A 57,671-nucleotide genomic window follows, 5' to 3' on the forward strand; every position below is an offset into this window, starting at 1 on the left:
CCCAGGTTATGTTTTTAAAATTACTTTTTATGTAGATATGGGTCTAATTGTAAATATTACACGAGTATATTTTGTTCAGGTCTTCTATTATTTTCTTTTGTTGATTCTTAAGCCGACCAAACGTTATTAAAAAATAAATTTGTTTAATTTCTATCGGGACTATTTTATTTTGGGTTCCGACATGGACCAGAGTACTTCTATATAGGTCCCTCTAAATGACTATTTACTCCTAACTTTATGGTTCGTTTATTTAGGTTTTCGGGGTACTCCCTTGTTTGAGGGGGTTAATTCATGCAATGTCAGGATATCATATGAAAAGGTAGGTATAAGAAAAGGAATCGATATTTTTTATCATATTCGGTTTCTTTTTGAATATCTATCTTAATCTACGGAGATAGCTATGTCTTTGCATTAAATTTCGTTCTTGAATTTCTCATTCGATAATCCTTCCTGAGAGGAGATTTGACATAAGTAGATATCGATTGTTTTAAAAAAGAAGTTCTCTGAAGCGAAATAAATTTCCAAATAAGTGAGGTAACTATTATTATCTTTTTTACTTACAAAAGAGTACACCTAATTATTATTTTGGACTGTTACTTCTATATAGTACGTAACTTGGTCAGAACCGTATTTGAAAAAAGAGTTCGTACCAAAAGAAGTAAGACAGGAAATTGCAAGGACTTTGTGGCCTAACTCCATCACGAAACTTCTTTTATAGAAAGTAGCGAACTAGTACTATCTCTAGCGATTCGTTCTGATGGTAAACGAGACCCCAGTGATTTAATATTGCTCAAGGGAGTGGTAGTTGCTATAGGTGGACGCTGTATAGGTCTACTCACACAAGGCTATTATAAAAAAATTAACGTATTCGTGGAAGAAATACCCAAGGAAAAGGTCAATCGCTTATTGGTTCGAAAAACCATTCCGACAAACGTATCTCCAACAGGCTAACAACATTGTATACTCATTAGTCGAATGAGTCGCGAAAACTAACTATTGAGCGTTATTTTAGGCATAGTGGTCCTCTACAAGGCAATTATTAAAATGGAAAGTCGCGTTATGACAAAAATAATTTGCGAAAAACCTAGTGAACGAAATGATTATTGTTTCCTAGTCCCTATCGTTCGAGATAATTAAAACCTAAAAAGAGGACTTAGTATGTAGGTATATTCGCTTACCATAATAACCCAAACTAAAGTTCTAAGTTTGACGTTACTAGAAAGGGGAGAAGAAATGAATGACAATGATGAAGTAATTGTTGGCAGTCACGAAATTCATCACAAAAGCCAAATTAAAGCCACCCAAATGGATCAAGAAAGCGTGACTACTCAAGTATTCCGTGAAATAAAAGTAAGTTATAACGACGACATAGACCTCGTCGCATTATGGTGGGATTTAGCAGTATTCTTCAAGGTGAACCTATTAAACCTCAAACTATAACACTTGACAGTTAATAATATAAAGGAAAATACCTCGAATATAATAAGAAAAAGTTCAAGTAGTAATTACTTCAATTTAATAGACGTCATTTGCTTCCACTGGGACATTTAACTTGTATCATTAGAACTAAAAACGCTCTTTCGCAACAATATTTTGCTATTAGCCCAAAATTAACCATATCCCGACGACGTCGCCATTTATTGAAGTACGGTGATCGACCTCTTTCATTAAATAGGCGTAAGGACGACATTTGATGGACCGGTCAAAGGCGGAGAAATTACTCTTATGGTTGCCAACGTACACCGTTAAAAACACGTTATTAGGGTAGATAAAAGAGACTTTCGCAAACTCTTAAAGGATAAACTAACTTCTTTTTTCGCCGTTTCTTTGTATTTATTAATCTTATCGCGTGCCGTAAATGGGATTATTCTAGGTACTTCATATCGAAATGGCTAAGTCTCGGCTTCACGTTGGGGATTAGGTTCATAAAACCAGATGCGAAAATTTTCATATAAATCAAACTATACCTTTATATACCTACGACGCAAAATAGGTTGGTTACTTCATCAAAATTATTTACTCCGAGTAGGTATCCAAGGATGTACGTAGTTAATCGTAGCTAAGTATTGAAAATCGTAGACATAGAGGAAATTGGGTTCACAATATGGGTGATACTCTATGTAGTAGATATTTAAATAGTCGTCCTCAAAAGGATAGGGGACAGGTTCTTTGAGGCGACGGTATTTTATTTGGACCCTTTTATTTTATTTCACGTTAGTATAGTAACTTCTCAGAAATACATTCTTAAAGTAAGAAATAATGTCGTAAACTGAGAAGATGATATCTTTGTTGTACGAATACAGCACAACCTGTATCGTTAGAAACTCTATTCATGTCTTAGTGCTATGAATACCCATTATCTGAGTTCTCTAGTTTTCCTTTGAAATCTTATGGATACGGTGGTTTTCGTGGATTTATCCTTTGTTGTTTATACCGTTGGTACATTCTATTCTTGGTCATATTTTCACTTGGTAATAGGGTCCTCAAAGACGCTACTATCTATGTTATTTATTTTTATGGTTGCTCATTTCGTTATAGGTTGAAGGTATACTAGCTTTTAGGCGTGGTTATTTCGTAATTTAATGTTTTTATTTTACGTTATACGCTTGTTTTGTCACGAGGACGCTCGGATTTCCCAGAGCCACTATTACCGACATTAAATGCGTAACGGTTTTCCGTATAACCTGGTTATGACATTCTTTCTTATGAACGTCTTCTTTCTTTTCGCTGATTGAAGACGGTAGGACCTTTACCCTCTTTACTTTTGTAAGGTTGATTATTTAAACGTATTTCTCAGTGTATCCCCTAAAATACTGCTAAATGGAAATTTTTCTAAAACCCATTTACTAGTAAATTACGGTAAGGTATATGTTAAGCACTTCAACGTCGACATATTTGGTTCCAACAAGGTTTCCCTCTTTTTCGTCGTAGATAGTAGTCGTTTCACCGATGTTGGGGATTTGGATTTTCGTTTCAATTCGGGTGATTTCCAGGCGATAGAGGACCTATTGAGTCTCGAACGGTTGGGACACAATTTATAAAAACACCGTGACGTCGCTATTTTGAATCAAGGTCGTACTTTATGTTTTATTTAGGTTAGTCATGTCGTGGATTTTATCGTTCCCCATATAAAGCAACACCTAAAAAATGGAGAGGACGATTATGGTTCGGTAAAACTTTAGGTCATTTCCGTTTTCGTTATGGAGGTCGACTTTCACGGCATTTTTATAAATGGGTTGAAAGAAATAGACTGTTTAATTAAAACTGCAATAGGTCGCAACCACGTTGTACTTCGTTCCTTTGCTAACGTTATGAACCATTATATTTAAATTACTATGAACGTATAAATAATGTGAGTTGTTCGTTAAATTAAGGTATTCTCAAGTTATAGTGCTGTTTCTCGTACTAGTGGTAACGATGTTGTATCGGCATGGGTCTTTCACACTTACGACAACTTAAAAAGTGTTAATTATAACCTTTTTTTACTGAACTTATGACGTCTTAACGGACATAAAGATACCCTCAGTAGTGTTGTATTCTGTCGGTACTACAGGTGCGTTTATTTTTGGGTTGAAGGAAGGGTACCCATTTTCATCCTATTAATCTGTAGGGAGGCCTCTAGCCTTTGTAACATGGTTCAAGTGTATCGCCGTCTCGTTATTTCTAGTATTTTTGTCGTCGTTATTAGGTACTTTAATTACTTAATGAAGGGCGGTAAACCCGTGATTATTTGCCCGACTTGTTGGTGGGCCTAGGTTAGTAAGGCGGTCGTCTCCGTTACTCTTATAATCGGCAACTTTATAGGGCAAAATTGTATTTTTGGATACACTTTCCACTATGAGGTTAAATCGGTCTTTCATCAAGTAATATGTTCAAAATTATTAAGCTATATAATGTTTATGAAGAATTTTTATAAAATGATAGTCGATTAATGCAAATCTATAAGAGAGACTAATCCATCGCTAACGTGATATGCAAGGATCACTATTTATTTGATCCGAGACAACTATTAATGAAATAAGCGGATAGAGGGGTCAATTACGCGCCTTAGGTTATCTCCGGCATAATTATCCATGTAAAATCATACAGAGACATATCTCGGGGCGTATTTCGCCCGCTTTATCCGCCTTAATTTACTTTACAGTTGTCAAGATCATTACAAAAGCGAGATAACGAAGTTAAAGGAATTACTAAACGAATAGCAGAAGTAGTCAAAACCATAATTTGGTTCTCAGGTTCTAAAGAAAACGATTTAGGACCCAATCTTCGGCTAACCTATCACGGTTCTGTAATCGAGACAAGGTATAAGAACGTGGAAAACGACAAACCCGTAGCCACGTATTGCGGCGAGACTATGGGCCTTAAAATAAGCGATGTTATCTTTACGGACATGGACAGGTTGTTTTCTTTTATGGGAGTAGTGTAAGTGGTACTGCTTAGCGAAGTCGTCGTTAAACTCGTCAAACTTAGGTGCTAAGTAAAACTGCACTAAACTAACGTGGTTTACCCTATTGGACTACGGGATTTGCGAGTTCAAGAGCGTGTTGCTTGAGTAACTGACCTATCTCGAGTAGTGACGTATGACGATAAAAGTAGCTGATTGATGAGGAAACTATAGTTTATAACCTCTAATTTAAATAAATGTCTAAAAGTTAAGGTAATTTTAGTTATAGTATGCAACTTCGTCCTATTTTAGGGAAGGCGTGAGACTATCGAGATGTTTCATGTAATTCGTAGTAGTCGTATGAGAAGTCGAATTTGTTACCTATTCGAAATACAAAGTTATACAGTACACGAGAAGCTATTAGAAATTACTTAACTGCACCTAAAAAGTCATATATAAAGTTTGTTACCTCGTAGTAAGGGACGGGGTTGTACTTTCCGACGTATACAACGTATAATCCATATAGTATGACAGAAACCGGTGAGTTTTACCATACGGTTAGTTAGAATAGTCATTCGTCTACTTCAGGTGACCAATGGGCGCCTAATGTGAGATTTTGTATACGGAACAGCAAGTAGTTTTATTTTAGTTTCCGTTAAACCGGTGACTTAACTTTGGCAAACGTTTTATGGAATTATTTGAGTCAATAGCCAAATTAAAGACGCCCAAGTTTCATATAAGGACATCTCGCCGGTCGAACTATAAATCTCACTATCGTGCTAACTTAATTATGGAGTGGGAATACTCGTTATCATATTCACGACATAAGAAAAGGAACTTATTTCACAACTCGTTATATTCCGAGTAATTAACATTCTAAACGATACTGAAAACCACTGCCAAATTATTCACATGCGCTCGGTTTTGCTCTCTTATGGCCGAAATCATGGTTAGGATATAGGAACCCCTCTACGAGGAACAGAAATAGACATAATTAATTGGTCGAAACCCCACGACAATTTGGTATAAGTGATTGCTCCACCAATTTACGCATAAATAGCACGTTAACTAAGTCAGCAAGTTTTCTAAGTGTTTTATAGAACCATACGAAACTATTAAGAAGTATCGGAACCGAATATACTTTTTAGAGGAGTGTACATCCTTATTAGTCTAGATAAAATACAACTTAATGATAAAGAAATTAACGGAAATTTTTTCGACAGTCCAGAACCAAGCCGAATCCTTATTGTTTTACGAAGAAATGAGGAAATTGTTTAGCGCGCTCGCCTATTTCGTACGAGAGCCGTGGTATTTGGAGTATAGGGACTAATTACTCCGACGCGTATTATAGGTATCATCGGCCGCGGGATGGAGGTCATTGATTTTAGAAGTAAATGTAGTGAAGGAAATTTGGTTAATTAGATGGAACGTTTAGGTCGTAAATTATATTTTCTATTTCTATAAAACGGAGTCAAGAGGAATCATGCTATTATAAGAAAATTTATTAAAAACTGTCTACAAATATTTTTAATATGCCGCAACGTGCTTGATTATTGGCGAGATTAAGTAATCTTTTTTGTTATACTACGACGCCTCTTTAGTAAAACCATTAGTCAAGTAATTAGTACATTCGGTAAACGTACCTTAGAGGTGGGTACAGCGGTTTTCATCGTACTAATAGTTATTGAAGTTCTCCATTGCTATTATGCAATCGTTTATTAACCGCTTAAACGCGATTATTTAGTAGTACTGGCAGATACAAAAATAGTTAGTTAAGTCTTCGTCCCAGACCATCAAAAAACATTAGTTGAAAAGGTAATTAACAATTTCCGTTGAGTCAGTTTATTTATTTTATAAAGCCATAGTATATTCTTCCTTCTTGACGTCTATTGAGTGGTGCGTTTAACTAAAGAACGGGAAAACTGAGACTATGATGTATACGTCGATTGAGTAATACAAGAAGTAGGTTTTTTATGAAGACAAAATACTCGCAATGATGCCGAACACTCTATGGGAGTTAACGATTATTTTGTAAAAGTTAAAGTCGGTTAAGTTACGCTACTGGTGCTTAAAAACAAACAACTAGAAAAGAGGAGTCCATTTGTTCGTTTGGTAGAAGAGCTACAAAGCGATTTAGTGGTGAAACTATGTATGCAAGAGGACCTTTTTTTCCTAGTAGGTATTTTATAAATGAACAATTGACTCCAAGCAAATTTATTGGTTGAGGTTGTAATGTTGGTCGTTATATTTAAAGAGGGAGAAGACGCTCAGACTGACCAAATTCAAGCGACAAGTTTGTTATCTACGCACATAAACGACGCCCTTATGGTTACCCCTGTGACGGCACTTCTAGGAAACAATGTAGTTTAACTACTTGGTATGTCGGTTGTCATCAAAGTCAGCCGGGCATAAGTAATTTATAAGCTTGCCGTCCATAGAAAAGTTGTTAACTAACTCGATTAAATGTTCCGTTTAGAAGCGGCGGTTGATGGTTGCAATTAACTACGGGGTTCGAGTATCCATTTTCCGAATAGTAAGCGTTTACCCTACCTCAATCGAAATTTTTCAATTAGCAAACGAAACATTCATACAGAAAATTACAATGGCACAATTACCCGAGTCCCTAATTGTAGTTTGATGGCGGACTGTCATTACCATTTTTTTCACTGCAGTGACAATTTAGCTTCCGTTACGAACATTTATTACGGCATACTATTCCAACTAATAATAAGGCTATACAGAATTTACGGGTTCTGTTTATTAAGTTATTAACTGGTACTAATTAGTACTGCGGGAATCCGCACGGGCACCTTGGACTACACATTTATTATATTCGGTTGACTCAATCGCTCAAAGGTAACGAAGAGCCGCAAAACCTCGATTATTAAACATTACCTTATACTCATGAATTAGGACCTATTACGACAAAATTATTTCGTTTGAGAAGTACTTAGTGATTACGTCCAACCCGTAGAAGGTTATTGCGATTTTGGGTTCGCTACCCACTAAAATATAGTTAACCTTATATTCGACGTGGATTTATGGTCGTTCGCTCGTATCTTGTTTAGTATAGAAGTAAAGAACCATTTATTTATCGTTGAAATAGGGGTGTAGGATGTGGATATAGCCTTTTCTTTGACCGTTAAAGGTTTTGTGCTACTGAGTTAACAAACATTCAATATCAAACACGAAAACTTTAGTTTCGTACGAATACTCTTACAAGATAACTCGAGAGGTTATAAAAACATTTTTAACAAAAAAGAACTCCTTTAAGTTGGTTCCATAACAATATATGTCCGGTGTCACATAGCGTTATTCCATTTAACAATAGACCTTGTTCGAGTCCGAGCGGTTGGTTAAAAAATTTAACTAACCGGTTTACCCATGTACAAAGTTCACACCGTACGCGCAAACTCTGTCTCTTCGTTTACCAACAACGTGACAATACAAGGCAGTGTTATTCTTGTTATCCGCGTTATCCTTGTAATTAACCGTTTTTTTTAGGTAGCTACCGAAATGTCAGGACAAGGTTTAATTCTAGACTATTTAGTTAGCTATCAAAGCTATGTTAAGGTCTGTAGTACATGACTAAAAAAAATAAAACTATCATTTAATTTCGCAATTCGTCCTGAAAATTGTTCCTGTTTCCGTTTACTACATTTATTCGTAGTATGCAAGGTTATACGTCAAGTAAAACTGTTGATTCAACGAACTGATATAGTGTTATTTACCAGCTGGTCAGGGGAGGGAAAAAACGGAGTTATTTTTATCCTAAACTTTTTAAACGACATCATAAACGAAGTTGTACTACTGCGTTTAGATGACCTTAGTATTTCGCTCGGAAAAGTCGTGGATCGAGTCGTGACAAGAGATTATTATAAACTGTTTAGAAGCGCTAATAGCGTAATTGAAAAGGTCTTTCGCAATGAAATACGGTATTTATTACTCACACTCGTCTCGGCAACAATGGACAACCACGTTACGTTAAGTTACCTTTTAAGCCTGCTATAAGTTAAAAGGAAAAAACGTATTCTTTAAGTATCAGGCAGTAACAGTCTAGACATGGTTAGTTACCGAAAAAAGAGGTGCGAGCTTTTTAGAGGAAGTGGGTTACCATATTTGGGTATGGTAGGTAATGAGGTACTTTCCGTGCCTTGTGGTTTTTTACAGCAAAAGGAAACTATATCTATTAAACACAGCGTCTTACACTGCCAAGTTTGAATACAGGTACCTTGTTACTATCTGGAACCTATAACAAGGGTAGGGTAAGGTAGAAATATTGAACTCTTCGGAGCCTTAGATAACTAAAGAGACCCAGCAATATGGTTTAACTTAACTATATAGAATTAAAACGAGCGTATACTTGTATACCTAACCGACTCGAGCGGACTTGTTAACGGAATAAGTCTCTACTGTGTAGGTGAACGCTCAAGTAGAGTTCATGGTTGACGTCACTTTTTCTCACCAAGTAACGTAGCGGTTGTTCTATGTCAAAAAGTGACCCACATTAACCTGCAACTTGAAAAAAACACATAACTACATTACTGTATTTAGTTGTTATCTCTACGCTCGATAAAAACTTATTTGGGTTTAGACTCTCCAATTGTTAAAATGTAATTTTCGCTATAATTATGGTTGATTAGCAAGATAATGTAATGCATCTTGAAATTATATTTATACGCTATATAACGGGTCCTCAACGACAAAATAACTTGTGGACCCGACATCCAAATATCCATGATTTATAAATACTACTAAAAGACGCGACGTATTAAACGCTTTTTTTAAGTCCAAACAAATTAGGGTATCTACGTTTTTAGACTCCATGAAATAGGGTTCTTGGGAGAAGGAGTTATGAACGTTGTTAATTGAGTTTGGGTCAAAAAAATAGTCGCAGGTTAGGGGTCGGTAATTATTTTGACTCAGGAGAATCTGCAAAACGACGTTATACCGGATCTCGATAACGACGGTTATTTATTCGTACACGGAGAAGTTTCTCGACTAACGTAAAAAAATCTAAGCTAAGCGAAAACTTTTGGGGAAGAAAAAGGTTTAAAACGGACTTGAACCGAAGGAGTTCTTGGTAAACAGGATTAACTATTAATCGAAGACGTAGTAGTTCGTAACGCCGACGAGATATTGTAAGGTACATGTAATTTATACGTATTCCTTTAAAAAATAAAGCAAAGTTAAATAACATTTATCGGCGGTTAAGTTTTATCATACGTTAAAGGAAAAATTCGTAAAGTAGAGGCCCAACTAATAAATGGGCCAAGCGGACGTAACGAAAATAAAAGAACCATTAAGAAAATTAGAAGGTTGCAAAATTTATCCGGTATTTGAGAGGACGGTAAATGATACTACAATAGACCTAGTTTATAACATTATTTTTTTAGCGATAATGTTAGTTCTAGTAGTTTGGTTCTTAGAAATCAGGTTTTGGTCGCCTAAGAAAATAAAGGAAGGGTTAAACAAATGATCCTCCTGAAAGAACGAGAAGAAATTACAAATTAAGACTGAATATTTCTAATAATAGTTATACTAATCTATGTTTTATTCTTTAGTTAGGTCATTAATCCGATCCATGTTTTTTATAATTGGTTTGTTATTTGAACGATCTGGGTTGTGATATCAATATTAGTAGAACGTTTCTTGAGTTTTCACAGTATTATTGAAGTCCTTGTAATATCAAATCAGGGGTTCGTTCTTTCCCATTATATATATTTGATTTCTTTTTATTAGGGTTCGTTTTTTGATTCGTTTAGTACGGATTCTATATCTCGAACGACAACGATGATTTAGCTAGAACAAGGTATAGTGGGGATTTTATCGGAAAAGGAATTAAATTCTATCGTCTACCTAAATTTATTCATGTGAACGACCACTATAATTGGTTAAGTAAAATTTTATCTTATATGTATTATAAAATTAATATCCCGTAATGTACTTCGCAATACAAAAATACTAAAGGCTACCGTGTCCTTAATGACGACTTTGAAATCCGGTATCGAATTAATGGGTTAAACTTGTATGATTTAAACTCGCTGAGTGATAAGGGATACAACTAAGAAATTTTTTTCGCCTTGTACGACAACGCGTCTAATTAGTTCGGAAACTCCTTGTTCCGTAGTTTGGAGAACACAAATGCTGAAACTAGCTAGGTCTTCAGTCTTTAATAAAATTTTTTCGTTTACGAGCGCATAAACTGAACAAATTATGAAAATAACCGGGGTACCTTCTCCTCGAATTACTTTTTAGAAGAATATGTCAGCCTTTTTGAGTACCACAACAATTGTCATTCGAGATAAACGTAGCTGAGCTTCGTTAGCTAAAACGTAATAGCGTACTACTACCGCATTTTTGAGCCCCGATGCTGTTCCGTCTATAATAAGAATAACCACAAAGCGCAACACCCTTTTGTGGATCAACGAACATGTACCGTGAAGTTATACCTTAAAACCGACGTTTAATGGGAAAATGACTTCTTCTATAATAACCAAAATTTAATGGACTCCATGATTTCGGAATATTTTTATTTGACAAGCCTAACTGGTAACTAGGTGTCGCAAATGTTGTTTAGTCCCGTCTTGCGTCTGGATTGTCATTTATACGAAGGGGTCTTGTTACAGCGAACCTTCATTTCCTTCACCTTCGGTACATAGTTTTCCTTTTCTAAAGCATATAATTAAGCTGTTTTATAAGATAACTCCTTTATAGTTGGTTTTAGGAACGTCGTAGTCCCAATGTTGCATTTTATACTCATCCAACGCAAAGGAGTAGGTATAAAATTACGTAGGACCCATCTCGCGTGCGTTTTGGGTCCTTTAACTTGTTGTTGGCGTGCTCCACTCTTCAATTAGCCTTCTTGGTCCTTTTAGACGTAATGTTAGTATAGCTGATAGTAATCGATTTTTCCAGAATGTTGAGACTAACTATCATATAAAATGACAACAGCGTAGACTATGTCGTCATAAAAAGGACCTCATGTAAACGGTTTATTATTGTGGAGGTGATAGAGAGACAACAGGTTCTTAAAATAGCTGGTTAACTAATCAGTCGACGTTAACGGGTAATTATAAAAATCCTATCCGCCCAACTAAATGAACTTTTGGTTTAACATAAAACCGTAATTATACTATAAACCGACCATTTTTTCAATGAAAAGGCTACGATAGTTAACAATTTGACCCAAATGACTACGCGAGACGAAATTCGGTTAACCATATTAGAAAGTACATGCGTGAATGAACTGGTCCGTTTAGATTTCCGGGTAATCGTATACCGCGTGTGTGTTGGCCTAATAGGGGTGTATCTAGTATCCAGTAGTTAGGGTACGATAGTTTCGCACTTTGCTAACGGAGTAGGAATAAACATTCGAGTATGGTATTAGGGAAGTTCAAAGGAAAGGTGGTTTCTGGAGGGAAACATAGCTACAGGCCTATAAACAGAGGTCTATGCTTTGGCCATTAACCTGCTCGGGGATGCCCACCACTACGACATCATTTAAATTCTATAAAACGTAACCCTAATAAGTAATACCGTACGTTTTAACGTAGCTGAAATAGTTAACAAAATCCGTAGTGCATTCTACTAGGTCTTAAATAAGGTATGAAATACTCTAAAAATATTCAACCTGGAGGTCGTAATTCATACGAAACCCGTTATAGTCAACTGGTAAGTGGTGAACATGATCCAGGGGTTCGTTGACGTATAACCAGACGTACGGTTTGAAGGAGTATCAGTTTTAGTTATGGTAGGTGTGGATTCAGTAAACGGTCAAAATGATTTAAAAGTATCCTACAAAAACGGAAATGTCGGACTAGCCCCAGACAACCCAGTCCTTTGGTTAGTATCTCGTGAACTAAAAATCGACTTCCACGACCCGGTGTTCGGAGAACACGAAGTAACTTCAATGTTGACATTAAGGTTGGTGGATGACGGTCTTTACAAACTTAGAAAAAGAGAAGTCTATTAAACTAACGTCTAAAATCACGTAATTTTCGGACTCGTGGAAACGGTAGTACTAGGCATTTCATTGGATTATACGGACAACGACGATTTAATGGGACGACTATTAGCTAGTTCCAGCCGAATTGTTTACTTTTCTAATGGGCCAACTTTAATCCAAAAAAATCAAATTCGTTTAGCAATTGCATCGCGACTTCGACGAGTCCTCATAGTTCTTCGTTTATCTGTCTCTGCTGAAAAAGTAATCCATGTTGTAGTCGTACATGTCGTCTTTACCTTGTTAGTTTGTAGTTATACCGACTATTGTGTCTCTCTGTACAGAAAACATTAAAGTAATGAAGAGGGTCCAATGAATCATCTATGGACTAATTTAATATATGTATATTGGCCCTATGCGTTTACACGATGAATAACTAAGTACCATTTAACTTAATTGCAATACCTTGAGATCTATAATTATTAGATTACAAGGTATTGCAACTTAACTCCGGTATCTTTTCTTAATACTATGTTGGGTATTGACGTATTTTAGTAGGTGAAAGTAACGGCGTTCAAGTAAACATAGTGAGTAACGAACGTATTAAGCAAGTTGTGCTAGACGTACTTTAACCCACGAATACAAGAAAAATTTAAACCTATTATTTTGTCCTTAAGGAAGGAGCGCAGACGCAAATACCGGTTAACCTATAAGGTGTCATTAGTTTAGTGAAAGCCATGGTAGAAATTTATACTAAAACTATGACAAACGTTAGCTTGCAAAAAGGCCTAGCACCATGAGTGCTCTTTTTGCAAGTAAAAGTCATTGTACGTAAAAAAGTGCATTACGTAGATAGGACCCTAGACGCCGCTACAGTAAAAGTATTACAAGACGGAAATTTAGTGGTTTATTATTTGGCTATCGTTGGTATATGACATTTGTTACTAGAGATAGTCGACCTAACACGTTTCGTGGAACAAATGACTATTAAGCTTAACGTCTAAGTACCCAATGATTTAGTTAAGCTCGTTATAGTAGTTTTGCTACAAAGTGTTACCCTACGTCGTAATGTCGTGTGAGTTGTCGTCAGACACGTACTTTAAGTCGTCCTATTCTATTGAATTTATTTTGTAAAAGGTATTGTATTGACGGTATTCCTGCAACTTTGAATTTATAAAAAAACAGTTTTTCGTGTAGTATCTTAGGGGTCCATCCTTGCGAATTACGTGAACCTATTGGGTAAAGAGGCCGAAATCGTTAATTACGATTGGCATGACGAGAACTGCATCGTAGGGGACGGCGGGTACTAAAAGAACTTGGTCGTAACCCTCGTACAGATATTCAAGACTCCGAAACCGGTAGCTGTTTTTGAACTCTATTTCAAGAATTGTAGTATAGAGATAGACGTGGTTTCTCGACTCGTCGTTGTCGTCGTGATCGTTGAAATTGATTTTTCTGTACTAGGTCTGGTTGAGCCAACTTTGACAAAAGGTTTCGGTTTGTCGGAACTTAAAGTACGCGGAATTAGTACCGTCATTCGTGTAGGACGTAATTTTAACCACGAAATGGGCATCATGTTAAAACGGCCGTGTATATTAGACGATGACGTTCTTATCGTGGATTTAACAGTCTTCCTACGGGGGTGAGACGTCGTTCGGTACACAGTAATTTTAGGTCGGTCGCATAGTATCGTGGCTATAACTTACGTCGGACTTATCCCAGATCGAGTATAGGACATGGTCCATGTGCACGAGGAGGTTGTTCTCATCGTGGCCCTTGTTGACCCGGGTTTTCAAACCATGTAAGTCCTTTTAAATTGCGGTTTTATGGTGTAGGGTTGCATAGGTACTCTGTATTTGCACGACAGAGTATTCGGTTTCGCGATAGTTAAAAGAACAAATCGTGTATTAGGCGTTATAGTTAGTATTGGACTAGCATTAGTCCGAATTACAATAGAAGATGTATTGACACGTATTATTGGAGAACATAGATTATTACAAGAGTAATCTTTCGTAAGGGCCCGATACAAACTGTCGTGGGTCCGATGTAAGTTTAATGTACATAATTAATTGATGGGAGAGCAGAGTTATCGACCTTTAAAAACCCCAAGCCCAGGTCATATAAGTCTACATCCAGAATAGTTGAACAATAAGCGAGAAACGAGTTTATGTACACGACGGGTAGGACACTATGCGCTGTATTGTTTTTACCCACACTTGTTCTTACATCCTTATGGCGTCATCACCATACGGCTTCGTGATATTTTTAGATTTAATCCCTTATTAAAGAAAAGTAAGGTGTAATGAAGAAGTTACGCAAGACTCTACACCATATTTTCTTCTAGCGGGAATCGAAGTGGGTTAGCCTTACTGGTAAAAAACTACTACAGTCTTGCACCCAGTGACCACCATATATGAGCTACAGGTTTAGGGTAATATTCCCGAAATAGTACGTTGTAAAAAAACTCTAGTCAAAGTCGAACTAGACCTGATAATTTTGCAGGATATTCGAGGTAACGACGAAGTAAACGGGGTGGCACATTTCCTGGCGCATTACATGGTTATCGCGAGCATTAACGCCTCATTTTTAGTCGGTCACAACGACGTCACTGGGCACGTCGTTTTCATCTCCGTAATTTAAGTACGAGTCGTATATTTTAGTTTCTTTGTAAGTAGTAGACTCGAAGCTAAAATGAACCGAATACAGGTACATTATTTCGTTCTTTTACTCGTGGATAACAAACGAGTAGTGAATTCGGTCTTTAAAGAAACAACACTTTTACGGTACGTATGGTCATCGTGTAATAGGGACCTTTATTTCGGTCGTCGGCTAGACGTTATAGTATAACAAGACTTTTTAATAAAAGACCAAGTTAACATGGGTTTTTACTTGTTCGCCAAGAATCTTGTAGGTACCCTACACATAAAAATCCTTAATTAAATTCATGCCAAAAATTTCATAGACCGTTACAAAATTCTGATTGGTCAGAAAAACATATGAGTAGGTTAAGGAAAACTCATCCATCAAAAGGTATTTTGTTATTTATCCGTTGGAGAAGTTTGCATCGTATAAGACGGTTTAGTAGTTAACTCATCGGAGACATTAAGTTTGGGAAGGGACGATCAGGTTGACATGTTTAACGACTAACTGGACGTTGTTGAGGCCGATTTGGCGGCGAAAATTGTGAGTAACAGAAGGAGGTAGTTAACCAGATCAAAAACAAGCATAAGTATTATTGGTTCATGAAGTATATCAAGGAGAGCTCAGACGTAACATAGCTCGTATCTGAAAACGCAAGGTAGGTCTTCTTAGCGTGCTATCCATAAATCGCGACGAACACTGTACCGAGATTTACGTGAATTCCCCATGTTTTAATTACTATGTGGATGGACAAATTCCAGAAGAACTAATTTATTTCCTCAAAAGGGTTTGAGCCATTATAAGCGGTTTTGCCCATGCCCTTGACGGACTCATTTTCAAACTATCAGAAGATTTGCACAGTAACGGAGTCCTTTATAGTATAGTCGGGGATTAAGTTGTGTTTCATTACGAGCAAGTTATCGGCGTAAGTATGGGAGTTGTCGTATCCGTAGTCAAGAACGGTATTAATGTTTTAGTCCTAGAACCGCGCGTAGTTGCCGACTAAATTAAGCTAGTGGGTAAAGAAAGTCTCTGTGTTACCGAAATAACCCAGATACGGGTGTAGCAAAACGGTTGTGAACTAGAAGTTACACTTACCGCCGCTGCGGACAAAAGAGGTACTCGAAATGGCAAGACCGTTATAATTTGCGTACGGGGGTAGGTCACAGGTGTAGCTGCTCGTCACCATTTCCTGTGCGAAGCCATTAAGCTGCACGTAGGAGTTCTTGGACTCTATTTAACCAGTACGGTTCCAGTCCATACGGCATTCTACGTAAACGTTGCGGTCGAGGACTTTCTATATAACGGAATCGAGGTCGTCTAACACGCTCGTATCGTCTTATTCGTAAATACCATGGGTTATGCCCATTCCCAAATAAAAGAAACTGACAGACAAACTTCCGAAAAGGGTACCTTGAACGGTAATCGACAGTGAGGAACTAGCATTACATTTGGATAGGTCGACCTTTTTATTATACCTTGAGCTCGGAAAGCAGTTTCGTAGCTATCAAGCAAAGTAGGGTCGATGTTCCTATTATAATACGAGATTACTCTTATGGTAGAGTTAGCTAAAATTAGAGTGGGGATTAATATAAAAATGCATTCTTTGCACGTCCGCTATTTCGTATAACGTTCAAAGACCCATTTGTTGGATAAAGCAATAATTAATGTCTACGTTCGGTAAGGCGTGTATTTCCTTAACAACAGTCCGGAGCTCTTGGTTTAGGTCGTGTTCGTATTTCTGGTCCTATTATTCCTGGACGAACCCGATAGGTTGCAAAACGTAATCAAAGGTTAGCTCGTTTAACGACATCTTTAACAAGCCGTAGTCGTTAAAATGGTTGATTTCCTTCTATTAGCCCTCAACTACGAGACTGAGGTCGGGTTACTAACAAATGCCAAGGTCTGGTGTTTTGGAGTCCACGATTAACAAATTCAAATCGATTTAATGAAACTAGTAGGACACCAAACTAAACCCTCAGGCGACTAAAATTGAGTATCCATCGTGGCTCGTCCACATATGGAACATAACGACCTTCGTGTACTGGTAGCGGTGTTTCTCCGTAAAAATTCGTTCGTGAAACGAGACAACTCCTTTAAGGACAGTAAACGGGTGCATAGCCAAATTGACCGTTTATGAGACAAAGAAATTTTCTCGACTAAAACACTGGTAAGCGGTTTTACTCGTGAAGACGAAGATTTAGTAAGTGTTTGGTAGCAAATAGTTTTAAGTTAACCGAATGTCTTCATAGTCATTCGTTCCTTTATGGAAGACGTAAGTGATTTATGAATGTATTAAGGCCTCTTAATTAGGTAGGACTATTTCCCTATACATTAGGCCCAAACAGATTTCTATCAGGACAGTTGAGACTACGGGCGAGACGTAGATGCTCTCTAGGGTTGAGCCCCATTACTCATTCGGTCCTTGCATTCGACCTGACTCGCCGAAAAAGAAAGAGTCTCATACGTTCATTATTACTCGGTAAGTCAAGTGGTTAGACACAAACTAAATTTTGTGTAACTATGCAAGCACGTCGCATATTTTTGCGCCAATTGTATTTAACTCAATTTCCTCTAGCCATCCGTCTATCAAATCCTTTATTTTGACGAACGACTAAACGGCTGGGGGGCGATGGCTGAACTGGGTAAAGTAGTTATTAACAATGCAAGGTGGGAGAGAATAATTCACGTACTCGACATTTTGTTGGTCGATTTGGCCGTGGCTGTTATTAGCGACTAAACGACTTTATGAAAAGTCCGAAGGGGTGTACGGTTCCACGCACAGCAAAGCGCAATAAAACATAGCCACAAAAGCATTTTGCTCGTGTTTAGTATACTGCAAAACCGGGTTTAGGACATGCAAAAAGATGTAGTTTAGGTAAGACCGAATTAGGACGAAATTGTCTCGGACGCCGCCATATCCAACGATTTCACCATAAAAGAAATCTATTGTAGCGATAATGCAATTAGTTTCGTAGTCTGGTGTATGAAAATAAAAATCGACCCCGTTTCGGTAGATCTTTGGTACGTAGTTATTTTCGGCAAGATTCAAGGAAAAGATCGCATCTAAGCGGTGTTTAATCATCAACAAGTATTGTAAGATCCCGTAGCGGATTGTAATTCCAGTCACAATGAGACGGTAATGTTTTTCTGTTTACTACTATAGGTCCTCAGTTCTGACCTATCGAACAATATTCGACGTCCCGTATGAAAAGGTTAACACCGGTCCTCCGTTCTGAAAAAGAATTTAGTCGTTCTCTATTTCCTACAAAAAGTGTACTTTATTTTACGTTGACCGACCTGAACCCACGTATAACGAGGGTATTTGAGGTCGAATGCTCTTTTAAGTTTGGTTAAGGTTTCGGGCAAAGACGTTAGCATTTGGAAACTCCAAATAGTAGTCTTTTACTAACGGTCGCCAATTAATTTAGTAAAGGTAGTTGTTTATGTACTTCCCGAACTAAATAAGGCGGAAGTCTTCTTACCATTTACAGTAGTATAGCACAGCTCTTTCCGTCTCATAGTACGGTTAGGTGGAGACGGAATAAATATCCATGTTTTTTTAATGAGTGTATGTTGATGAGCTAAGCATCGGTAGGGAAACCGAAGAAAATTAAGTCAACCGAAAAAAAGGACTTAATTTAGGGAATTGAATCCGTGATCCTATTTTTCATGTTAACTTCTTGGTTAACGTTTATTAGGATTGTAATTTTTATGTACCGATATTGGTGATAATCAATGATTTCCACTTTGTGATAGAACGGGAAGTTAGTAGTTTAAACTTGATATCGATCTATTTCAACGTGGTTGGGGTCTTAATTCGTAGGTGTAAGGGTAGTAGTGTGGGACATTACAACATCCTCGGTTTATAGGATAGTATCGTATTGGTTAACCTCTATAATTTTCGAGTGGTTATGAGACGTTTTGTATTGAGTTCTATTAGGTCGACCCTAAGTGATCAGGAAGTATTAACCGTATTCGTTATGGTTATCCGTTATAATGTTTTCGCTATGGTTATTCGTCGTTACTGTTACGTTTGACCCAACCTTATAATTAAACTTGGGGTAAAAATGCGTAAAATACGTTGTTATGTGGATTGTTACCTGGAGGTTATTGTTAACGCTGACATAAATATAAAACCTTGGTAACACCACCTTATTAGGTTGAACGTATGAGTGCGACTTGTAATACTAGTTATTTTTTACATTCGGGGTACCCACGATAAACCATGTCGTAGGTTTTTTGTCAGGGATGTTGGTATTTGTGACGTTTACGATGATAAAATAGAAATCGGAGAAAACAACCAACAAAAGAACGGTCTATATTTTATTGAGGCTCGTAATGTTACGGACAATAGTTTTGATTAAAAAATCGGGTCAGTCGTATAACCTCGTAAACTGGATTTTTCTTTCCTTCTTGATTTTAGTCCTACGTTGGATTGTCTTGTCGAGAAAAGACTCTTTGGAATAGAAAAAATCTCTTTTAACATAGAAATAGACTATTAACGACGGTTGTTATATTTGTTTACTAATTCCGTTAGTTTAAGGGATTTGATGATTCGTTTTTTTCAGCGAGTATCAAGACTCAGTTGACTTTATCAGGTGAGTTTGATTTTGGTTGTTTTTTTGGCTATAAGTATGGACGTATTAAGTACTCTTTACGACAAAGGGCAGCTCATAGAAGACCTCTCTTTGTAACTCAATTGTATGTCAAGTGCGTACAATGTAAATTTGGTCTCGGCCAATTCTTTCGACGGTTTGGTATTATCTCTTTACTTTATAGCGGCTTACTGTTGTCCTGCGTCGGTTATTAAACGCGATGGTAAGGGCGTGTTTTGTTGCGTGCTAATCTCTCGTTTGCGGGTGGGGTTTTTGGAGGTTCATTTACGTTGGGTATTAATTTACGCTATTTTTGTGGGTACTATGACAACCGCCACGATTAAACCTCAGGATTAAATGGGAAGTATATGTTTTGTTCACATCTCATGTTTTGCGATTTTGAATTTCATCTTTGTTAAACTTATTTTTTTTCTCCTTACTAAGGAACCCCGTAACTGAATTATTTAAGGAAAAATAAACAGTAATAGCTGTATACTGGAAGGAACAAATAAGTTCTAGCAGAAACTTATACTGTACACCTTTTTAGTGACAGATCCATAAAATTATTTATATAAAATTTTTATATAATAAAGTTATCCAATAATACGACGTAATGTTGTTTTAGGCAAATAACTCTCTATTTATTTGAAGAAATTTTGACCCACGGCGATAACGAAGTGGGTCGGATTTTTTCGTAGACCAGCTGTGGAATGTTACGATAGAAAAATTAACTAATTCTTGAAGGAGCCGCCGGTAAACCCAAAATCACTGAAGTAAAAGTGGTACCCGTGACCTATGTTTAGGTCGAAGTATGTATCTCCCTCGTTTTATTTATGGAAAGAGATTGTAAGGTACTATCTTGAAAAATTTATTTTGGAGCAGTCTCCGTCGTTGTAGTCGTATTAGGCGTTACGCAAAAAAAAGACATTTTGTTTTTGGTTTGTACGGTGGATTACTTCGTCATTTTTTACCTTATAAATTGTAAAGTCGTTGTCTTCGATTTCGGACTCAATTCGAAACTCAACAAAGTGAATTGACACGTTTTTTTGGACCAAAAAGTTAAAGTCTATTTCAACGTTCTGGACGACGGTATCGATTACCCAATGGTCTTTCTCATGGACGAACTATGTGACCAGGGAGTCCCCGATTTTTCCTGTATTAAAGACGGAATGGTGGATTTCGTGGGTGTCCGTAAGGGGGAGGTTACTGAAATGGTTCTCATCATTATAGTCCCCACTATGGTTTATGGGGGACCCGAGGTCAATTGGGATGAGATTTTGGTCAGTAATGAAGTAGTTTATAGTTATTTCGTAATATAGCTAGCGTATTAACTGCATTAGGTAAGTTCTTGAGAACAAGTCCATTTTGTTTGGGGTACAAAGGTCGTTGACCAAGGTTATAATGACGACGTTATAGTAGTCCTTTAAAAAGTTTATTAACACGGCAAACAAGGTCCAATAATTTCAAACGTCAATTTCATACAAGACATTGCGAAACACCCTAAGGGCCGCATCTACCCTACGGATTACATTCTTCTGGTCTTGGACGAAACTGATCGTTTGATAGTGATACAGGTACTATTGTTGGTAATTTAAATTATTTAAATAAAAAAAACCAATGTGGTGCGCGGTTAGATTACCGTCAGTAGCAACGGAGTCATGGTCTTAATTGGTAAGCATGAAAAAGTTAGCTCCCTTAATTGCTCTAATAAAAACGTCGGTTAACATGAAGTTCGAGACATCCGCGCGGTTTTGAGTACGGTGATACGTCGTGTAATAAATGACGAAGTTAATGTCGACCTACTGTTACGGGTTCTTAATTACCGGGGGTGCTGGGTTGTATTAGTTACATGAGTAATAATAGTTGCAGTTGTTCTATTCGTGGAAATGGAACAAATTTTTTTTAGCCTAGCGGTGGCTGTGGAAATTTACGGGAATGACCACTTAACTGTGGAGGTCCTTATTCGCGAACTCGGACTACTTTATTTAGACAACTCGCTCAGTATTTTTAGAGGTATTAAAACGTCATATTATAATGTCTCTTATAATTTTTAACCGTTTTTTTCGTCAAATAGAAATGTAGCTGCAGGTGTTATCGATTTAATGCGATAAAATTTACTCATAATAGTACGTTCTTATATTTTTTATATAAACACAGTAGACACCAAAATAAATACTACTTCGACTCCCAACCGGACTCCTACCTTAACTCGGTCCTTGTGCAACCCTTCTGCATGGTCTTTTGACCAAGACAGGTCTAACACCGCGACCATTTCTTCTAAAACTATACCACCTTTACCTTATTCAAAGTTATAATCATGGAAATAGTTCTTGTATGCTTTGGGCCCTAGTTCTCTAAAATCTTTCAATCCTCAAGGCCCAAGGTGAAGTGAATTGGTCCGATGCTCAAATCTTGATGCCAAAGTGGTGTTGGTTTTAGTGCTAGGGATAATCGTCGTCTCAACCATTAAGTAATATTTAAGCTTTCTTTGCTCTCAAAAAAACTAAAAATACGACACGTTTGTTGAAATTTATTACGGGTGTATTCTCCACCATTTAGGTATTTTATTGGTGGTCTGAGTTAAATCGTACGTAGGTAGGGTGTGAGTACATTATTCTGTCTAATATCGATTATTCGGTATAAGGGTTATTTCACCAGTCATAGCGTCGTCCGGTGCATTAAGGTATTATCTCGGCGGAGAGGTAATAAAATTTTGCTCATTCTGAGCAGAGTAGGACTCATAGTCGTACTATTTGTTTATCAGACCCATTTATTTTATTAGGCCGTTTGGTCCGTTGGTATCGTTATTATACTTTACGAAATTATTTGTTGTATTAATTAAAGGACTTGCTACGAAAGCAAAAAAGGCACTCACAAAGTCGTTTAAGTCGCTGAGTTGTGGATTTCTTTTAGGGTACCGTTTTATTTATATAGGAGCTCCTTATACCTTTCTTTTGGGTAGACGTTGTTCCTGGTAAGGTTAGTTTTAATTTATTGAATCACGTTCGTAAAACTAACATCCTACAAGAAATTATTTACGCGAATGATGAAGTGAACGTTTTTAGTAATAATCCTACCGCGTTCATTAGCGTTGTCGGTAGTGGGTTTTTATACTCCAGTTCGGGTGACGACAGTTGTGTGACAGATTCCTTTTATATTATAGGTAATTACGTTAAACCTTTTATTGACGTGCTTTACAACGGAATTTTCAATGACAGAAAAGTAGGCAACGATGTTCGAGAAGCCAGTGTAGGACCACTTAAAGAAGACAACGAAAGGTTTAATTCTTTCGTGGTGGAGGGTACTCCTTTTTTAGTGCTCGTCTTTTGCTGTACAGTCGGTGCCATTCATTACCAAACCAATTAAACTACTCTAGATGACGGTCGCGGTCGTTCTAATTTGCGTATTGGGTTCTTTCGCACTCGGGGGTAGCGGAACGAAAAAAAGAGACAAAACCCCCATTAAAAAGTCTGTTTTATCTATTTTAATGGTTTAACAGTTAAGGGTTTTGATAAAGATTATATTAATTCTGTTAATTCGGATAACATTATAGTTATTTTAGGTAGTTTAGGGGTCTACAGTCTTTAACTTTTTAATATACTATATGAGAATTGATCTATAAATGGATGTAGAAAAACATATTAGGTGTTGTGTTTTAAAATGACTTTCTAGTTCCAAACATTCGTGTTTTCTAAGTGAAATAAGAAAACGAAGCTATATTATATTTAAAAAATAATCAGAACACTCTATCTTTCTAGTAGTTTAAATAATTTTTCGATAATTTCTCTTTGTCCCGAGTACACGGTCGACAACGGAGTCGAATATAGTAGGGTTCCTTATTTGTAAGGTATAGATTTCGCCTGTAATCGTCGTTACGCGAGTTTCACGAATTGGCGAATTAATCACGACCGAAAGTTCGTATGTAACAACCTCCGTCGCAATCCCTAAATAATGACGTATTCCGAGGGTTTCTAAAGCTACAACGTTGGCTACGTTGCGGTTTAGTTCAATTCTTAAACAAAGCTTTACCTGCTTAATAACCCGCAGCTAAGTTCGAACATGTATATGACAAGGTAGCGCTTTAATAACTTCATCGATGCAAGGCTTCAGTACACCGCCTCCTACTCTTAGTTGTTTGTTTACTTGCACCTTACAATCACGCACTATTACGGATACCGAGGGAACTACTTCTACGGACCTCTGCACTAAAGTGTTAATTGAGCGAAATGATGTTGTAGTTACTAAGGAGATAACAACTAAAATGACCGCCACATTTTCTACAACTTTTATTCGAATAAGCGTACTAACCACTGGGTCATTTTGCAATAGTCCTTCTGGGGCATGCGTACAACGCACGTTAAGCGAAATCACGGTTTAATTTAAAGTTTGAACGTGTTCTCTGCCTTCGTGGAAAAGGACTCTAATCAGTAGAATAATGAGTACAAAGGTCAAGTGCGAATAAACTACTTTACTGCTTCGATATAGTTACACCGTTACGCCATCGTCAAGTTTCTAACGAGTACGTTATACCGAACAAAGTTGTAAATACGGGAGTTTGTTTACGAGATAACTTGTCGCGAGTAGGTCATGTACGTAATAACCGATAACGAGAACTCTTGTGTCTATGAGCATAAGTACTTCTTTTTGGGCATTGGGGTCGTAAGAATAAACGCCAAGAAAATACCAAGGGGTACTAACTTGCGCGTGTCCTTGATGTTTTTTGACCTTATCTAGGTGACGGAAGATATCTATTTCGTTACAGTGAACAGTAACGTCTTGTTTTAGTTTAATAAAGTTAAGGGTTTGCGATATGTGTTTAATAAGCACTTTAGACCAATAATGTCATAGCGAAACGTTTTTCTGAACCTCCTTCTCGGAAATTAGAAAACGTTGTGGGAGCAAAATCTCGTCGGAAACTAAAGTACCGCAATGCACGGGAACGTCCGCTACTTAGATACCTCGATCGCGTTACCACCTGTCGAAAAGTTCTACGACCACTTCGTCTCGTTCGATTTTACCATCGGGTTGAGTTTGGTCTATACGGATTCGCATTCGCTGCGGCATTCGGGTTTTCGTTATTTCAATCACTAGGTGTTACTTACAAACAATAAATCCAGACCCGAGTTTAGTCGTTCACGGACTTGCAGTTGAAGCTTTTCGTTAATTTAGATATTTTCGAAACGGGAGATGACACCAATGGTTTTAAAGGAGAAAAATAACCTTATTTCGGACCCCTAACGTTCCAGTTGTTCTAAAAACATTATGTCATTAGCTCTAGCGATGAGCAAATAGAGGAAGTGTTAATGAACTACGTACGGTCTTTTAACTTTTCTTTGTCCCCGCTCAAGCTTTTTCCGTGACCCCTGGTTCTCAATAACTATAACTATAAAACAAAATACTTTTAGTTTAATAGGCTAGATTTTTTGAACATTAAGGGGTAGGTGTCTAAGTTAAATCTCTAAAACAGAATTAAGGAAATTACCTTTATTTAGGGTTAATGTTTAAATTTTTTAGAACTAACATTTTAATAGAGTAGATGAGGACTAATTACGGATTATTTATTTGATGCTTGACGGTTCGTAGTTGGAGTTTCATTTAATAAAAGTGTAAAACACTACATTTTATCCATGAATATAGTTCCTTAGATGATAATAAATGTTATTATTAAAATTAACACTCCGATGTTACATATTCTTATAAAATAAACGATGCCTAAACGAGTTCCTTGTATTAGTAGAGTGTCTTTTTCGTTAGCGATAGCGTTTCGTTAAATCACGGTTTAATATAGACAATGTACAGTAACTTGATGGACGATCAAAGGTTAATCGAGTTCCTGAACCAAAATGTCTCAATCGGTTGGGTCGATTTCTGCTACGTGTCTGACACAATCGGGATAACCCTCTTTTAAAATTGTAAGGTGCGTTGGTAGTTAAACAGCTTCATCCAAGCCATTTTCTCGTATAAAAATTATTCCATTTTCTTAACCTAACAGTCGAATAATAATAACCGTCAGTAAGAAGACAACCAAACGTAAGCAAGAACCCCTCGTGTCGTGTACGATGTCAATTAGTACGGGGAACACTACATAATTGTAATGCTGAAATTTTTAATTAAAAAATAGTCGCGATAATAATTTCCTAATTACTACGTTTAGTGTAAAGAACCACGGTGACCTTGACATTGTCCAAGGTTTATAGAAGACAGCAAATTATTTTTCTTATAAAACCATCTAACACCCGAAAAAGTTCCTGGATTTCTCGATGCTAATTCTTTAACCTTAGGTGAGGGTAAGTCAGGACTTGAGAACCTACGGTAATAAGAGTGGGTGCGAGTATAACTGGTGAGCCCTATAAATGGTGACAATCAATTCTTACCTAAATTATTTGGTTATATAACGTGAATACCCTGATTTCTAAATACACTGTATAATAATGGACTGTCACGTGTGAATGTTCTTCTCCTACGGTCTGTACGATTACTTGTAGTAATAAGGTTTGTAGCGGGACGAGAAGGAGATATATGGCGTCGACTACGTCTTTTACGTAATGTTGATAAATTCGGGGTTCGAATGTTATTCTATTAATTGGATGTACTGTTATAGTCAAAAGTTAATTAAGGTCGCCCTGTATAATATCCAAGCAGGAAACATTCCGATGTCGTAGTTCTATGTAGTGAAGAAAAATCACCTCTAAACCCATCTTACGTACTAGGGCAATACTTTTTTGGGTGACTTTAATTCGTTTGACTAATAGAACACTAACTCAGTTGGATACCTCTGGCAGAAGTACTTTTTCTTGGTGGATTCCACTGAAATTTTTTATAATAGTTATTTTGGTAAGTAGCTCCTCCAAGTCATTAATAAGGGCGTAAACGACAACCCGCAAGTGTTTATTATGACGTGATAGAAAGACTTAATTTTTTTCTTTTACGTTAAGGTCTACATGGATATATAGAGCTGTCAGGATACCGGTAGTTACGCTGTGTTTAGAATATATTTGTGTATCTTCTAGAAGCGAACTGAGGTTGGGTTACAGTCCTAGAGACACTACATCGGTGTATGCACGTTCTACATCCTCTTAGCTAACTCGAACTGAACCTATTTAGTGGGTTTTATTAAGAAAGACGTTCACCGTACCGGAGACCACCTGCTTAGCATATAGTGTAGTTTCGCATGCGTAGTCTAGGTGCATTATGGAATAATAAATGACCTAAAGTCAGACTCCTCTGAGACCCGCGTCTCTATTAGAGTCCATTTTTCAAATAACTTTGAGTACCGTTTTAATAGGGATATTTACGAGTTCAACTTAGTTACGTGTCGTGGAGTCGTGTACGTCTAATACCGCTCTATGAACCAACCGAATTAGTCAAAGTTGTTGGTGGATTTTTCTGAAAATATTGCGTACCCCTCGGGCTCCGGAGGAATAGAAATTTTAGATTTTAACTTTGTGTCGAGCCAACCGTTACGCTATAAGGACTTATACCTGTTTTTCTTGTTAATACTCGTTTTTCGTGTGATGGAACTGCGACTTTATAAACCCCTAATTATGGGTATTCCTTGGACAGTAAATGTACGCACTACTAACAATATATACATTTAGTCTTCCTAAGTGACGAGTCCGAGCACAATCTCATTATGATTTACTTGCAAGATAACAACGGTGTCACTTATGTCAACTTAGGTTAAATAATTCTGTATTACTTCGTCCAGAAAGTTAAATACGAACCCTTGATGAGCGACGTTTTCTTCCGCTATTTTAACGTAATAGAGTAGGTGTTGTTGACCTGAGAGATTCAATGTAAGCGAGTTTCTAAATACCTTTACTCGAGAGACGTCTTGTTTGTTGGGTATATTAGTTACTATAGCACAGTCCTGTTGAGAGACTGTAATTATAACGGTACATAGAACGGCGGTCACCGCCTCTATCCGAAAGTTTATTTCTCTAATAACTAGATTGAGCTCGCTACTAAGTAAGACCAGTCGTTAATAGTACCCTGTACGGAAAGTAACAACTGTTCGTAAGACACCCGCCAAATGGTCCTTTAGCATGCTGGGGATAACACCAAAGTTAACAACGACGAAAGCCGAATCAATAAGGATTTTGTAGAAGAGCACGGTAGTGTAGTGGACGTCCTTGTCGTCTATGCTACCTTCATAAGTGATTGCAGCTGGACTTGTAATTACTTTACTTTTTGCAACAACTCGTTCTTTTACCGACGGAACAAACCCCCCCGAGATACCGAAATTCGGGTCGTCTACTAAATGAGTAGGCTTAACTCTCTTGACGTTTATAGCTATCACTTCCTGTTTACCAGCGAAGTTAAAATAGTTTTTTTTAACGGCGTCCAAGATTAGTAGAACAGTAACTATACGGATATCCCTGATGTCGATTTCAAGCAAGTTAACTTGCGCGGTTAAGCGATTTTTTTAATAATTTTAAACAACGGCTTCTCAAACTATAGTCTTGTTTTCATTATAATTCACTACCAAGTGTCGGTCATCCGGCACCTTATCCTGGACAAGAACTCCGTGAACTACATAATAGTCATGACTTAACGCTATTTGTACGCGGTGTTCTAGATGCACTCGTACGAAATCATAATCGCCGAGTATAGTATCTTAAAAGGGGAGTCCAAAATGGCCCTGTTCCTAACCCATAACGTTGAGTGGAAGATTTGTCACCGTTCCGTAATCGATTTAAACTTCGTTAAACATCCCGAGTTCCGCCGGACGCACTCTAATTTTTTCGAGGTTAACAAGTATGACATCTTAGTTTTGAGAGCCCATAGTATTAATTGTAACTATTAGCTGTGTAAAGAGTTAATCGATTTAACCGTCCCCGTGGTGCGAGTTTTCGACGTCCGCAACTCAATAATTGAGGGGACGTAAGTTATCATTTTTTTAGACTTGGAGAAAAATCTTAGATACGTCTGTGTGCTCCTCTCGAGTTAATACGAGAACTAAAGAATTTCGTCCCAGTACTTCATAAAGTTTAACTCCGGTCGCATACTTTTTTAGTGGGTAGTAAAAACGTGATAAACCTGTGCTACTCGACTGTAGATGTTAAGTAGTATTTACAGTAATACTCGATCCTTTTTAGTCAAAGGTAGTTAAAGGACTATTTCTTTGAGAACACTTTTAACTTAGGCTACATCGTTTCGCGCAACAATATAAACAACGGTTAAATCATGTAGGATTAGGCTTTTGAGAAGGAGAAGATAAACGACGTGTTTGTCGATTCAGAAATCCGCGTAGCTTTTATCATAATTATTGAGGTATAGAATGTATATACGCAGTTCTGTTTCATAAAGTTGGTCCGGTTCCCTAATGTAGGGATATGAAACGCCTTAACTAAAGGAGAATAAAACTAATGAATTATTGTCAACTGGGTGTAGATGTAGCGACCGGTCTAAATTTACGCTAAATATTTTATGGTTGATTTCATGAAGTACGTTGCATATTCTAAAGTCGAACCTATAGAGTCGTACATAGCTTAGGTTAAGAATAACCTGGACTAAGACTTTCACGTGTTACCCAACTTAGTTAACGTGTTTTCAGAAGGCATGGTAAATGATAAAATCTTTTTTCTTCTAGTTCGCTATGTGTTCATCTTTAAAGATAGGGACCTTATTTCGTTATGGTCTTGCGTTGCGGTTAAGAATAACTACTATATTAGAGCTGCCCTTACTGATACTACCTTTGTAATCGGGTAAATTCACGTAATTTATACTTTGGCCGACAAACGTAACCACAAGTACGGCAAAAACGTCTTTTACGTATAGTTTTCGAAAATGACAGGGCACGTTGTTTCTAATAATGGACGTTATGTTAAGGCGTATGTAGTTTATTATAGCTACAGTCAGTCCTATAATAGATAAAAAACGAATTAACCTTATGGTATTTACTTATTTCACTGATGCGGACTTGTCGGATAAATATATTAATTTTGGAGACCTCTTTTTCATGGTAAACTAGGGGTTGCATAGATAGCGAGTAATTTTGCCCAACCATGACTGCTTCGGGAGTAATTGTTCTAGTAATTACTGCATAGAGTTAGCTATCAGCTCCCTTACTGTTGTGTTCTTTAAATAGCTTAATGGAAAGCAGTGGATGCGTTACTTAGTTCTTCGTAGCGACCTTTTATAGTAGATTTTGCACGTTAATACGTTGAACCTAAAAGACCTATAGGTAAACTTTTTAAACAACGACTTTAATACGCGGTAGTTCCTAAATTACAGGAATTATTAGTTTAATAATTCCCTATAACGCAATTAGTACTTCATCTACATCAACCTTTCGCGGTCTTACTCGTACAAAAACATCTTACGTTTATGGTATTAGCAAACCCGGAACGAACACTACATTTCTAATGGAACATATAGTTCCGTGCTAAAGAACTATAACTTGTCCGTATGTTATCTCTTTTAGTACTTGTTGAGTTCCCAACCGAACACTGGTTATGAGCGAAATGGTTACTACGTTATGTTATACCAGTCACAAGACCAAATGTAAATTAACCGACCCTGATAGGGGTTTTTCCTTCAAATTTTCTTAATTATCTCACAAGACCGGATATGGGATATTGGACGTAATGATTGAAATGTTTTCGACTTTAACTTAAGAACGAACCTCTTTTGTAAGAGAATACGTTTTGTTAATCACTTTCAGGATTTGAAGAATTGTTTAATTTATAATCACGCTGTTCTTACTTTGTCTAATAACGCGTTACGGTACGTGAGAGATTTTTAATTAGCGATTGAATCCCCATCATATTGAACTACTCCATTAAACGGCATTGGGTCCTTTAGATGCTATTCTTTTTGGTCCGAGGTGAAACGAAGGGCGGTTCGATACTCGGCTTAGAAGATGTGTAGCGTCTTTATTGGTCGGGTCTAGATAAGGCTGCAAGGCGCCGAACAGGTACCCTAAATCCGCCAGACGGGATTTTGTGATGCGGGGTGATTGTTTAGCGGGTCGCATCCGTTTCTACACTAATTCTTTGTCTCCGATGCTTCGTTCTTTGTTGTGTTTTTATATGAGGATGAAGAAAAACGAAAATCGAAAGAAAAATTGCACTGAGTAATTAGAAGAAAAAAATAAATGAACAGCGACACTATTGAATTGGAAGAATAGACGTTTTCCCAAACAAGGCGGAAATTTGAGTTTAAAATCACCTCAAGGCTGATTAGGATCTACAAAATATTTAAGTAATGATTCTATTGCGAATATCGATAGTCCATTTAGGCGGTTAACTAAAGGTACCTACTGTTAGTGGCCCCCTAACACTGGCGGTTCTACGCGTATGGAATTAAAATAGGACGCAGGTAAGTGTGTTCCTCCTCACACAAAGCACGATTATAGAACTTCGTTAGCTCAGTTAGAACCACAACTTTTTCTAACCTGTCGACTTCGTATGCGAAGTAAATATAGAAATTTATTTGGTGGATGTGGTGACGGTACGTTACGGCTATACTTAGAATAAAAACGTTTTAACCGCTTCACATTAGAAGATCTATTAAGCGAAAAATGAAAAAGAAATACGAGAAGTAGATTCGGTAGGGTGAATAAGTGGCGTTATTGATTACGAAAAGGCCTAAGTTATTATTTCGGCTCATTTAAGTACAGAACTAGTCATTAGGGAAGGGACCGTAGATCTTGAACGTTTGTATGTAATCTAAAAAGTTACCGAACATCGCAAAATTAGTGTCTCTTAAAAAGATAAAAAAGTAGTTACGCGCTAAAGGATGCATGTGGGCGACATAGTTAATCTTGTATCAAAACAAGTAGAGAATGTTTTCCTTAGCTTTATGATAGAGACCAACATGGACCGTATAGTATTTGTTGCTGAGCAAGGAGTGGATCTTAAGCTAATTAGTTTCATCTAAATGGTTGTAATCCTGCTGGGCGTTTTCGCTAAAATTAGCGTAATAGAAGAAGTAAAAGTAGTTATACTCGACTTTTACCACTATTTTGGAGAAGCTCATCCCAAGATTATGGTGACGGTACGCTACTCCTTTATCTCACTTATAGACGTTACGGATCTCGTACTTTCAGCCGTGTTTGCTGTAGTAGCAGGTCAGGAAGTCAAAATAATTGTTGTTCCACATGGAAAAATAAATTGAATGCATTTAATGATCGTTAAAAAAGTAGTTATGGTCAGTTCGGTCGAGAAGGTAGTTGGTTTTTTTCCTGTTATAGTCGGAGTAACTCGCGTTAAAGACTAACAAATCTGTAATTTAATAGTTGACGTTATAGCAGTTGTGGCTATGGAGGCCACAGCTGTTGTTATATCACAAATAAAAGTACTTACCGAACTGGTATAACAGCCAGTGCTCAATTCGGTCCTTTTAGTCGTTGGTCCCGTAGAACACAGAATCAGTCGGATAATTTATTACATCTGAATGGTTGTAATCCTGCAGGTTGTTCACGTTAGTGTCCCTAGTAAATAATTGAGTGTCTATTAACTAAATCGTAAGGCAACAGACAATTATGTATATTGAAAGAAGGCGAGTGCGAACCTCTTTATGATTGTGGCGAACTTTGAAAACTAGCTCGATATTAAAGTGGGCAGACACTTAGTTATTTTACATCTATTGGTCAAAATAGTGGATGATGGTTTAGTAAAAATTGGTTACGACCGAGCCAATTATGAGAGCGGAAGTTGGGTCAGACAAAGGTTAACTGAACAGGTGACGCAAATAGTTATCTGGTTTGCTGTAGTACCGACAGTCATTATATATTTCATAATGGTGAATCTTAGTATAAAAACTTATGTCTTGGACCAAAAGAGGTTTATTTGACAGGCAGACTATTTCTGTCACGGGGTTATATCGGAACTATCGAGCGTTCTATTTGGTGTAATAAAAGATGTTAACCTAGACGTAGCTATAGTTGATTAGCGAGATGTAGCGAACCAGGACTGCGTATTCGTTATGAAGCAACGGTGTATTGTGCCGGACAAAAATTGAGATTACGTAGATCGAAAGGTAGTCTTTTCGGTTAATCTTGGTCTAAAGGGTACCGTTGTCCTCTACTTGAACGGAACTCCTAATTTGATCCCCTTGGTACGAGACAGTAGGTTTAAACAAACGGTAGTCGACGTAACTTACGTATTTGAGCTGGTAGCTAACAGAATTGCTAATGGAAAGGTGGGTTTTATCGACCACCACTATTTTAAAGAGGCCATTGGAAACAAACGGTATTAAATCATGGTAATAAGAGTAAATTATGTTGATTACTTCTTAATAATCACGGGTGTCGTTGTATAGGTGACCGGTGTCGTCCAGGTGACTGGTTTGGTACGAAGTTACGTCATCTGGTAAAGTAAAACGGTAACACGAATAATTAACGAACTTGATTGGGTGACCGTAGTCGTCACATTTATTGGGGAGGAAATTGATGGCCAAAGTCAGAATTTATAAGAAACGAAAAACTACTGAATGGTTGTCGATGACAGGTCAAAACGAGCTGAAATTGAAACAGGAATTAAACGAACTCAAGAAATCCAAAACCGCACAATAGAAATGGATTGTACATTAGTAGTTCAAAACTTGTGGGAACCTAATACCATGTTTCTTAATTTTATTTATTAAAGTGAAAGTACTTTTAGTTTGGAGTTAAAAATGTTTTGTATAGTTATTTGTGTGAGTAATACAAAATCGGGACTATTTCTCTTGTAGTTTTACCACATACAAAAATACTTGGAGAATTCGACTATTGTTTTACAATACGTCTAAGATGAAAAAATAGAGGTCTTTGGTAGCTTACGCTGAATGAGCGTTAACGTAACCAAAAGTAAAGGTTTTTATTTAATGGGTAAGGCAATAAAAATTGAACTAGATTTCGGTCAAATATCCTTAAGTAGCGGAGAAATATAACGGGTCACCGAGGTATTTATAGTGGAAAATTAAGTAATTATTGACCATTTATTCATAGTAGGAGTTGTGATGAGTTAAGAAATTCTCGTAAACATATTCTAAAAAGTCGACGTTCCTATGCACGTTATGCCTAAAACCGTTAAACGAAATCTCAGCCGTAGAATGACAAGCTTCGTTGTCGGACGTTGAGAACACGTCGGAATAGGTCAAATAAAAAGCTGTGTATTTGAAAACGTTCACAGTATACACGACGCAGCCGTATTTGGCATGCCGGCACAAGTACTTAATTAAGTAAGCGTATCCGAGAATGACGAAACTATAAAACTAAACTATCTCGTTGGTAGTAAACGAGTATACGTTGACTTCGAACAACCCATTCGAAAAGGACTACGGTTACGTTTATAGCTATAGGCCGTTACGGTTTCTCATGTTCGCTATTATGATGTCACTGCTCTCATGGCATAACGAAGGTGGTAAAAAAATAGCTAAGATTAACAAGGAGAAGTCAGTATATGTGACTGTATTGTGAGAGGACGTGAGTGAGATTTATTAGAAAATTTTGGACTAACTAGTACAAAACTAGATGGCACTAAACGAGTCGAAGCACTGCGTTTAGGAATTATGATTAAACGAATAAACGGTTGAGTAGGAGTGGATTTTAATTTCGGTCAGCGCGGGGCGAAAATAGACGAAAAAACTTAACTGAAAATTTCGATGGCGGCCGCCATAAATGACTATGAAGTTAAAGGCCTATTCGTCATGCATAACTAAGTCTTTAGTGCTCAGGAACATGGTGTCGTAATAGTAACCATCGTTATTATATGTTGGGTAAGGAAAATAAGTGGACAGAATTCTGTAATTCTCAAAGGTACTCTTCTATATAAGAAAGTTACGGATTACGTTTTGGATGACGTCCACACCCTAATGGCGGATTGACAAGGTGGTCATACAGCATAGCTGGAGGACGTGTTTGACATCGAACTGAAGGATTAAATAGTCAATGGGTGAGTTTGTGGCATACGGGTATTATTAGTTCTGGAGATTGGTTTTGTCCCAATTGATGTATTCCATGTAAATTACGCAGATTCGGTAGTGTTTTTCTAACTTTTACACGCGCTGAAAAAAGTAGTTCTTGTAGTTAGTCAAATCCACGTAATCGGTTATTAAGAACGTAAAGACCCAAAAATGACAGGTTTTATGCGTTACCTAATGCTCAATCGGACGCGAATGACAGGAGTAGATTGACTACGAGTACTAGGCAGTTTATAAGTTGTTCTTGAAAAAATATCGCGACTGCGAGACAATTGAGTGGATTACATAAATGAACATTAACATGTTTTAGACGTTTTGGATTAACAAGGGTTTTAAATGCCGTTTACCTTTAGTTAAGGTTAAGTCGGTACCGAGGTCCGTATGGTTTACGGAGTTGTGGATTAACTAACTTGACAGACATAGCAGGAAAGACACCAGAAAGTACTGCTTTGTACCCAGGGTATATGGTATTAAAAACGACGACTAATACATTATCAGGTAAAACGTCCGTTCGTGCGTGTGTTGGTCGTCAGGGAAGCCCAGAGTCTCATTACGATAGCGGTAAATTCAGTAATTTTCATATGTAAAGAAAAAGCTGATATAGTCACTGAAGTGGATATCAGGCAAACTTATTAACTCACGAAAGTTATTCGCCCTTCGCATAAAGGACTATTGGTATTGACCTGTCATGTGAATATTTATGAACAAGTTATCTTGCGGTGTTACCGCAACATAGTCCGTTTTATAGTAAGTACGGAGAATAACGAACTTAAGCTAGTCGGTGGTTAAAAGAGGTAGCCTCAGTAAAGGCCAAACCCTAAATTATTTCTAACGTAAAAACTATACAGTCATTCAAAGTTAAGAACGCAAAGATGACGACCACAAACTAAATCACTATTTAGTTGTCCTCATGAGAATCAACCTTTGTGAACGAGACATAGAGACAAAAAAACGGTGGTTTAAGGATGTCGTTGATCGTGTGGATGTCGTTTATTATAACACTTGGTCGCTTATTATACAAGGCGAAATACTCTAAGTGCAAATGAAACAACGGTATTGTCACGGGATAGCCTAAAAAAGAGTTGATGTATGACAAGTAATTTATAACGGTTTATTCCAAGTCCACTTCAAGGATTATTAAAACGTATACGTGCGTTTATAGGAAATTGCTTTTGTCCAAGACCGTTGTTTACTTTAAGTAATGAAAGTTAATTGAGTTATTATGCTCAAGAATTTACATTAAATAACCGTTGCATGAGTTGACATATGGGAGAAACAAGTGCATATGACCGTTCGACGAGCGGACCTAAAAATAATACGAGTTGATATAAAAGTAGGTCACACCAATAACATAAGTAATAAATGAGGTGATCACAGCTATAACCTTAAATTTAATAATTACGAAACAACTATAAGACGACGTTCTCATATAACAGGTTGAAAGAGTCTTTGGAGAAACCGGTTTCTGTTCTCGTGAGATAGTAAATTTTAATTTAGCCCTACGAAAACATTGTCTCGTTTTCGAAGACTTAGTAAAGGCGAAAATTGAAGTTCAAAGTCATTAAGTATTTTTCTATGGAAAGAACTTCCTAGAACTAAATTACGAAAACGTTTTATTTCGAATCGTAACAAAAGTAATCCTCGACTATCTCGTGTTTCTGGACGTAAAAGTATTCGAGGCCGACATACGTGTATAAAATTTAGTAATTGTCGAAAATTTTTCATTGAAAGTCGAAAAAATATTAGCGGAAAAGCTGTATTTTTCCGAGGTATCAATAAATTGACTCGCGGAGGTAAAGGACGATTACTATCACGAAAGTTTATCATGAAAAGACGGACTAGGTCAAGAAATCAAACGAGTTTTATTATTCGGTAACGACTCAATTGTAGTCCACTACTTCCAAGAACGAGATTACGTCACTCCTAGAAAAAAAAGCGGGATCCAGATAGTGGAACAAAATTTATCGGATCCGGATTGACATGTAATATGCTACGTCGAAACGACTCTAGTCCAAAAAATTTTAAAACGAAAAGTAGAAGAAGTAATACGTGTGTTCGGACATTTTTGTCTGTCCAGTATTATTTGTTTTCTGTTTTGAAAAAATTGTGTTATAAAGTGTGATTCCAATCTTTACTAACGCGTAATATTGGCGAATATTTATTTAATTTTTACTAAACAGTGTTTATTACTAAAATAACAACTAAGTTTACCGTCTTAAAATCTATGTCGTATGACGCTTAGGTTCACAGCTACTAGAGAATTAGCCCTAACCGAGACGATGTTAGTAGTAAGATGTCGGACGCCAAGGACTAAAAGAAATCCGCATTTTACATCAAAAACGGTAGAAACACTCGCTGAACAGGATAGGAAATGAAGAGGCCGATCAACAGGTGTGCGGCGTAGCTATAGTAGTGGAGCACAAAATGCTCATTAGCACAATTACGGCACACGATAATTAAATAGAGATTTACGTAATTAACAAAGGACCCTACTTGCGAGTATAACACTGTAGCCTTTTCCTAATTTTCCTTAATTTAACTGAAAACTACCTTATAATGCGTCATTAAAATAGTTGACTAAGCGTACGAGCCCAACCAGTAAATGAGGGAACTCGTAATGTATGAGTTTTCAATGAAAAGAAGCACCAAGTAAAAATTTTATCCAAAACGTATTTCGGTAGTTGACCCGGTTTCCTATAAAGAATAAATATCCTTGTTCAAGTAAAGCGTCGAGTAGTCATCCACGTACATTACTTTGTCGGTTTCGGTGTCCCGACTGAAGAGAATTTGCAAGGTCTAGCCCATTTTGAGGTCTTCATGAATTTCATTGTGCAGCGAAACTATTCGGTATTCGTTTTAGTAGGTAGTATTATAGGTAACGACTGTGCTGTAATAGTTTTAATTCATTCCCAAGAGGGTAGGGGTAGTAGTGGTGTAACCAATGAGAAAACAGCACTCGAGGAACGACAACACTATTAAGTGCGTGTCGGTTGGTATGAACTGGTTATTAAAGAGGCCACCTATTTAATGCTAATTTAGGAACAAAGCGTCATCTCGTTTTTCTTGTCAAATTTCGTGTAGGGTGAACACTTCTTTGTGTATTTCACGGAGCTAACCGAAGCCCTTATTTATGGCAAAGCTACGTCAATGGTGTCAGGTCAAAGTTTTCGGTAAATACCCATGGTAGTAACCTAAAAACCGTTCGTTGTTAAAGACCATTAAATTACGTTCTATCAACACAATTAAAAAGAGAATCGCAGAACGATTCTAATCAGTAAAAACACTTTAGTCATTTTGGACGGACTACTTAGGTGACATAATCGACGACTCGCGCTATCCCAACGAGTGGGGTTGATAATTCATTAAGTGCGTAAACAACTATCAACATTAGGTCGTCTAAATGAAAAACACGTCAGTAAAAATGAGGTTTAAATTACTGTCTCTATTTTTATATTATTTGCTAAACATCTGACCCACTCGTATTGCGTTAGTCCCTAAGGTTAGTAAATTTTCTTTGGGCCCAAAGCGATGCGACGTGGGTCCGATGTACTATGCTCAGTAATTTATAGTTTTTTGGTCTAGAATAGCAAGTGTTTAAAGCACACCAAGTTTCTTCTTCCGTTAAAGTGCTCGGCGTAAAAGTTCTGACAGGCTTGGTACGTGTCGTAACCGTAGTTATGATAGTCGTTTTAGTCGTGCTTACCAAGGTCCTCGTCGAAGAAATCCCAAACAACGTGGGTACTACAGAGACAAAAAGTTATGTCGTAAAAGCGGAACATTACGGACTTGGTAATGACCTGGTCTTTAGTACTTGAGTTGATTTAGGAATTTCTTTCCCGCTCGTGCTACTTACAGTATTTTTGAAAGACGAACAAGTGCTCTTTCAACGTAGTAAAATCGTCGTTGATACAAATCCGGACGCAAAAGTTTCGCTCATATCTAAACTGGTTATTGTCTAAATCGATGACGTAGCCCAAATTATTAACTGTTACAACAAAGAAAACGGTAGTACGCGAGGTATCCCCAAATCAATTTCACGTCATAATATGTGCTTTAGGTTCGATATACCGATTATATTTAAGTAAGGTTAACTAATATCAGAAGTATTTATTTCGTTTTGGGATTATCGATGGGTAAAGTATATATCTTGAGCAAAATGAAAAGAAACGTGTTATGATAAGATTACGTGGTTAGCAAAATAGTTTCATATTTCCAACAGATAATTATCGTAGAACAAGTCCTAGTTAAAACATTAGTCCATTTCTAAAGTAATTGAGTTGTTGCGCTTCTTAGCAAAGTATTTTTTCTCAAGCCATACTCAATCGACGAGCTGAATCGAGAAGTCAAACGCGTTGTTTTAGTGACTAAACAAGTAGTTTTAGGTATAGCTAAACGTTTTAAAGTCTATTCTAGTACTCGTAAAAAAAGAGATTTAGAAGACATTCACTTTATAATTCTTGAAGCAAGTAAAAGAGATATTTTTCTATAACTAACAGAACCTAAAGATTATATAACGTTATTTAGTTTCGTACTAATTAACGAACAGCTTAAAATGAAAAAAAGAGACTTTCTGGTCATGAAAACTCATTGCAAGAGTTTCGCCATTAGCGAAAAAGGTAGAGACGTAATTTATAAACACGATGAGCATAGTTGCGTCGGACTGACACTCGATAGTTTATTAGTACAACGGGTAATTGTAATACTTTGAGTAGTGGTTGGCATTGGTCAACAACAGCAAGTAAAAGTTCTAGAAGTGCATATCTTCGTGGAACACGAAGGAGTGGAAATCTTAAAAGGGGTCTGTTATTTATCAGCTATTTATTAAAAACTCATATCTGTACTATTAGTAAACGAACAACGTCGTGCTATGGTAATTCATGTGAAAAATCTCCTTGTGCGTTATAAGCTACTATTTTTGATATACCTGAAAATTAACGAAGATGATTAAGTGAAACGCGGTTTAACTGAAACATGGATGGATTATATGCGAGTCGACACTAATGGGGCATTCAACTTTTGGTTACCGAATTAAGTAATAGTCGTAAAAGGGGCAAGTAAAAAGTAGGTTTAATTTAAAAGTTTTATAATCCTAATAAATGTTAAGCGATCTAATTCAGCTTTAAGGACCGTGCTTTCGTGTTATATGTAGCCGTAGCTCGGATCTTTTAGTTCCGTAATGGTGGCTTTATCATCTTAACATTTTTCCAGGATACTATATTCTGACAAATAAGCTATTCATATCACATAATGCGTCTACAATTTTGCTAATCTACGACTAAATGTTTATAATTAACTGAAAGAAGTTCATTTTTGTGGCGTTTCTACCAATCTAAAGCGTCGTCTAGTATAAGGGGACAATAACTAACTGGTACGAGTGACACTTGCATTCCGACGACGTTGACGTTATTTAAAATACTCGTTTATAGGCCTTTTTTCTCTTGACCAACTCCACTACAGAGGAGATCGAGCACTCCTTGATGAAGTAAAACTTTTTCAGTAATGGAAATACTGATTGTTTCCGTAACTTAAAACGGGGAATGTTGGTAGTCCTATACGTTGAGTCTACGTATTCGTCCAATGCTCGTCTTTACAAGAGGTCGCAAATACACTAGTCAACTAATAACCTCGCTAATAACTTCGGGCAAGAACACTCGCCAAAATGCGTTAATAAGGGAAGGAACTTCTGGTCCTAAACCATTTTAAAATGCCATGAAATTAATTTAGCCTTCGCGCAGTAAAACTTCTAATAGACGCTGACCGCTTTAATATACCCCCCTTATATCTTCTTGCAGATTTTAACAAGAATTGATATCTTTTACTAAAATAAAATCGTTTACTATGCCATAAAGCGAAGGTATCGCCTTATGGCGTTTAAGTTATTTATGAATTATTTAGTAAGTGGTTAATACCTCCTCATCCTCATCGAGCCCTAAGAACAACGAGGAGTATAAAGTTCAACCGTAATAGAAAATCCTTGAACCTATTTGATCAAAGACCTAGTCGTAAGTTAGAAAATTTACATAGAAGTAGGTTATGCCGTGGTGAGCGTATCACGAATATAAGAGGAAGAAATGGTAGTTGTCCTTCTATTAGTAAAAGACGATTGGTTTCTCGTTGGTAACTGGATTTACGAACTAAACGAACTAAGAGACCAAACCGACCAAGCGGAACGAAAACACCACTTAACTAAACTTGTGGAACCAATATTCAGTTTAACCGATGGTATTGGAAAGGTAGAAATTTACATTGAAATACAAGGTTCCATCCATCGACTTCGAGTGGGAGGGGAAAATAACGTACATTGTAGAATCGAAATTGTGGTCATATCGGTAGAGGACGAAACAATTAATCCATAGGTTATGGGACACATCGACGGGTCGATAAGAGATCTAGACCTAAGAATTCAGATAAGGTACGGAGAGGTCGTTGAACTAGACGACTCTATGAATGACGAAATAAGTAAAAAGGCTTATTTAAGTTGTTCCTGTAGTATAACCTCGCGGTCAGTAATATCCGTAAAACGAGACTTAATTAGTGGCGTAGTCGATCAAGGAAATTAAGGAGTAGTATTCAACAAAGGAATGGACAAGAAAGCAAATAAAAAAATACAAATAAAGAGTTGAGTAGGTTGGTAAACCTTATAAAGTAGACGAGAAGAAATGCGAAAAGTCGTTATATTAGTAGCTCTAGAAAGAATAAAAAAAGGAGAGCCTCAACTCGGTAAGGAAAACGTCTTTCAAGTAAGTGAAAGAAATTAAGACAAAGGTAGACCAGAAATGAAAATCGGCGGTATTGGACGAAGAGGTGTTTGTAGTGTTCACCCGTTTTATCTCGGGAAAACATAATAGTATTGTGTTATTGACCCCAAACAGTAGGGTTAGTGACTCTTGTATTGCGAAATTAAAAACGCTTAAAAAAACTACTCAACAGTACGGTTTAAATACCCATACTGGTACTTAATTAACTGAGTGAACTATCATATCGTATACCAGTTAATGGTGAAGTCGTTGATGTAGGTAAAGGAGATATCTAAACGAGACTAAGTAGACTGATGCTATAGCGTGAACTAAATGATTAGCCAACGCTATAAAGTTACCATTTGAATTCTTATTCCATCTTTTCTAAGACAAAGACCAATTTTTTGCTTTTGCAACCACACGAGATAGAAATCACGTTATAGCTAGAGGTACGTGGTCATCATAAAAAAGGACAGGATTGACTTACTGTCAACCGAGTCTATTTTATCAGGTGGGACGGTATACTCGTTTCCGAAAAGGGTCGTTTTTCAGTGCCAAAGGTACGTATATTTTGTTCAATTAAGGAACATAAAAATTCCTTATATTGACTGCTCGTTAGTGGCACGAGGTAAGTAGCTGCCATAGTAGAGGACGGGTACGTACCTTTTTCAGCGGGTCTTATATTTGTAAGAACTGTCTTTGAGATCGGGTAAGTTATTTAACTAATTTTGCGAGAACTTACCGGACTAGTAGGCCCACATTTACTTCTAGTCTTTATTTTTGTCGAAGATAGTATCCCCGAGATATACATATACGAGTAGGTTATTTATTTAAACTGTCCCAGGTAATATTCCAAGCTAGCGTAGCGAATTCGCTATTTTAGGTCGATAACTATGGTTAAGGCGTAGTTCACTAACTGTTTTTTAAGCACGGAGAAATAGTGGTCTTTAGGGTCGGTCTCGGGAAGGAGAATCTCGAGGTATATGTACTTATGTTGGTAGTCGATTATTAAGTCGTGGTACTGAATGACTTCTTCGGTGATGTTCTAGTCGTGGAAAACGATGTTGAACGACGGGGCTCGCTTGTCCACATCATTGATCAAAACTAAAACATCAAAGTACTACTGATAAAAGTTAACCAGCGAGTTATTACCCAAATAGGACGCAACTTCTTCGTACGTCATGCCGGTTAGGCAATGTAACTCGGTCCCATAGTACATAATATGAAGGAGGGACTTACCGTTGTCCTTAGTACGGTACCCTTGCTCGATCAACCTCATTTCGGACATTTAGTTTAAGATTAACCACATGGCTTCTATTTAGTTTTTGTTGACCGCATACGAGTTTATTAAATCCCCGAAACCGTTATCATAGCAGGTCAACTACGAATTTTCGGAGTCCTAGGCATAAATTATGAACATTATGTCATTTACATATTTCCGCTGGAAAATTAGATTTACGAACTCAAACACAACATAAAAGTGAGTACTCATACTATAGGTATTGGTTATAAAAACAAATATGATTGTACACTTTTGGTTATTGTCTTCCTATAATTCCACCTATTTGCCACCAAACTTGTTATAGTCTTTCCTCAAGGGGTACTTTAACTGGGTTCAGTTATAAGAAGGGAGCATCTAAACAAATTTCTTAGGACGTGCGCAGTACGATTATTTTAGAGTATATCGTTATACCCCTCATCATAATGAAAATCACTCGACCTACTCAATTCAGCTCTAAAACGACGAATAGAGGTCGTCGAATTTGACCTATTTCCTTGAGCTCATCGTTAGTACGAAGGATTACAAGAAGTTATGGGTCACCGAGACAAACCTTAGAATGCCCGTCCAATACAACAACAATTATGTTTAGGTGAAATGTGATGCCTGCTCGAACAAGTAGTCAACTTACTAAGACCTCGGCTCCGCTAGCAGCACGAACGATTAAAACGTTTTTGCCAACTTTTTCCTAATTTAAGGTAAGGCTGTAATTTTGTACAGTAACACTGACTTTATCGTCTAGAAAAGGGTTGTGGCTTTGCTGATTAATAATTAAGTTATTATTTCATACAATTTTTTTACCATGGACGAATATTGTAAGGAGTACGTCAGCGCAAATTGATACACAATGAACTCCCTTTTGTTCGTGGATATGTAGTACAACTAAATCTCGTACTACTATAACGTAAAAATGTTATGTGGCCTCCGTGTTGTCCGCAACGTTTTCCACGGTAAAACTGAGTACCGTTATACCAGAGATTACAGAACGTTCGTCTACGTACCTAATCTGGACACTATCCATAGTTACCGCTACTATAATAACAATGACGCTAAGGAGAAATGGTACAAAAGAGCGAGTGCCGATTAACAAACTGGAAGAACTTTGTACCTCGTTCTTTACATGACTAATGCTTAGGAGCACTATACCCTGTAAAATAGTTTCTTTAGTTTTTTCATCCAAAATGTCGTTAATGGCCACAATTATGTGAGAAATTACCAAATAACTTGGTTGGGTTTAAATTTCTTCAACTAAAGTCATTTGATTTTTAAAGTGAACGGCCTCCGTACCGCAATGTTTTCTCACATCGAGAATTTACCGCACTCCAGTGGTTTTGTGGCCATGACCTTCGAATACCTAATTGACTCTGGTCAGGGCGCCGGTAGTACTTAGGGTACTTATACTGGCTTATATCGCCCTCATATCCTCACGGATAGGGAAGATGGCTACAGCAATAAGAACTACTACTGCTTGTACTTCATGGATATCCTTGTTCGCCTCTCTATACGTAATTTCCAGGTGTTCATTGGGGTCCTATAACCTTTGCTGGGCTACTTTGGCGAAACCACAAATGATTTTCACCGATGAATTTTTGTCCACTGTAGCCGTTTTACTTACTTCTTCCGAAATAAATAAATCAGCTGGCGTTTTTTCTGTACAATGAGCATAGACCGAAATTACAAATAGGATTACTCCACCTTGTTCAATAACGTTACGTAGGACCACAAGATCTTCAACCACATCACCCACATTAACTGTTCCTCAGACCACTCGCGCAGTTTCGTACGCAACAATTTTTTCTAGGACTAAATTGACTTCTTGTTCAATAACGAATAACGGCTCTCGTAGATTGACGAATATTTCAAGGGTTTTAACAACTCAAGATACTACTTGAGGGTTTTTGTTTACAACCCTTTTAAGAAGCAGCCCGTGAATTTCTAAGGGTATGAAGAGGGTCGGTGGGGCTTTTTTTTGGCCGACAACGATATATTTATACATGGGCCCACTTCGTGTGTCGCTTCGGGCCCTACAGATTTAACTTATCTTAATTGAGAGCAGGGAATCATAGCGATGAGGCGTTGTTACAGTGAGAAATCACTGCACAGTTTTCTTCAAAATAAAATGGTTAACAAAGTAATACGCTCGACAACGAGGGGTGTGGGTTAGGAATAAGCGTCATTTGAGTGTTCACTGTATTGCCGCTGGCAGTGCAAATTAGTATTTAAGAAATATTAAAACTCGTAGAACATGATCACGGTAACCCTAGCTCTAATTCGCCTGCTGAAGTACTATTAAATTAACTATACCCACATGGCTGAGCTACGAGCGTTCGGTTCCTACTTATTATGAAGGATTATCACAAAAAACTCACAAATTAAGAAACTAATCCCAATACGCAAGACCCAATTATGGATTGAGAAGTATGTTGAGAGATTCGCGGCATTGTATTATTAAGAGTAGGGGGAGAAGGGTACATGGTGGTCCTTTTGTTTAGAGAGGACCTACCCACGCGTTAACTAGCGACGCAACGCAGTCTTAATTACTTAGTCTATTAACAAGTATGTTCTGTTGATGACGGCTTACGAGTTCAAAAAAGGGAAATTTAAGTAAATTCAGGTAATTATTGGCGACGATAAAACTATTTTGTAAGTGCTATAAGTAGAAGTGTCAGACTCAGTTATTGATAAGGTGGCGGTCGTCGATTTACATTTTATAAGAGAAATCGCCATTAGCAAGCTTATCGTTACAAGCACAGTTTAGCGGGTACGGCGCTTTTTATCGGATATCGGGGTGTTATTTGGGGCGCTCGTATTCTGAGAACAAGTAGTTATTAAGAGTATCTGAGTTAAAACCCACGAGGACATTATCTTGGTGGACCTTTTGTTCTGTTTTTACGAAGTTTACCGTCTTATCAACCGTTTGTAACTCGAAGTTAACACGAATGATTTACTACTTGACTTAATATTGAAACATAAAGTGTATTTAATCAGTGTAAGTGGCTCGGTCTAAATCGTTAAAATGGGTCTAGTAAAGAGTTATTTAGTTGCTAGTAATGTAAGAGCCGAGCTAAAAAAAGTGTTCTACTGTTAAATAAAAAATCGGGTAGTAGGAGTCGAAGTAAGCACCTCGCAGGTTACCAGGGAAATTAACCGCTACATTGATCAAAAGGAAGCAGCATCTTTTCTTTTGCAAGACCACTTTTTGAATTTTATAGTCGACGCCCTCAGGAATCTTTCCGCCTTTTTCCGTGTCCCAAAAAGTATGTCTAAAAAAATATTTTACGGGTTGATAAAGGAAGTATTCGTCGTACTTTACCAACTCATTCTAACTGGACTATTGAAGAAGGGAGAAAATTTTTAACTATATGCCTTCTTTTTCGTAAGTACATTAGGACAAATAGGTTGTTTCCTCATTTTAGTGAAAATTACTTGCGTAGTGTTCCGACGAACGATTGCCGTAAGGTGTCAAGGTTATGAAGTAGTTGATGAAACCCTCAACTAACTACGTATAAACGTCGTTTATTACAATAAAGAAAAACTACTACTAGATGTTATTAACGGGTTAGTATATTAGGTTTCAGGTCGTTTCCGTATAAGAGATTACATCCGACATATGATCTCAGATAGGGATAATTGAAACGTGGTTCTAGTATACTTTGTATCGGTTCTCGTGGCGGAACTTTTCCTTCTAGGTGGTGTCTTCCATGCCCGCTATTCTAAACTAAATAAGAGAAATTATTTGGGCCGTTTAGAACCGTTAAAACAAGCTAAACTTATTTTAGTATTCCTATTCGTGACTATTATAGTATTGCAGGTACTTTTGCCAGACATGAAAGATCTTCTTGTTTTGGGCCATTTACCACGTTAAAAACTATCATGAGTACATTACTTAGCGATATCAGGTTACTTATATTATGTTAAACTGAGTTTTACAAGGAGAATCCATTAATAATGTTTTTGAAAGAAATTATGTCTACGACTCACTTCGCTGCGCTTGGACTACTAATCATAAAATCTGTAAAGCGTCCAAGGAGATACGAAGTCATCGGATGTTCAAAGAATGAATAAGAGACCAAAAACTTAATTAAACACTCATACGATACGTTTGCGAAATAACTGTTCCTCGGAATGTACCGTTGTCAACGAGTTAAACTATAATGTATATGAGTTAAAAATTTACTCTTACCTTTTGACCAGCCAGTTGATGGAGGAAAACGGGTACTAGTAAGACGCGAGTTTCTTGAAATATTTTAGTACCAAGAATGTGCGTGAAAGCTATTTTTTCGATAGCGAAACGTTTCTTGTCCATTTTACCCTTGAATACGAGGCTAATTACCTGTTCTTCGTTAAAGTCGTCGATATCCAGTACGGTACGCAGGACTTCTGCAAAAACACGGAATAATGGCTCTAATACGCCGAGTTAAAGTTGCGCCACATTTTTACAGACTTTAGAATCGTAAAACCCCACCTCTACTCGCGCCGTCAGTCAAAAGTACATTGAGCCTTCTAAATGGTTATACACACGGGTAGCGGAGAGTCACGAATGTACGTCGTCCGCAACGTAAACGGAAAGTTATGTCTTTAGTTGGTGCACAACGCCATCATACGGACCCACTTCCACCATGAAGTCTTCCACTAAAGATGCTCCGGTACTTACAACGTCCATGAACCTTCAATGGACATCAAAAATATCAATTATTATTGGTTACCCGTTAAAGTCATGGGTCTTTAGTTGTCTGACCAAGTGTTTGATAACGGGTTTTTCGATATCGACGACCAAAATGTCCGTACGTTTAACTGCCTTTACTATAAGAACGTTGTTCTGTTTAATAACCACTACGCTAACTTTTTCGTGCGGCACCACTCCCCGGCTGAAATTAGCTTCGGGACAGAATGGCAAATAGCCTAGTATGGTGTCGACTACTGCGTTGGGCCATAGTTGGTACAGTTCTTCAACTTTTTCGTTTTGGCTTTCTTGGATATTGCGCTAAGTTTCTTAAAGAATATCTTGTATTCTAGACCTTACGAGTTCTACTTCTCTCAAACCATTAGGTCACAAGATTTCTCCAACTTCTTCGACAATTACTTATAAATTCATACTTCTGGGTTGGCTAATCATCGTAAAAACTAATAGTAATACGCCTTGATGGACTCATAAATCACCTCGTTGCACGTTATCGATACCTCCTTCGTTGAGTACGGACTATAATGAAATTAACTTCGTCATTGAGTCCGAAACCGAATACTCAATCGTGTACTACTTTTACAACACCAAAAACCTCTCCTACAGCCATTTTTACCACCACAAAAGGCACGGTGTCATCCTAATGTTCTTGCTAAGCCACTTTTTTCTCAAAAACTATGAGGAGATCGTCTTAGGTACTAACGACCTAATCGTTAACCATACAGTTATGTCCCAGACTTTGGACAACGACTTAAGGTTAAGTACCCTAAATAGATAGGTCGGTACTTGGTTTAATAAAGAGTACGGCGAGCATACGCATTATCCTGCGCGCCCGCTGATGTGACGGGTGAACACAAGGCGCGAGGAAAACCACCACCATAAGCTCGTGGACTTGTAGTAAGTCTTTCGTGGCTTCGTAATAAACGAGTATAAGGACCAAATGTCCAACACTAAGGGAGGAGAGGTGCTGCTCGAATACCGAATGAGAATCGCCGATACGCATTAGGTCTAGGGCATTAAAAAGAACTTGGTTTTGCTTAAATAGCAAACCAGTTTGTTGGACACCTTCTATTACCGCTCCGAGAAGGAGATCCATTTACAAAATGAAACGTTGTTCCACTACTGCAATGTAATCATTCAACCCCGCGATCATAAGTGCTTTGCGTTGTTCGTCGCTTTGTTAACCCACTACTTCCTTAAAGAACACTTCAGTAACTACATCGTTGTTAATTTGGTGATCTATAGCTTTGTTAAGATCGGAGTCAACTCTTTTGACCTGCAACACAATAGCAAGTACTCCCTCGTTTTTGAACACCTCAACCACGGCTTTAAAGTCGTGTCTAATACCTTTTAAGATACTGACTCAATTACCGAGGCCAAGTTGCCCATTGACCTATACTATGACATTACGGCATAAAGGTTGACCTTTTTGTTATGTATGGGTCACAATGTGCATAATTTTTGTCGCAATACTCGTATTACCTCATTATTACTTATATAAGTTAGATGGACTAAACCCACTTCCGGATGGCCTACGACTCTAAGTACTTACCAAACAGTTTCTTCCACTATGTCATCATCGTCTAGTTGGAAATCAAAGATACCTTTGACGTTTTCGTCATCAACTACATGGAACAGGAGTCAGACCTTGATAATCGTTTAATATGCCATTGGGACCTCTACATTAATTTTGCCCACTCGGAAACCATCGAAAACTTAGTTGTTCACGGTTTCGACGTCTATTTCCTTGTCAACAGCCATTGAATCTTCTTTCATCACTTTAGAAACTTCTATTGAAGTGATAACCTCGGGTTGTGTCATCATCTTTAGCATAGTTCTGTTGTGGTCGACAATTTTACGAACGATTTTTTGAACCACAACTAAATAGATGTCAATTTCCTTGGCCTCTTAAACCACAGTAATGAGCATTACTACAAGTCCGCGTTCGTCTATTTTTGAGGCTTCAAGGTCGTCCGAAACTTGGAGATGCGCCTCATTCTGCGCGTTACGAGTTGTCATACCAAGTTAGAGTGCGGCTTCAACAAGGGCATTCATAAAAACTACTTCGTCTATAATCACGAACCTTCGGACCATGACTATAATGTCAAGCGGAACAAGCTCGTTATTAGATACGGCGATTGTTTCTTGGGCGGAATTTACGTACCAAACTATGTTTTGTATCACGTGCTGTTACAAAACTCGTCCACGTGGAGCCAAATCGTTACCTATTACTCCTTCCAAACAAACATGGACAATAAGTACTACGCCGTTTTGAAAGGCTACGGCTAGACGCTTTTTACTAATTACTAAAATTTTTTAGACAGTCATTAGCTCTTTAATGACGTCTATTTAACTTTCCTCGTTGCTATTGGGAAAGATTAAAACCTTTTAAACGACCGGCGAAACGTTCAGGTTAATAACAAGGCGGTTACCAACGGTAAAATCGGCACCCATCTGAGATAGTTCCTCGCCAACAGTGATGGGTTCCTAGACATCTTCGTGTATTATATGAAGGGGATAGTGAATCAAAACTGGTGTCTCGTCATTGACCTCCGCTTCGTTGAGCGAAGAATCCCCGACACTACCTTAGTAATGTTTTCCTTATTCCATTTTGAGGAGAGGGAGTTCCCCACTCCTCAAATTTACAATGACAACGTAAAAAACAACGTAAAATGAAAAATGAAAAAGACGATTGAAGTAAAACGTAACAACGTTAACAAGACCTGATTTTAACCATAAACCATTAACAAACAATGGGTAACGCTGTCCATTTTGTGTCAGAAACTGATCAAGAAATGGGCGTAAGAGGGGCGGAAATTTTATTGGTAAAACGTATGTTCATTAACGTTACTGAAACGTTCCAGGCCAGGTTGGTTTATTTCTTTGTGAGTAATTATTCGATTTATATGGGTAGAAACGTTTATTAAATAAGTAAAAATATTAAGGAAAAGTAACTCCTTTTTTAGGATAAAAATTTGTTAACGGAGATTTTATATCGTGTTATAAATATAAGACGAAAAGTAGTATATAAAGCTTCAAATTTATGTGTAATTTACTCTTACCTCACTGAATTCTAATTACATACAAGCGTTACATGTAAATCCATTTGAGACGATTTGGTTATTTTGGGTGAACTAACTTAGTCAAGATTTTGACTAGGGTAGATGAGAACCAAGTATAGTTACGAGAATTTTCGTCTTGGTGATGGTTGTATCTTGGGAGTGCTTTGGTTCTTAGAAAGAGCGGTAATAAGTTGTTTAATATTATACGAAAACGGCTGAACCCAACAAAACGTTTTAGTCCACGCCTCTTTTCCCTACACAGTAATGTCATAAGTATTCGTTGTATATAGCCGTTATTAACAACTCATGACGGTTGGTGGATAAGCGGTGACTAATAGTAGCAGATATAGTTTTATGAGGTAAAGGATTCGATATAAATTATTTATACGTACGATTGGTTTAACATTTATGTTTACTTTTGACGTCATTAAACCAGTTTGCATCTTATATGGCTATAAGGAAAACCTGTGAACATGGTTGAACTATTTCAACCATAAAGTTTACAGTAATAAAATGAATTACTCCTGCTTAAATTCTTCCGTGTACTTCGATTTAAACACCATAAACTACTATGACTCGGAGTTTGTTAATATCTCGTGATAGTTAGGGTTTCATTGGCTGATTTTTAACTCCAATATTTGTGCCCTTATCGTTCATGTCTTCTTCTTTTTGAACTAAAAATGGACTTCTTTGTACGTCTTCTCGTTATATTTGAAGTAGAAATAGAAACATTCCTTTGGTATGGAACCCAATCACTCCTTAATTCACGATTTGGTCGTTATTATCTTTGATGATTTATAAGTTAATATGGGAAGAAGTGTTTTTTATGAGCGTCTGTCGAAGGTAATAAACTCCGGGGTACGAGTAGTCTAGTTCGTTAGTTTGAGAACGTTTTGTTAAATCGAGGTACAGAAACAATGTTTGATCTGAATAAGCTAAATAACGTAATAGTTACCGACAAATTATAAAAACAACTTAATTAGTCAGAATTTTAGTTTAACGTATTCCTATTTTCGTGCCTCAAAAGTGAAGTCAACTTATTGGACTAATTCCTAAAGTTATTTTTATATTATCTGAACCTTTTTCGTCTTTTGTTGAAACTTTTTTGTGTGTTTTTTCGGATAAGTTGTGAGTTATTTGGGGTACGACAGTGAGCTAACGTAGTACGATTCTTACACTTCTTCTTCCTTGACGAGCTTTTATTGAAAGGATTTAATTATCCGTTCGATCAACTTGACATACTGGTCAATCGTAATGTCCTTTTAGAACTGCTTCCACGTTTTCTATTAAAATGTGTTTTCTTGAAAACTCATATAACTTTTATGCCAAGTGATTTATCTTATACAACTGGAAAATAAATTAAGGTGGATAAAGGGCGTCTGCTCGGAACTCAAAACATGTGTAGCGATTAAGTGTCTAAGTCAAAGTCGATAACGTTGTCGTTAGTGTTCGAAAGGAAAACTTATCATGTTTTTTGATACAAACACGTTAGAATAAGTCGTTACGTCGATTGGCCGTAGGACGTATTCATCGGACAAAAACTTGATTATCGACTCGTAAAAGAACTATAAATAGTGATCCGCAAAGTAATCCTAATTAAACTATTTGTAAAAAATTCCGGTCAAATACCCTGTAAAAACGGGTAAATCGTCCAAATTAGACCCGTAGTTATAGACTTGTTCCATTAAAAACAAGATTAACGACGCGACACGAAAATTAAGCGCGTAGTAGTATAACGGGTTCTTTTTTTGGTCGGGGTAACAGGGTCATAACTACATTTAATCGGGGATGACCCAAAAAGGGATTTTTCTTATTTAATGGTGGATCCAGGGGAAAGCCCACAACACGTGACTGCACCCAATGCCGTACATTTCCAACTACATATAGTGGACGTTATACTTAATTGTAGGCATTACGTTCAAAAAACAGACTACCTAAGCAAAAAAATCTCCATTCGTGTCTGCTACGAACAAATTAACGGAAATAACGTAATCATGAAAGTTGTCCTCCATTCGCTCAAGGTAGTGACCTTTTTCCCTATAGCTATATTACGTAATGTAGTATGGTTATATGAAGGGAGGTGGATTAAAGTAGGTAGGTTCAACTTCGTGATTGTTTTGAGCTCAATCCACACAATACGGACGCGCTTGCTTCTATAAATATCGTGTACAGAAAGCGAAAACCACTATTTAATAGCATCCGTTAAACACGGTGCTGGAACACCGGACGGCGTAAGGTTCGTATCGTTAAATTTTTGGGATTTGTGTTTTGTTCGTGTATTTATTAAGCACTGTATTAATTGGGTTTATCCCTCTGGTGCGTCCAAGAACATGTAGAGGAAGAGCGCGCCCCTCAGAGTAAGAATAAGATGGCAGGTCTCTTTGCTATGGGTCATGTGGAAATAGAACTAATACCCAGCGCATATCTTAATTTGCTGGTAACCCACGTTATCTACCTCTGAGTAGCGCCGGTCTCTTACAGTCCGAATGTTAACCGGGTGGCGAACGTGAAACATTAGGATACAATTTAACGAACAGCAGCGCTACGTTGTATTACTATAAAAAGTATAGACCTCATATTCTTCGTGCGCGTAATATCAACGGAAGTTTGCAATGAGCTGAATGAACCGGTAACCGATTTCTATTAGCTATATAAACTCCACTTGGTGGAGATGGACTCCATTTATTATTCGAAAAAGGTAGGCCTCGTATGGCACCAAGTCATAGTTATCGCAGTGGTTTCCAGTTAACGAAGTATAAGGGCCATAACTACAGATATGACATATAAAAACCACAGGGTGAAAATCTATTGTGATGTCGGTTAAGGGACGGTAGGCCTCTGGTGCGTCCACGGGGCAATTAAGGACCCTTTGATCATTAATTTGCAGAAACCGGACAGAGTTGACTTTGTCATTTATAAACACGAGCAAAAAAGAGCTTTCTTTGTATCCTTTATCAAAATGGTAGTCCTCGGGTGCGACCTCTGTATTATCCGAGCCTACTTTAGTTGTTCGAAACACCTAATACAGGTAGGCGTAGTCGGTGAAGTTCGCTCATTACCCATGACGAGGATCAAGAAACCTGTCTTTATATTCGTTACGCCCATCTCTTTTAGGGGAAAAGTGGACAGTTGAAAACCATATAAAGTAGTGATTATACTACACGATTTCCGGACTAAACTAACCGCGACTAAACTATCCAAAAACAATTATTTCAGCGAGGTAATCGATGACGTAGTCAATTTCATTTTGAGTGGAGTATTACTGAAGGATGAACCAATTGTGCGGGGCATTGTTGTGACAGTCGTGGCTCGACAAAATTTCATGATTAACTACTAACACTCAAGCGCGGAACACCCGGTCTTTGTTAAGCTTTGACTGGACTATTTAAATTCAGTAAAAGTTATTAAACAGGCTAAAGAACTCTACATAATAAACTCGGTTTTCTCAACTAACGATATCCATTTCGACTTAATTAGGGAACCCAGTTAAGATTTAGTTCTCGTTTTTAAACGACGCATTTTTTATGATTTTTGTCACATTATTAAGCCAATTAGTGCTCAAAATGGGGGAGTGAACAAGACCAGCTTGCCAATTTGAATATAGCGCTTTGTTTGATTTACAAAGAACTAGACGTCCGTGTCCTTCACCACTACGAAATATTTATCGTCAAACGCGACTTGCTAGTTCGTTACCTAGTGGCGATGATGCCCAATTTCATTGAAGGTTATGGTAAGGTAGCCCTCGTTCCGCATAAGACTTAACTGAACTATTCGATGACAGTTGTAAAAGTCCATTATAGGTCAAGGATGGATATCGTAATTGTTACTCGCGAAATATAAATAGTTGAAGTGGTCGTTATGCACGGACGAAGCGCCGTAAAAGACGACGAACACGAACAAAACGACGTCGACGTCGGAGTCGAACTAAAAAAGCAAGGTAAAGACGAAAACGTTCGCGTCGAAAAAGAAAAGCCCGAACAAGGAGAAAATTAAAAAGTCGAACAAGGAAGAGACGGTAAAAAAAGAATAAGTTTAGTCGTTCGAAAAAGCGAAGGTCAAAGACAACGAATTGGTTGAGAAGAAAAACAAAGAAATTTAGAAGTTATGCGAATCGAAGGTTACGGAAAACGAGAAGTTCAAAAAAATTAGCGAAAAAAAGAAGGAGACGAACAAAAAATGCCCGTTATCGTTAAGATAAGCGAAGAAGAAATTCAGCTCGTTCAACAACAACAAGAAAATAAGAAACAACGGAACGGCGAAGTCGGACAGCGAACTCAAGTAAAACAGCTAATTAAAGCCGGGAAAAAACAACGAGTGCGAGGACAAAGTTTGCTAACTGACAAAGGTATTGGACAAACAATAGCTGTGATTGGCGAAAGTGATAAAGTCAAACACCAAAGTGTCGCTAACCAACGAGATGGGGTCCGCACAAGAAGCAAAGTCGTCAATTTTGTCCGGCAACCGAACTCAATAGTCAGTTTTCGTAGTGGTGATTTTTTTCTACGTTCGGTTAACGCTGTTTTTTTCCAAATGCTATTGAACCTAGCTAATAGTACGAACGGGGAGACTAAAAAGAACGAGACTTAGTCAGTTGTTAGGATGAACAAGACGTGGACGAACGAATTCATTTCGGTAACGGACTTGTTGGAAAGGTATACGTTGCGGGACTAGGGGGAAATGATTTTGTAATTCGAAAACCGGACTAACGAAACGATTAAGGTTGAGACGTCGCTGTGCTTGTTGATTTCGAACCCTGAGATATCCGAGTCGCCCACACGACGACTATAATTCTTTTATTCATGGAACGACTAAGTGACTTTGTTATTATCCAAGAGATAGACATCCACGGTTTAAGACCGAACGCCGAAATCCGTTTAGATGTCAATGAGGGACTGAATCGTAACCACGACACTAGTATTTCTATTGTTCATTTTGGTTGTAATGTAGCTATATTCCATGCTGTAATTAAAGACTATACCCTGCGAGTGCAAACCAAAAACGAGACTAGTAAAGTTTAAGATGGGAGAATGTCAAAGTGACAAAACAACAAGATATTCGCTATAATTAAGAAGGACTTTGTTCAGTTTAGCTAAATTATTTAGTAATCGTGCGCAACATATAGCCAATATACGTTATTGACGGCCATAACGACATTTATTCGGGTTTCGACACCGATGATTGCGAAGTCTTTATGGACCTCGCTGGTATCGCTACCAACGAACAACTCGTACCGGATTACGGACTTTACTCCAGTAATAGGGGGTTTGTCATGGTTTATTAGGATGCATTCCACGTTATCTCGGCTGCCTTCGTTTTTTGCCATTTACAAAAAGGTCGAAAAGACGAAGAAAACGTACCCATTAAACGTATTGAGCAACCTACCCAAGTTATTAATGTAACGGATCAAAAGATCGGGCATGTTTAAGAAATTTCGGTCGTACCTTTTATCGACGGTATGGTAGAGCAAGAAGACTTAATGATAGCTATAGACGTATTTCAGACGAATTTAGTGGCGATAGGGTTTTAGAAACTAATTTTCTTAGTCACTCGACAAAAAATGCTAATTTTTTGGTCCGCGCAACTTTATAATTACAGGTACTTCATTACCTTCGTCGTCGCTCATTGTAGTACTGACTAAATTGTTGATCTGGACGAACGTATTTCATGTAATTATGTAAACGAACTAATGGGTAAATATAATAGAGGTCATGGTTCTAGAATAAAATAATTAGCAGTAGCCTAATATCAAAATGGACGTTCGGCCGTTGCTATTGTTGAGAAATTAGTTCACTTTTAGCAAAACCAAAGTCAAACGATAGGTGTGTATGGTGAACTTAAAATCGAAGTGTTTAATGAAACGGAACGACTAAAACGTACCAAACGAGTTTATTTTTTGATGTTCGAGGATTAACAACTTGAACTCAAAATTGACAATTGTTTAGTAGATTAGCTCGTCCACGAAATATTGCTTGTACACGTAGCATATATCGTTTTTCTCATAGGACAAAGTAATTTAGTCTGTCTTAATTTAATAAAACGGAATTGTAAAGACAAGCTCGGGCGAGTTTTATTGTTTCTATCAAGCGTACTATTTGTTAAGGGTACATCAGATGCAGAAGTCGCATTTGTGCTTTCCTAACAACTACGTGCCAACATCGTAGGTAACTAGTTAGGACAAGGTGTCACAAATTTGGTTTTACGACCATGCGAGCACCACACCGATAAGATGGAGAACCACACGCGTATTCCTTAGGAACAACATAATTTTTACCAAGGTTTTGCAGAAGCTAACACGGGAAAAGGAGTGGTTAACGACGCCGATACGATAGTTGAGGATGGCCTGGAGGTAATTTAACAAGTTAATGACGATTGTCGTTAAAGGATAGGTACTCTAGCTTTGGTATAAACAGATGTAGGTTGTAAAGATCTCGAAAAACGCGATATAGTTGTAATTACTACGGCGGTGGAAATTGAAGGCGTATTAGAGATTGAGCAGCATTGTTTGCTAAACGTTATGCACCACACGGAGAACTGGAGTTACGTTAAAGAAAACGAGGAAGCCCAAATCAAAAATGTAATTCATTAACACGGCTGGCACGTTGTTAAACACAATTACTTAGTTGTCTTATTATAAGGTCTGCGACGTGTTATGGTTTAGCTAGAGACTCCCCACTTCATTCATTGGGTCGAGCCCAACAACGAGGTTAGTTCCATTTTCCGCCGTTAAGGTCAAACTATCTCGCACGCCGTCCGGGGAGTGGTTAGTACTATAGGTCAAATATTAGAAGGTAACGTCCTATCTCATAAAGAAGTTAATGTCCCGATTCAGATACTTAAAGTAGTTACTTCTCATGTAGTAAACGAACTTCCAACCATTCATAACGACGTTACAGTGGACGTGCAAGTTAGTGTCCTGGACTACAAACTGCGTTTAATTGTGGGTAAAGTACCCGTTATTACAACCGATTTCATCAAAATGGTTCCGGTCCTCCTGGTTTCTAATTTTGTACTAGGTTCCGTAGGAAAGCGAAAAACCGACGTAGTTATTTTTAGACGTAGACGCTTGAGTGCCGTAGGACGGGATATATGAGTGCTTCTGAATCCCCAGATTAGCGTGCTAGTTACCGGAGAAGGCTCCGTCATGAAACTCATGACTAATTCGCCAGTGAAAGGTCGTATTTTCAAGAAAATCTCAAGTTAACTTACAATCGTAAAATAGTATACAAAAAAATAATCGTCGAATAAACAACTTATATACGTCTCTTTTAGATTTTTAAATTGATTTATAGGAGCAACTTTACTATAAAGTGGACTCGGGTCCTATTATAGTTAGAAATAGGACCGAAGTAAAACAGTTCATAAACATCTCATTTAACTCAAACAATCAAATAATTATGGACGTCAACGGGAAGAAACCTTATAAGTAAGTTGAGTTTAA

At 37.5% G+C, this 57,671-nt stretch carries 4 protein-coding genes; 3 read left to right on the forward strand and 1 reads right to left on the reverse strand.

Annotation, left to right across the window (positions count from 1 at the left end; genetic code table 11):
* Nucleotides 1-1,233: 1,233 nt before the first annotated feature.
* Nucleotides 1,234-1,440 (forward strand): hypothetical protein, encoded by a 207-nt coding sequence (locus DGG96_RS07340; protein WP_110142089.1) that lies wholly within the window; start codon nt 1,234-1,236, stop codon nt 1,438-1,440.
* Between the two features lie 31,523 nt (nt 1,441-32,963).
* Entirely contained in the window at nt 32,964-33,086 is a 123-nt protein-coding gene (locus DGG96_RS21295; RefSeq protein ID WP_276309315.1) for a hypothetical protein, read from the forward strand.
* A 10,935-nt stretch (nt 33,087-44,021) separates the two neighbouring features.
* On the opposite strand, the gene DGG96_RS07400 is transcribed toward DGG96_RS21295, so the two are convergent.
* Entirely contained in the window at nt 44,022-44,237 is a 216-nt protein-coding gene (locus DGG96_RS07400) for a hypothetical protein (protein WP_110142101.1), read from the reverse strand.
* 10,172 nt (nt 44,238-54,409) lie between these two features.
* Between DGG96_RS07400 and DGG96_RS07415 the strand changes: the two genes are divergently transcribed.
* Entirely contained in the window at nt 54,410-54,820 is a 411-nt protein-coding gene (locus tag DGG96_RS07415; protein ID WP_110142104.1) for a hypothetical protein, read from the forward strand.
* Nucleotides 54,821-57,671 lie beyond the last annotated feature (2,851 nt).

The sequence above is a fragment of the Legionella qingyii genome, assembly GCF_003184185.1.

Excerpts from the sequence above, each read along its gene's own strand:
- DGG96_RS07340 (WP_110142089.1), top strand. The coding sequence starts at position 1,234 with ATGAATGACAATGATGAAGTAATTGTTGGCAGTCACGAAATTCATCAC.
- DGG96_RS07415 (WP_110142104.1), top strand. The coding sequence starts at position 54,410 with ATGCCCGTTATCGTTAAGATAAGCGAAGAAGAAATTCAGCTCGTTCAA.
- DGG96_RS21295 (WP_276309315.1), top strand. The coding sequence starts at position 32,964 with ATGGCCAAAGTCAGAATTTATAAGAAACGAAAAACTACTGAATGGTTG.